The sequence below is a fragment of the Paenibacillus motobuensis genome (assembly GCF_039521865.1).
Lineage (GTDB): Bacteria > Bacillota > Bacilli > Paenibacillales > Paenibacillaceae > Fontibacillus > Fontibacillus motobuensis.
Genome location: NZ_BAAACX010000004.1, coordinates 1 through 57,671, shown reverse-complemented (window position 1 = coordinate 57,671; position 57,671 = coordinate 1). Strand labels below are relative to the sequence as shown.

The window sequence follows — 57,671 nt, the reverse complement described above, 5'->3', positions numbered from 1 at the left end:
TCAATGAGCCGGCAACAGGCAATCATCTGCATGGATATTTACATACCAGCGCTTGGGAAGTTGTGGACCTGGGTCAGACCTCCGAGGAGAGCTATGTTGTTGTTAAGGTGACGATCGATGAACATCATATGATGTATCAATATTTGCCGTTTAAATTTACGGTGAAACTGAGATATTCTTTGAGCGGGGAAGGGCTGTCGCAGCAGTTGTTCGTGAAGAATGATGGGGAGATGGAGATGCCTTGTCTGTTCGCTTTCCATACTGCCGTAAACGCGCCATTTGCGCCGGACAGCACCGAGGAAGATTGCCATTTGAAGCTGACGATTGGAGAGCGCTGGGAACTGAATGAACGTCAATTGCCAACCGGCAAATATCAGGCACTCTCAGAAGGCGAGCTGAAGATGAAGAGCAGCGGCGTATCGCCTTATTTTATGCCCATGGATAACCATTACACGGCTGTGCCGCAAAACGGAAGGAACCGGATGGAACTTACCGATACGAAGCTGGGTGCTACGCTGGTATATGATGTAGGCGCCTCCTATAAGCAATGGATGATCTGGAATAATGGAGCCTCAGGCAAGTTCTTCTGTCCTGAGCCACAGATTAATCTGGTAAACGCTCCGAATATGGATCTTCCTGCTGATGAAGTCGGCTTGTTCAGTCTCGCCCCAGGCGAGATTTGGGAAGAGACAGCAAGAATCTATTTGAAGGCTACTGCCCAATAAGTACTTTATCATTGGAAATATTAGCGGCAAAATAACAAACAGCCGGAGCGTCATTGCGACGCCTTCCGGCTGTTTGTTATTTTGCGCTTTGCTTCTCGGTGCCTTAGAACAAGAGTCACTATCCAACCCGATGGATCGGGTCGATTTGGGCGTCTCTGTTGTGAGGAAGCAAGCGCCGGATTTGTTCCAAATTTCTACGTGGAACAGTGATGGTCTTAATTCCATGGATTTCATCCCGGAATAAGAGCATGTTGTCCCGAATTTCAGAAATTTTGAACAGGTTCACATAGCAGTTCGTACTAATCCGATAAAACGAAGTATCCGAGATCATTGTTGAGGTTTGCTCGGCAGAGAGTCTCTTTTTTATACTGTAATTTCTGCCATGAAAACAAACTAGGCCATGACCTCCAATTTTGAAGAAATACGTGTCATGTGGATCAAGATCCTCATAAACATCCCGTTCCTCTAGTCCGACAGTCATCATTCTAAAACCCCCTTCAGAAGATGTTGTGGAAGCGCTTACAGTATATCATATTTTATGAATTTTGAACAGGGGATTTTTTGCTTTTATAGGATTTTAGCTTTATTTTTTGGGGTTTCATCCTAATGAAGTTGCATCGATATGAGCATTGAAAGTGGACTTTTTGAGCGATCTTGGAGCAAACCGGGGATAGGGCTGGACTTTTTGATAAAAGTGAGAAAAAATAAGAAGACGTATGTAATGACGTTATTGTTTGAAGAAGGAGTGTATCTTATGTCAGAGAAATTGATGTTATTCGTCGGTTCTTATGCCGAGTCAACCGATCCTGGAATATATATGTATGAGCTGGATTTGGCCACTGGGGAGATGAAATGTCTGGACAGTGCGTCTGGGTTGAAGAATCCAACCTTTGTAACTGTGGACAAGCAAGGGAAGAAGCTCTATGCGATTGCGGAGACGAAGAATGAGAATGAAGAGAGAATTGGGGAAGTGGTCTCTTACTCCATTGATCCAATGTTGGGCAAGCTGACAGAACTTAATCGTGGGTTTACGATCCAGCCTTCCAGTTCTCATATTCAGATCGATCATAGCAGCAGCTATTTGGCTGTATCAGGCTATCATGGTGGTAATGTAGGCTTGGTCAAAATAGCGGCGGATGGCACAGTAGGCAGATTGTCCGATGTACAGCAGCATACAGGTCATGGAGCAGATCCAGAACGGCAGGATCGCCCACATCCGCATTCCGTTCAATTCAGCCCGAATAACCGCTTTGCCCTGGTTGCTGACCTGGGACTTGATCGAATTAAAGTATATGAGCTAGATCAAGCGCAAGACAAGCTGGTGTACCGAAGTGAAGCCGTGATGCAGCCGGCTAGTGGTCCGCGTCATATGGCGTTCCATCCGAATGGGAAGTGGCTTTATTCTATTAATGAGGTAGGGTCCTCTCTCACGGCGTTTAACTTTGATGCGGAGAGCGGAAGCTTAACTGAACTGGAGACATTATCGACATTGCCAGCCGATTTCGAAGGAGAGAACACGACGGCTGAAGTAGCAATTTCACAGGATGGCCGCTTCTTGTATGGTTCTAACCGCGGTCATGACAGCATCGTTCAATTTGCTATTGATGCGGAGACCGGGAAATTAACGCTGGTTGAATTCGTCTCTTCAGAGGGAGGACATCCACGTCACTTTGCTATTACGCCGGACGGTGAGCATTTGCTTGCCGCTAATCGTGATTCTAACAATTTGGTTCTGTTCAGAATCGATCGTAGCAGCGGCAAGCTCTCGTTCACCGGGCATACGGCTGAAGTATCCAAGCCAGTCTGCGTAAAACCGTCCGCTTTTGATCACTAGTTTCATCCAACTAAAGCGTTTTGAAAAAACGCACATCGGAAGCATAAGCTTCGGTGCTGAAAATCGGACTTTTTGTACACGTATCTCGGACGCTTATTTTGTGTATAAGCCAGATTGCTGGATTCCTTCCCATAACTGCTGGAATTGTGGAATGTCAAGCTGCTGAGCGGCATCGGACAGAGCGGTCTGCGGATCGGGGTGTACCTCGACCATGATACCGTCTGCACCGGCCGCCAGTGCTGCTTTGGCGCATGGAAGCAGAATATCCTTGCGTCCTGTGGAGTGAGTCACATCGACGAGCACCGGTAGGTGAGTCTCTTGCTTAAGCAGCGGAACAGCGGAAATGTCCAGGGTGTTGCGAGTCCATTTCTCGTAAGTACGGATACCGCGTTCAATCAGCATAACCTGGGTGTTGCCCTTAACAGCAATATATTCGGCTGCATGTACGAATTCTTCCAGCGTGGCCGCGAGACCTCTCTTGAGCAGAACCGGGATTTTAGCTTCGCCAGCTGCCTTCAGCAGTTCGAAGTTTTGCATATTGCGAGCACCGATCTGAATCACGTCGATGTATTGTTCAGCGAGCTCGATGTGTCCAGGATGAACAATTTCGCTGATTGTCGCCAGACCGAACTCATCGGCAACCTCTTTCAGCATCTTCAGGCCTTCAACGCCTAAGCCTTGGAAGTCGTAAGGGGAAGTTCTTGGTTTAAACGCGCCGCCCCGCATCACTTTGATGCCAGTTTCTTTTAATGCTGCAGCAACAGTACGCAATTGCTCGTAAGATTCTACGGAGCAAGGACCGGCGATCATCACCTGTGCTGAGCCGCCGATCAGATTGCCTTTAACATCGATAATGGTGTTCTCGGGCTTTTTCTTACGGCTGACAAGCAATTGCCGCTTGTGGTCTTCCTCTTGTAAATTCAGAGAAGCTTTGAATATTTCCTTGAAAATATGCTTGATCGAAGCATCTCTAAAAGGTCCAGGGTTAAGAGCAGTTAGTTCGTCCAGCATTTTTCTTTCGCGTACCGGATCGAATTTAGGCACGCCTTGCTTCTCCTTGATCTCCCCAATGGCTTGAACGACTTCGGCACGTTCGTTAAGCAATCTCAGCAGTTCCTTGTTGACAGTATCTAGTTTGGTACGCAATTCCTCTAAATTAGCGTTCATTTTCAACACTCCTCATTTTCTTATTTTTAAAATTTGGTTCTTTACTTGGAGTACTCTGATGAATTATTGAAACACTTCTCTAAACAAAAAAAGGTAGTCCATCAAGGGACGGATTTCTCCGCGGTACCACCCTTGTTAGACAACCTTCTTGTTTCTCAGCTCTAGACACAGATAACGGTGTGCGACCGGAATTCCCTACCTGCCATTGCGGCGCTCAGGAACCAACTCCGGAGTGAACTTCAGCAGCGCGGCTCCCGCGGGGTGCTCTCAATCTTCGGCACCGCCGTCCCTGTCAGGACGCATCCACTTACTTATCTCCATCATTGTCATGGTTAACAGTATTTTCAAAAGTTATTTACGAAATTATATGCTTGAGATTATAAAATGGCAAGTATCCACGGAGACGCGTTATAACGTTAGCGCACTAATGTAAAGTATTAACAATATGTAAAATTACAGCTTGGTTCTTGCTTTGTAGCAGGCGCTGGCTTAAGATAAATCTATATTTTGCTTTAGTCCATTGATGAAGGAGCAGGTCGCTTATAATGACATTCTTTAAAGAGTTGTTTCAAATGCCTGGATTCCGCAGGGTACTGGCACTGCTGGTCGCCATCTTCGTGCTCTACGTATCCCGCAGTATGCTTAACATGATTCTAATTACATTTATTCTCACCTATTTGATTAATCGCCTGCATCGGTTCATAACGAGACATGTGGACAAATTGTTTAAGATTAATCGGAAAATTACCGTATTATTAATATACGTGCTCATGGTAGGCGGGCTGGCAACTTCGATCTATTATTACTTGCCTGTCTTTGTTGAGGAGCTTACCGATCTTGTCAATCAGGTGCTCTCTTTTTACAGTAACCCTCCAACTAATCTACCGGACAATATTATTCTTAATTTCCTGGTGGAATCGATCCAGGACATCGACATTACGAAGTATCTCGGTCAGGGCTTTGATTTCCTGCTCAAGACCGCTACGGATATCGGCCAATGGAGCTTGAATTTGTTCATCGCGATCATCTTAAGCTTGTTCTTCCTGCTTGAAAAAGAAAAGGTGACGAATTTTACGTCCAAATTCAAAGAGAGTCGCTTGTCTGGACTTTTCGTGGAATTGGAGTATTTCGGGAAGAAGTTTGTTCATTCCTTCGGTAAAGTTATTGAAGTGCAATTTCTGATTGCGTTAGTTAACTCACTGATTTCTACAATATTTCTATGGATTTTCGGTTTCCCGAATTTGTTCGCCCTCGGCATTATGATCTTCTTGCTCGGTCTTATTCCGGTTTTGGGGGTTATTATTTCTTTGATTCCGCTATGTGCGATTGCTTTCAAAATTGGCGGACTGGTCAAGATCATATATGTACTGATCATGATTGCTATCGTACATGCGGCGGAGACTTATGTATTGAATCCGAAGTTTATGTCCAATAAGACACATTTACCGATTTTCTACACATTTTTAATTCTGCTTGTATCCGAACACTTCTTTGGAGTCTGGGGACTCATCGTTGGTGTACCGGTCTTCATGTTCTTGCTGGATGTGTTAGAGGTTCCTGTAGAGGATATTTCGCCGAAGAGGCTCAGAAGCAAAGTTGCCAAGACAGAATAAATTAGAAATGAAATGCAGCATTATAAAAGGAGTGCCGATGAGAAGATCGACACTCCTTTTTTTTGCTTAAGCCTGTGGCGGGATCCAGTTAATTTTGTTATTCTGAAAATCTGTAGTTGGCTGGCTGCGAGGCTTATCTTTCCAAGTACGGTTTACGGCCTTCTTCAATCGTTCTGGAAGACCGGCTTTCAGTTTATCCGCTTTAGCCTGATCTATCTTGCCCTGTGCAAGGGCCTGATCAATATGAAGCGTCGCGGACTCCGTCAGTCTCTTGATGAATTCCTGTTCATTCCAGCCTTTATTCGCCTGGGCAATTTGGAGTAGTGTCTTGCCCTGCTTTAATTGTTGGACAAGGCTTTTGGGCTCTATACCAAGCAGTTTGGCGGAGTCGCCAAGAATATGTCCGCCATGGCAGCCGTGGCGATGGCCATGCTTGCCGTGATCCTGCGAGTTCTGCGTCGTACTCGGTTCGGCAGTGCCTTCCGCGGATGCGGCGGATGCCGGAGGTACAGAAGCGCTGAATAACAGCAGCATGCTTGTCAGTCCGCTTAACACTAAGGTAAGCAGTTGTTTCATAGACTTTTCTCATCCCTTCGTATAGAATATTTTGGGCCTTACTATTGTTCAGTCTTGACAAAAAATCTGATTGATATCTGAAGGAAAGCTTAATATCAACTAAAAAATTGCCGCAAACTAAATAACAACGATGAAATTTGTCGAATTAAACGTTTATGATGAAAGCGGATATTGCAATCGTTGGGAGGAATGTAAATGACATTTGGCGCAAGAATGCTAAAAACAGGACTCGCAGTCACGCTCGCGCTTTACGCCGTAATGTGGCTGAATTTATCCCCGCCTTTGATGGCTGGGATCGCGGCTATTTTTGCGATGCAGCCGTCGATTTATCGCTCCTGGCGCTATCTAATCGATCAACTGCAGACGAACGTGCTCGGCGCAGTATTAGCGATGCTGGGTGGGATGCTGTTCTCCAATGAACCGATTGCGGTTGGGCTCGTATGCATTATCGTGATCATGATCTGTCTCAAGCTGAAAATGGGTGAGACCATCGGTGTCACCTTGGTAACAGTAATATCCGTGATGGAGGCCTCGGGACAATGGGTGTTTGCACTTAATCGTCTGTCGCTCAGCTTGATCGGTATCTTATCGGCTTTTATTATCAATATCATTATTATTCCGCCGAAGCCTCAGGTCCAATATGAAGGGCTGATTAGGAAGGCATTCGAGCAGCTCTCTCTACTGCTTCGAACAGCGGTCTCGGATGAGATCAAGGAGACAGTGATTCATCAGGAGAAGCGCTCCCTGGAGGATGCGATCAACTCGCTGAGCGAGAAATATAAGCTGATGGAAGAAGACCAGAAGAGGCTGCGAAAGCCCAAGTTCAGTGAGAGTCGACAAATGGTAATCTACAAGCAAATGCTGAGGACACTCCATAAAGGTTATGAAGTGCTGGACGCGATTGAGCAGCATTACTTCCAGGCTGTTCGCTCTGCCGAGTTGAACAAGGCGTTCGATGCACACCTGGAACAGATGATTAAATTCCATGAGCATATCATGCTGAAATTTGACAACAAATTAAAGCCTAATACGTGGGAAGCGAAGGAATTCGCTGAGAATAATGATCGATTCCTATCAGAAATGCTAGAGAGATACGCGGAGCGAATTGACGGGGCATTGCGGTTATCGATTGTATCAGCCGAAATTTACGAATATGGTTACCAGTTGGAGAGGCTGAACCGTCTTGCCGATCATTCGGGTTCCCCTGAGGTTCAGGGAGAAGAGTAGCCAACTTATTTCAGTTTTACCCTCTAGTTATTCGCATAATTGCGAACTAGGGGGTATTTTTTTAGTCAAATATGTTTTTCTTCAGTCAAAATAAGCAATTACATTAGAGGATCACCAAATCTATAATATCCAATCAATATGGTCAACGAATTTAATATCATAGGCTTTCTTATGTTTACACTTGAGCTAGTTGGATATTTAATCTTGCACAAAGAAGTTGAATGTTGGAAAGGTGGGGTGATATGGGTTTTATAAGACGAAAACCAACCGGGATTATTTGGTTTACCGCTGTATTTCTAATAGTTCTTGCAATCTTGATAGTGATTTTAACGAACAAAAAAGATGTATTGCCTGAAAATTGGTTGTTTACGGTGGATGGATACGCCGTGACAGATGAAGAATTCCAATTTTATATCAACGAGCAGAGGGCTGTAACCGTAGATTATTTCTACAGAACCTATGGTGCCGAAGTAGACGAAGGCTTCTGGGGACGTCAATACGGCGAAAATAACGAAACGCCATATGAGCACGCCAAAAAAGCTGCAATGACCGCGTTGATAAGGACCAAAGAGGAGCAAATTATAGCTGACGAACGGAATATTGCCCAGTACAAGAGTTTCGATGAGCTGAAGTCTGACATGGAAGACGAAAACATGAAGCGGGCCGGCATGGAAGACACAGGGGAGACATACTATGGTTTGCCCGAATTCGATCTATACCAATACATGCAATATTTAAGCAGCGCCCGCTGGCCGGATTTGGTCGATACCCAGGTCAAAAAGACAAAAATGAGCGATGCTGAGTTGCAAGATGAATATGCTTCAAAGAGCGGAGAATATGTTCGTACAGCGGATGAATTAACGGTCATGTTTGCAATAAATGGACAGGCCATGGAGCAGAAAACATTAAATCGGTTGGATATATCCAAAGAGGATATTGAATCTCTTCGTTTCTGGGAGTCATTGGCGGCGGTTTCTGTAGGTGAGACGGTAATCGGTAAATATATGGGCGAGGATGCCATTGCTACTTTGCTCACAAAGCCGGAAATAACCAAGCTTGCACCAGAAGAAGTGAAAGACTCCATAATTTACGGACGGGCAGAATCTGACTTGCGAACGCTAATTGCAACAAGAGCTGATAAGGCGAAGATCGTGTATAACGGCAATCATTTCAGAGAATTAGTTATGAAATAGAATCCTTATGTCCTTTCTTTATATAATTCTGTGTCTATTATTTTGTAATCATAGATGCGGATTGATTATATAAATATTAAATTTAAGAAAGGGAGATTGCCAAATGAGACGATCAAAATGGAGGCAAAAGGCACTATCAATAGTTACTGCAGTAACTTTGACATTCTCTGGTCTGCTCGGCTTGGTGCCTACCTCTGGAGTTTCAGCTGCAGAAGGATCAGTAGAATCATTTGACTCTGTTGTACTAGAACTGACACAAGGGACAGATCATGCAGGTAGAGTAAACCTTACTTATAAAGGTGCACCATTAAGCAATCTTGTCAAAGGACCGGTAATTGATGAGTTTAGTTATGACTCAAGCAATTCGACCTTGCTAACTGTTGATGATAACGGAAACGTGACATTAGCTAGCGGTTATACATTCGCGGCGCCGGGTGATCCGGGCATTCCTGTAACGATAACAGCCACAACGAGTTATTACCATGACTCAGATGTGTTGTTCATGGAGGACTTCGAGAACAACAATGGTCCGCTGTCGTCAACGAGCAAGCTAGGATCGTCATTTGCATTATCCGATACTCAGTCTCGTTCCGGTTTGAAAGCGATTACACCTGCGAGTACAACCAATACTGAAAATGTAAACCAAGACGTGGCTTTGCCTGCCGGAAGCAATTATAAAATGACGGCATGGTATTACGACCCTTATCCGGATGAGGAAAAAACAGCGACTGCCAGAACCCAATTTGGAATTCTGGATGGCAAAAATGCCGCCTATGCCGGGACATTCTATCAAAGTTCACAGGCTGACGTTATTCATAACCCGACGAAATATACTTGGGCCTATGCACCATCAACAGCCGGATCAGCAGCGAAACGTTGGAAAGACAGCGGAGTCGAACGCTCCACAGGCTGGCATAAATTTGAGTGGCTTATTACACCGAATGGTGCGACCTTGGAAATTGACGGTAATATAATATCCGAATCAGCACAGTATGATATTTACAAAGCGATGAAGAGCGGTACAACCATTCAACCTAAAATAGCTGGAGGGTGGAATAACCAATCAGGTAACAATTCTTATATTAATAACAAGCATCTTATTGACGATTTTTACGTTGTCAAAGACGTTGCTACAGTTACAGGTACAAGGACGCTCACATTGAATTTAATACCACCAGGTGGATTGTCAGATTTGGAAATTATCTCTCAGCCAACAGCGGCAAAAGTGAATCAAGGCGAGACGGCAACCTTTAGCGTTACCGTAACAGCTGCTGCAGCATCATACCAATGGTATGTGTCTAATGACGAGACAGGTTTGAATGGGACGGAAGTTGTGGGAGGCGATAATGCGGTATTAACGCTGCCAAATGTTAACTCAACTGTACAGCAAGGTAAGTTTTATTATTGCCAAGTATCTTCGTCTGAGGGAGTTGTGGTGAAGTCCCACGCTGCACCGTTGTTGATTAACACAAATACACAGGTGAATGCACCAATTAACCCGGCGCTAGACCCGGACACAGGTATTTATACAGGCGGATCCAATTACGGTGATACCCTTGTAACACTGTTCAAAGACGGTGGACCCGTTGGATATTATTTATCTAAAAATGGGGGGCCCGATCAGCTTAACAATCATGAAAGGCATCATGTTCTACCCTATGCAAGGGCAATGGGGGCGGGCAACTACACCGTTACAGCCATTGTTATAAATGCGGAAGGAAATATCAGTGAAGAAGTTGAAGCATCCGGAACATTGACGATCGAGAACTTATCTGTACCGGTAAATGTTAAGTGGAACGGTACCTATGCTATCTGGGATAGCGTCGCTAACGCGTCTGCGTATTCGGTTCAGCTCGTCAGCAACGGAGTGCCTAATGGAAGCCCTATTGCCGCGACAGGAAATGATGTGGCTCTATCTCCGAGCTTAAATGATACGTTTAAAGTTAAGGCGATTGGCAGCGCAACTACACGCTTCCTGGATTCTGTTGAATCAGAGGAGAGTGCAGCCTATTCAGCCAATATTGCGCTAGTACGTCAGAATGAAACTTTGCGGGCAGGAGAGAGTGCGCGGCTAATCGTTGATACGGCCGATGTCTTCGTTGCTGATAACATCAGCTTCAGTCCGGCAGATCAAGACAAAGATAAAATTGAAGTGGATGATGCCGGATTCGTTACGGTTAAGAAAGGCTATGTTCCGAAAGAGAACGAAGAGGTCACCGTTAATGTCAGCGTTGATTATTTCCATAAGGCTGACATGATGTTTTACGATGGATTTGAAGGGGATAAGAAATTTACAACTGGTGCGAATGGGTACGTTCAAAGCGGCTTGATGTCCCGCACCGGAGCAAAGGCAGCGACAACGAGTGGTACTGGCGACGTGGCTACTGTCCCAGGTACCTATAATTATGCCCCTTCTGAAGGGAAGACAACGGTCGTTACTGCCTGGTACTACGATGATGGAGGAGTGGCCTCCGGTGATCACGCAGTATTTGGCTTCACTCCGTCGGCCAATGAGCATATCGTAATTAATTATGGCAATGCGGATGGCAATTGGACGGAGAACATGACCTATTATTCCGTCAGGTTCGGATCAGGCGGAAGATTCTATCCCGTAGACGCCAAGCGTAGTAAAGGCTGGCATAAATTCCAGTGGTTCATCACATGGGCGGGAACAACCTATAAAATTGATGGAAAAGTAATTCAAAGACAAACAGTAGAAGGTGGCCCATTCGATACAGGTGTAGCGAGCAGTATAAAAAATATAAATGCTTTGCAGCTTGCTACGAATTGGGGCAATAAAGCCGGAACGATCAAGGATATGCAGAACAAGCATTTTATTGATGACGTATATGTTATGGATAGTGATGTGACAGCCCGGACGACAACCGCATCGGTTACATTAAAGCTCTTGCCTAAAGTATACACTCACTCAGAGAACAGCACCTATGTTATTGGTCTGGATGACTATAAAGTTGCTGTAAACCCTGATCTAGCAGATCTAGCGGGTGTAAAAATTGGAGATGTGACCCTTGAGCGAGCAGTGGATTATACGGTCAATGGCAATGTGTTGACGATTAAAAAGGATGCGTTTGCAAGAAACAACATTGTGCCAGGAAAATATATCATTAGACTTGACTTGAACCCTGCTGAAATCACATTCGAGTTGAGCATTACACCTCGTGAAGTTCGTGATTTTTATTTCTCCAATAACGGTGATGATCATGCCGATGGACGAACACCGGAGACAGCATGGAGATCAATCTCGAAAATAAATGAATATGTGTTTTTACCGGGTTCTACTATTTATTTGGATGCAAACAGTATATGGAATGAACAAATCAGGCTGCGCGGCAACGGTGAAGAAGGGAATCCGATTACGCTTACTAAATATAATACGACCGATCCTAACCAACGGCCGATTATTAATGGTGGAGGAACAGCATCAAGCCCATCAGGAATTTCCGTTAACGGAGCCATTGAGTTGTATGACGTTAATTATTGGGTGGTCAGCGGTATTGAAGTAACGAACATCGGGAATACAGCAGGTGACGGCCGTTCCGGTATCGCTGTAATGTCGCGCATTTCCAAGTTGGGACAAGGCCAGTTTAATATTCAGGATTATGCGGATGCCCGTATGAAAGGAATCGTCATTCGCGATAACTATGTTCATGATGTGAATGGGCTGCACCAGGCAAACGGAGCAAGCAAGGTATCCGGCGGCATTATTATTAATGGTTATGTGGATGTATTGGTTGAAGGCAACAAGACCCTTCGCTGCGATAACGAAGGGATTCGCAACAATGCCTACGGGCCAAGCAGTCCAGGGAATAATAACACAGGCATCACCTGGAGCAACTCAAGCTATCCTTGGGCATCTAACGCTGTGTTTAGAAATAACTGGGTTTCTAGTTCGGTTGGAGATGGTATTGTCATGTCCGGCGGGAACAACTCCCTGGTGGAACGGAATGTGGTCACAGACTGCGGATATAGCTATTTGAGCGATAAGAGCGGTAATCTGGTATCGAACTGGGGACCCAATAATACGTCACCAACATATCTGGGTTCGCAGAACTATGCCGCAGCGTGGATTATGGCAAGTAAAGGCACGATCTTCCGCTATAACGAATCTGTAGATAATCCTTATCATGCAAGTAATGATGGTATGGCTTGGGATATTGATAATTACTGCCAAGATAATGTCTATGAATACAACTATAGCCGAAATAACTACGGCGGCTGGTATTTGCAGATGAATGCTGCCAAGGGCAACGTTATTCGTTATAATGTCAGCGTGAACGACGGACGCAGCCCGGATTTTAACAAAAGCTACAACAGTCTTCTATTACTTGCGGGGGGTTCTTCTACTAGCGAAGAGTCAAGCGGATTATTCTATAACAATGTCATCGTGTCCCCCTTGAAAAATAGCAGCTCGCTAGTATTTGATCCAACCGCCACGAATTTGCATATTTATTTCCAAAATAATATTTTTGCCTATACGGGGGCTAACAGCAATATCGGCCTGAAAGGCGGAGGAACCTCTGCTCCATTTATTGCCGGACGGTTTACGAACAACATAGTTTATCCAGCAAATCTGTTTGGCAGCCTGAATGCAGGTGGGGGCGGGTATCTTGGCGCAGGTGTAACAGCAGCGGACAATCGCTATGTCACGGAGGAGGAACTGAATTCAATATTAAATGATTATAAGTCAGCGCCGCAGCATTGGGTTGCCAACAGCGGAACCGCTGCCGCAACGCTTGATTACAGCGCAATGAGCGGCTTCCGTCTTGCTGATGGTAATAACCTGGCCTATGGTGCGGGTGTCGAAGTGGTAAGCCCCTTTGTTGATCGTGTGAATGCTCTGCCTCATATGACTGAGAGAACAGACTTCTTCGGCAATCCACTAGTTGGCAGGAGCCTATCGATCGGTGTACACAACCCTTATGCCGTAGCTTTTGATTCGGGCGGAGGCAGTGAAGTGGCGATGATGTTCGCTGACAGGGGCGGTACCATTACCGAGCCGATAGCCCCGACAAAAGGTGACGCCGTGTTCGGCGGCTGGTACCGGGATGCAGAGTTAAACAACGCGTGGGATTTCGCTACTGATCTTGTAACAAGCGATACCGTATTATATGCAAAATGGATTGAAGATGAACAAGGTACCGCGCCAACGATTTTGACGGATTTACTTGAGAATGGCCATGTTGGACAAACCTATTCAGCAGCTCTGATCGCAGCAGGTGATACGCCAATCAAATGGGCGGTTACAGATGGTGAATTGCCAACGGGCTTGAGCTTGGACGAGGAGACAGGTATTATTTCTGGCACACCAGAACAGAGGGGACAATTTACATTCAAAGTTCAAGCAAACAATGATGCAGGCAGCGACTCAAAGACATTAAGCATAGTAATCACTCAAGATGTACCCGAGAGCACTGCCCCAGAGATTATTACCAAGAATCTGCCAAGTGGTAAAGTTGGCCAAGTATATACGGTCACACTGGCGGTGTATGGTAGTGATCCGATTACTTGGGAGGTCCGTGAAGGAGACTTGCCAGTAGGTTTGAATCTAGATGAAGCAACGGGCATGATCGCGGGTACGCCTCAAGAGGCGGGAAATTACGAATTCACTGTTGCAGCTACGAATGATTATGATAGCGATGAGCAATTACTAGGTATAGAGATTACAGAGGATGCCCCAGTCGGTATAGCGCCAACGATTACAACCATAACTTTGAAAACCGGCAAAGTAAATCAGAGCTATCAAGCGGCGCTTACAGCAAATGGAGATGCTCCAGTTACTTGGACGGTGGACGATGGTTATTTACCATTTGGGCTGAAATTAGCAGAAACAACGGGTGTTATTTGGGGTACTCCAACTCAAGCGGGAACTTACAAATTCACTGTAATGGCCTCCAATAAGATCGGTATAGATATGAGAGAGTTGACTATCGTTATTGCGGGCAATGGCAACGGTGGAAATAATGGCAATGAAAACAATAACGGCAATAACAACAATAACAGTAATCAAGGAAATGGTGGAAATTCAGGGGACAGCCGCAACACGACACCGGCCGTGGATCGTATTGATAACGCCATCAAAGAGCAGTTGAAGCAAGGGAATTCCCTTCTACTCACAATGTCACCTGAAACGGATGAGCTTGAACTTCACAGCGGTACGATTGATTCCATTATAAAAGCTGATAAACCGTTAATCGTTTTGAATGGCACCGTTTCAATTGAATTGTCTTCTGATTTATTGAAGCAACTGAATACAGGCAAGAGGATGAGGATTGCCATTAAGGCAGTAGACGAGGGAAATGGTAGCCTGGGACGGGGATACGATATAAAAATCTTTGTCGATGACCAGGTAATAACGGATTATACAGGGATTATTCCAGTAACCTTCGATCTGTCCCAGGAGCAACTGCAATCTAGCGATATTAGCAAGCTTTGCGGCATCATGCTTCTCGCAGACGGTCACAAGGAACGTTTAGGTGGCAACTATGATCGTAAGTCTGGTAAATTCACCTTCACAGCAAAAGGGTTAGGTTATGCCTTCGTCACAACCAAGTCTGAACCTGTTGAATTGAAACTTACCCTTGGTAAGACAGACTATACATTGAACGGAATCCAATCGAGTATGAACGTTGCACCGATGGTAGTTAAAGGCAGAACTATGGTGCCGCTGCGTCTTATTGCTGAGAGCTTAGGCGCTGATGTAAGCTGGGATAACATCACAAAAACCGTAACGATTACCTTAGATGATCAGATCCTGTCCATGAAGATCGGAGAACTTGAGCTGGAAATGGACGCAGCAGCCGTGCTTGTTAAGGGACGCACCATGCTCCCACTACGTTTCATTGCCGAGTATTTTGGCGCAGATGTAATCTTCGATAATACTACAAAAACGATTAGTATCATAAAGTAGTATTCGTATAACTTACATCACTAACTAGGAATGAAGCCCCCTAATATACCCTGTAGTCAAGTGGTATGTCAGGGGGCTTCTTGTTTTGAAATGGTAAGAAGAGTCGAACAAACTAAAAAAAGTCCTGCTATTTGCTTGAACCGGTAACGGTAATGCAAATGGACAGGGCTCCTATCTAAAAAAGAACATAAGATTGAATTTGCGACATATCAGTGTTACAATTAAGAACGGTCCTAATTTGGAATAAGAGAACAAATATTGATCAACTTGATTTTACCACATTGAATTGTGTTTGTCAATAGATTTTTTTAGGTGTGTCTTGAGTAAGTTATAGCTTTGTATTAATTCACAAAGGGGCGACTATTTTGAGTAATCATGACAAGGAGCGACAGGCGGAGCAGCGACGGGTAGAATATGTTGAGGATCAGATCGAAACGCGTATCTCTCGCCTGGAATCAGAAGTTGGTACCATTCGTGGTGATGTCGTATCTATGCGGAAGGACTTTTGGGATGAGGTTACGGTCAACTTCAGCGAGGCGGATGATGTAGGGGAGACTTCAACCAGTTTAAGACAACAATCCGAAGTGTTGTCCGAACGTGAGAAGCGCCACCAGCTTGCCTATAATTCGCTCGTGAAGCTTAGACGTCTGCAGCAATCACCTTATTTTGGACGCATCGACTTCGCCGAACAAGGAGAAAATGGCGAAGCAATTTATCTAGGGATAGCTTCGTTGCTTGAAGAAGATGATGAGACATTTCTGATTTATGACTGGCGTGCACCGATTTCGAATTTATATTACGATAGCGTCCCTGGCCCGGCCTCATACGAGACGCCTTCCGGCAAGATCGAAGGAGAGATGACGCTCAAACGGCAGTTCGTCATCCGCGGGCGCGACTTGAAGGTGATGTTCGATACTGGTGTGACGATTGGCGATGAATTGCTGCAGCAAGTGCTCGGGAGAAGCTCAGATGCGCAGATGAAGAGTATTGTGGCAACGATCCAGAAGGAGCAGAACCGCATCATCCGCAATGATACTTCACGTATGCTGATTGTCCAAGGTGCGGCAGGCAGCGGTAAGACTTCAGCTGCACTGCAGCGTGTGGCCTATTTGCTATACAAACATCGTGACACGCTTCGTGCCGACCAGATGATCCTGTTCTCTCCAAATCCGATGTTCAATAGCTATGTATCCACGGTATTGCCGGAACTCGGGGAAGAGAATATGCTGCAGACGACATTCCAGGAGTATCTGGAGCGACGTCTTGGCAGGGAATTCCAGCTGGAGGACCCGTTCGTCCAGATTGAATATGTATTATCCGGCGAAGAGGATGAATCTTATCAGGCCCGTATGAACGGAATTCGCTACAAGTCCTCACTTCTGTTCTTCGAGGCGGTTGGCAGATACAAAGCGCTGCTTGAGAAGAAGGGCATGAAATTCAAACCGCTGCGCTTTATGGGACGGGAAGTCGTTGGGGCCGAGGCTATCTCGGAACGCTTCTATGCATATGACCCGGCGATAACCCTGGCCAATCGTTGTGAACTGCTTAAGGAATGGCTGCTTAAGGAGATTGCCGCCTTCGGTAAGGAGGAGGTTAACCAGCCTTGGGTTGATGAGCAAATCCAGCTTCTTGATACCGAGGATTATCAGCGCGCTTACCAGCGGATGCGCCGTCAACAACAGAAGAGCAATAGTCAATTCAGCGAATATGAAGAAGAGAGAACCATCCTGGGAAAAATGGTTGTCAGCGAACGTCTGAAGCCGCTGCGTAAATGGATCAAATCGCTGCGCTTTGTCGACGTAACCAAGCTGTATTGTCAATTATTCGAGCAGTCGGAGATCGCAGGGGAGGTTCATATGGATGCTTTGCCAGAGGACTGGTCTCTCATTTGCGGGCGCACCATTTCTAAGATCAAGGCCGGAGAGTTATTCTATGAGGACATTACGCCATTCCTCTATCTGAAAGAGATGATCCTGGGCTTCCACTCCAACCACGCGATCCGTCATGTCATTATTGACGAGGCTCAGGATTATTCACCATTTCAATTATTCTTCCTGAAGAGATTGTTCCCACGTGCACGGATGACAGCTCTCGGTGATCTCAATCAGGCAATTTATGCTCATTCCTCAGTACTACAGCAGTCGTCTGTGCTGACCGATTTATATGGATCGGATAACAGCGAGCAGATCGTATTGCAGCAGAGCTACCGCTCGACCAGGGAGATCGTTGAGTTTACGCGCGGTATGCTGCCGGGAGGAGAGGCGATCATTCCGTTCAATCGTGCTGGCGAGAAACCTGAAGTGATTGTTGTACAAGGTCAGGATGATCTATACGCACAGATCAAGCAGGATGTTGCAGTACTGCGGAATGAGGGCTATGAATCGATTGCTGTCATTTGCAAGACGGCGGAGGAGAGCAAAGAAGTTCACGAACATCTTGCCAAGGATCTGGAGGCCAGACTAATTAAGAAAACGACGCTTTCTTTCGAGAAGGGGGTACACATTATCCCGGCTTATCTAGCTAAGGGAGTGGAATTCGACGCCGTGCTTATTTTCGATGGCTCGAACGATAAGTATACCCGCGAATCGGAGCGCAAGCTGTTCTACACTGCTTGTACAAGGGCTATGCATTTACTGCATGTATACTCGGCAGGTGATCCAAGTCGATTTATTACGGAGACGGATACACAATCCTTTGTAAGAAAATAAGGTAACAAATGCATTCGGAATATTTTGTGGAATATTCTCCACACTAACCATGATTGTTGTTTACATGAATGGAAAGGGTGTCCGAATGATGGGTAACAAGAAGGGGGATCTGGCGGCGTTGGCGTCCATTCCGCTAATCATGACTTTGGGCAACTCCATGCTGATCCCGATATTGCCACAGATTTCGCGAGAATTGCATATTTCTTCATTTCAAGTCAGTATGTTAATCACGGTTTATGCCGTTGTGGCCATCTTACTGATTCCGATTGCAGGTTACTTGTCGGATAAGGTCGGGCGCAAGGCAGTGATTATTCCGAGTCTCATCATAGCAGGGATTGGCGGAGGGGTCTGCGGCGCAGCCCCCTGGTTTGCTAATGGAATGATGCTGTACTGGATTATTATTGCCGGCAGGTTTCTGCAGGGGATCGGGGCAGCGGGGGCATTTCCAACCGTTCTGCCGCTTGTTGGGGACATGTTTGACGATGATAAGGAGGTCAGCAAAAGCCTAGGTATTATCGAGACTTCCAACACATTTGGCAAGGTGCTTAGTCCGATTCTTGGTGCACTGCTGGGCGCATGGATTTGGTATATGCCTTTTCTGGCCATTCCTGTACTATGCTTATGTTCCTTACTTCTCGTGATCTTCCTGGTCAAGGAGCCTGAGCGCAAGAGCAAACCGAAGCCATTTAAGCAGTTTTGGAAGTCGGTTAAGGGCGTCTTCGCTACGCAGGGACGGTGGTTGTATGCCATATTTATCATTGGCGGGATTTCGATGTTTCTGCTATTTGCCGTACTTTTTTATTTGTCGGAGCAATTAGAGAAGAGGCATGGCCTGGATGGTGTCCTCAAGGGCTTTGTACTGGCGATCCCGCTTGCATCCTTATGCCTCGCTTCTTACTTCACAGGCAAGAAGATTGGCAAGAACAAAGTGCTGATGAAATGGTGCGGTGTAATCGGACTCCTTCTGTCTACAGGGGCGCTATTCGGGGTCGGTTTTTTCAACAATATCTATTTTGTTCTCGCCTGTCTCATCGTTTGCGGCGCGGGGATCGGCATGGTCCTGCCTAGCTCGGATGCGCTCATTACCGAAGGGATTGAGAAGGAACTGCGTGGCACGATTACTTCCATCTACAGCAGTATGCGATTTATCGGAGTGTCGCTGGGGCCTCCGGTAGTGTCCTTGCTCGTCAAGTCAGGTCATATGACCTTGTTCTTCGTGATTGCTGGCATTTCTCTGGTGGCTATGATTCTGATCTTAGTGATGGTCAAACCAGAATCGAAGGAAGGCAAGGGAGGCTTGTCTGAAGCCTTGCGTCCACAGCATTAGAATACGTTTTCAAAATAATGGTAATATACGCTGATGAAATGTGACATTTCTCCTAGTTATTTACCTCCAAAACTCATACAATCAGCACAAAATATTACTATTTTGTGTCCTAGGAGGAAGAATATGAGAAGTAAGAAATGGGGATTGTGGGCATTAATCGGTGTAGCAGTGCTGCTAGTTGCTGTACTCGTGTTCATTCGCATCAACGAGAAGAACTCGCAAAAAGCCGAATTCCCGGATCTGGAGCAGGTGGAGGCGGGACAAGTCCCCGATAGCTTTGACGAGGCTAATCAGCCCTATGTGGGGAATCCTGAAGCAGCTGTGAAGATCGTGGAATTCGCGGATTACAAATGCCCGGCTTGCAAGCAATGGACACAAGAGATCTTCCCTAAGCTTAAGAGCGAATATTTAGACACAGGCAAAGCCGTATATTATTATGTCGATTTCCCATTCCTGGCTCCTGACTCTAACCTGGCTGCACTCGCTGGCGAGACTTTATTTCAACAGGATCAGCAATATTTCTGGACCTATTATGATCTCATGATGGAGAATCAGGGGAGTAAGGAGACAGCCTGGGCCAACAAGAGGTTTATTGTGAATTTAATTAAAAAGAATATTTCTGGGGTTGACCTGGAGCAGTTTGAACGGGATTTGGATGACCGAACATATATCGCCAACATCAAGCGCGACCTTCTCATCGGAGAGAAGCAAGGCGTAGACGGAACGCCATTCGTGTTTGTGAACGGACAAGCTGTCGATGATATTTCCTGGGAAGGAATACAGGCGGCAATCGGGCAATAGCAACATATGGAGAACGGTTGGCCTATAGCTTGCGGAACAGCAAAGCGAAGGCTAGCCGTTCTTTGCTTTTTGCAGTTTTTTTACGGATGCTGAAGTGTTTTTCTTGTCGTTTTTTGATATGATATAAGCTGATTCGCCTGACAGGACAAGGCTACATATGATATTTGCCGCTCGGTTCGTTCAATGCCCATTCCAGCATCATAATCATGTTAGCATGGATAAGGAAGCAGGAAGAAACCGAGCTTGAGAATGTAAGTGAAATATTTAGAGCTTCATACCATTTAGGAGGGATACGCAATGAACGCGAAGCAAGCAGCAGGGTACCGAGCAGCAGAATGGGTAGAAGATGGAATGATCGTCGGACTGGGAACCGGATCGACGGCGTATTATGCGATAGAGAAGATCGGACAGCGCGTAGCACAAGGTTTGAAAATAAAAGCAATTGCCACTTCAAACGCTTCAGAGGAACTAGCGAAGAAATATAATATTCCGCTGATTCGCGCTGCGGAAGTAGAGCGCCTTGATCTGGCTATCGATGGGGCAGATGAGGTGGACACTAACATGGCACTGACTAAGGGCGGTGGCGGCGCTTTGCTGCGTGAGAAGCTGGTCGCCATCAACAGTGAGCGCTTCATCGTTATTGCCGATCATAGTAAAATGGTACCGCATCTTGGCAGCTTCAAGCTGCCGATTGAAATTGTCCCGTTCTGCTATGAGTGGACCTTCGGGCAATTGCAACGAATCTACAATGTGCCTATTGAGATGCGAACTCGTGACGGAGAACTCTATGTAACCGATAATGGCAATTACATTGCCGATGCTTCATTTGGCGTCATCTCCGATCCAGGTAAACTTAGCCATGAGCTGAAGGCCATGACCGGGGTTGTCGAGCATGGTTTGTTTGTTGATATTGCCCATACGGTTGTGGTCGGATATGAAGACGGACGCACCGAGGTTATCGAGAAGAGGTAGTTGAGGAGGACCGAAGGATGCTTATAAATTTGACAGACAGCCATTGGGATCATGAAGTTCGCGAGCTACTGGAAGATACGTTCTATTATAATCCGTCCGAGGTGGACAAGGTGATGGATCAGTATCGAGCTTCGGGCTCACAAGAGTTGTACGTATTTGAAGACCAGGAGGAATTCATCGGGATCATCGGCTTTACGATGGATGAGCAGAATCAGCTTGTGATTGCAGAGCTAGTCATTCATCCCCAGGAACGCCTGAAAGGATATGGACGCGGAATTATTTTAGAGACGATTGTGTTGAAAAATCCTAGCCGTATCATCACGATTACAGATGAGGACGGTGCAGATTTCTTCCGCAATATCGGCTTCCAGATTACGGGCCTGCCCGCAAACGAAGAGGGTATGGAACAATTCCGCTGTACTTATGAAGTGGAAATTGATGCTGAAGAGGAATAAAAGAAATCCTTGCGAGAATAAGCATAGACGACAGAATGATCTGTCGGCTGTGCTTTTTTTGTATAACAGAAGGGATACAAGCCGATACGGGAATAACGAATGATTGGGAGTTGATTTTTCAGATGCCATGATATATAGTTCTTATATCGAATAGTTCTATTGTAGAACTATTCGATATAAGAACTATTCTTGTGTAGAACAGTTTAGGGCATGACCTAAAATAACGGAGGATGATATGAACGAGATGAACGAGAAGAACTATGAATTACGGCAATTAGTTGAACGCTACATGGCAGCATATTTCGTACTATTCAAAAAGCTGAATGTACAAATCGGAGAGATGATTCAGGATGAGGCTACGCTTGATCAGTATCAAATCATCGATTACATCGCCACGCATGAGAACGGAACATCTACGGAGCTCGCTGATGCTTTTTCTGTAGGTAAAAGCTCAATAACGGCCATTATTACCAGGTTGGTAGACAGGGGGATTATAGAGAGGACGAGAGACGTTCAGGATCGGCGCGTTGTGTATTTATCGTTAACTGAACGGGGGAGAATGCTCTATTCCAAGATGCAAGGATCAATTATAGATATGCTGTCTACGTACATGGGTCATTTTACTAAAGAGGAAATTGACAGTTTTATTAAACCATTCGAGAAATTAGCGAAGCTGGTTGAGGAGGGGAATCCTGGAATATGAAGTATATCTTAAAGGCAAAGTGGGGGCTTTTGGTACTATGGCTCGCTGCAGCGGTGCTACTGGTCTTGACGGCGCCATCTATGACGGATCTGGTACGGGAGAAAGGTGAAATAGTCGTTCCCCAAGGGTATTCATCTGAATTTGCCACCCGCATATTGAATACTGCAGCAGAAGAGGAAGGGGACGGTAAATTAAGCGATATGGCTGTTGTCTTCCATCGGGACAGCGGAATTACCGCAGAGGATAAGAAAGATATTGAACATGCCCTGTCCAGCTTGCGCTCTTCGATGGACCAGATCGGGATCAGTTCCATGGTCGACCCGTTTGATATGCCGGAGGCAGAAGATAAATTGATCTCCGTAGATGGCAAGACGCTGCTCGCTCAACTAAGCGTCCAAATGGATAAGCGGCCATTGACGGAAATTGAGCAGGATATTCGGACCGAACTCTCGACGCTTAAGGTAGACCATTACTTGACAGGCGAGCAGCAGATTAATAATGACGTGATTCTGAGCTCGGAACAAGGGCTTAAGAAATCGGAGTATTTTACAATTATCTTTATTCTAGTTATTTTGTTCATCGTTTTCCGTTCGGCAGCAGCTCCATTTATACCGCTGCTGACGGTAGGGATCAGCTATCTGATCTCTCAATCTATTCTGGCGTTCCTTATCGATCGCTTTAACTTCCCAGTCTCCACATATTCACAAATCTTTATGGTTGCGATTATGTTCGGGATCGGCACGGACTACTGTATTCTGCTGATCAGTCGCTTCAAGGAAGAACTGCAGCTTGCAGATAACATCAATGAGGCTATTATCCAGACCTACCGCAAAGCAGGGAAGACCGTATTCTTCTCCGGGCTGGCTGTACTGGTTGGGTTCACAGCGATCGGCTTCTCTAAATTCGTGCTTTATCGTTCGGCGGTAGCTGTAGCCATTGGCATAGCGGTCATGCTACTTGCACTTGTTACTATTGTACCGTTCTTTATGTCCATACTGGGTAAAAGACTGTTCTGGCCAATGAAGGGATCTATTGAGCATAAGGACAACAGGTTCTGGGGAGCCATTGGCGGTTTCTCTGTGAAGAAGCCGTGGGCCGCAGCGCTATTTGTTGCTGTCATTACGATTCCTCTTGTCATCGCCCACAGCGGTAACGTATCCTACGACAGTATGGAGGAGATCGGCGAGCAGTATGATTCGGTGAAGGCATACAATCTTATTGCGGACAGCTTCGAACCTGGTGAATCCTTACCGACGACGATTGTCATCAAGGGCGATACGACGATGGACAATCCGGAGGATATGGTGCTGGCTGAGAAGATCAGCCGCGCTGTAATGGAGGTCGATGGAGTTGCCAGCGTACGCGGCTTAAGTCGTCCAACAGGTGAGATTCAGAAGGATTTTGAAATTACAAATCAAGTCAAAACGGTTGGTGACGGGCTTGGAGAAGGAACTGAAGGCTTGTCGAAGATTCAGAATGGGCTCGCTGAAGCGAGTAATGAGCTGAATAAGAATGAGCCAAAGCTAGCGGAAGCTGCGGCGAGCACCGGTAAGTTAGTTGCGGGAACCGCCGAAATGAAAAACGGGATCTCCGCACTGTCGAACGGCTTATCGGAGATTCAGAAGGGGGTCATGGACAGCTCCAAGGGGGCCGGCGGTCTGAAAGAGGGGTTGAAGCAGCTCAAGAAGAGCGCGGAGGAACTGGCTGGGGCTAATGACAAGTTGTTGCAATCCTATCAATCAATTGCTGGAGGACTCGGTTCACTTGGCGATGGATATCATCAAATTCAGCAGCAATTGGGTGAGATTACGAAGGGCTTCTCGCAGTTGGACGCCTCATTCACTAGTCTGGAACAGAAATATCCTGAGCTGGCTGGAGATAAGGATTATTTGACGATACGCGGTACAGTTACGGCATCCAGTCAAGGCCTAGAGCAGCTTGCAGCCGGTCTTGGAAATGCTACAGGTCAGCTTGAGCAAGTGAAGGCAGGATTGGATCAGGCGAATTCAGGTTTTAGTGAGGCTGCCACAGGAAGTAAGCAATTGGCTGACGGATTGGATCAGTTTATTTCCGGATTGTCACAGCTTGAACAGGGCCTGGATAAGGCAGGAAATGGTCAAGGTCAAATCGTGAAAAAGCTGCCTGAGATCGTGAGCGGTCTGACGCTAATCCAGAATGGCCAGGAGCAGATACAAACTGGCTTCTCGCAATTCTCTGGTCAGATTACACAGCTTACAGACGGATTGGATCAGAGTGTAAAAGGATTGGGTAAAGTGACCGGGGGCCTGGATACAGCTAAGGAGTATTTAAGTGAGATTGGCGGTAGTGATAATGGCCTGAGCGGTTATTATGTACCGCAGGAAGCATTGGATCATGAGGAGATAAATCAACTCTTTGATACTTATCTGTCGGCAGACCGCAAAGTGATGACATTGGACGTCGTCTTCTCCAGCAATCCATATGGAAGCGACGCAATCAATCAGATCGATCAGGTGAAGACCGCTGTAGACAAAGTGGTTGTGGGAACGAAGCTTGAGCATTCGGAGATTGCGATCGGCGGTGTAACCAGCACATTTAATGACCTCAAGACAATTTCTGGAGAGGATTATACGCGTACTGTTATTTTCATGCTTGCAGGTATCTTTATTGTGCTGCTTCTGCTACTTCGTTCTGTAGTGATGCCAATCTATATTATTGCTTCATTAGTATTAACGTTCTTCGCATCGGTCGGTTTAACCGAGATTATCTTCGTTAATATCCTCGGATATTCTGGTGTGAGCTGGGCGACGCCATTCTTCGGATTTGTTATTCTGGTAGCTCTTGGCGTGGACTACAGTATCTTTCTCATGGACCGCTTCAATGAACATAATGATTTGAATGTCTCAGAGGCGATCGTGTATTCGATGAAGAAGATGGGGACCGTGATCTTGTCGGCCGCCGTTATTCTAGGCGGTACGATGGCATCGATGTATCCGTCAGGGGTACTGTCGATGCTGCAGATATCAACACTCGTTCTGACAGGATTATTCCTGTATGCTGTGGTGGTGCTTCCGTTCCTGATTCCGGTATTTGTTAGAATATTCGGCAAAGCGAATTGGTGGCCGTTCTTGCGAGGGCGTGGTAAGTCTACGGATCACGGTGTTGATGCATAGCAATAATCAGTCTCGTTAGAGATGTATTCAATAAAAAAAGGACGGCCAACTCCGTAATTTTAGCGGGAGTGGTCGTCCTTTTACTGTAGGCTTAAGTTAACTTAGAGAAAATTCCGCTTAATTGCGCTTCGCAGCGCCCATCCACGTTCATGCCGTTTCTTATATTTCGGGAGCGAACGGTAAATGGAGATGGATTCCCCAAGTGCTTGCCTTGCTTCGTCCTTGCGACCCAGCGATTGGTACAGGGAACCAAGCAAATAATAAGCTTCACTGGAGGAAGATTGGATTTCGCCGAACTTCGAGGCATAGTCCAGCGCTTTTTGCGGGTCCTTATCCTTGAAGGCGGTAGCCAGCTGTAAATAGGGCTGTCCGTATTTAACGCGTTCATTCAGACGGAGTGCTTGCAGTATTTGCTGCTCTCCGTCCTGGAGTTGCTGTAATCCGATGGATGCAGCCCCAAGATCACTCCAGTACTCTGCGGAATCCTCGGAGGCTTCCTTGGCCTCTTCAAGCAATTTATAAGCCTCGGCATATTTCTTCGACTCGATCAGGAGTCTGGCTAGCTCACGTTTGGAAGAGACATCGAACGGACTGGATGCGAGCTGGGTTCGCAGCTTTCTAATTTTGCCGGAGCGCCGGAATGGCTTGGCAATGCTGGGCATGACGCCGACATAACGTCGATCCAGAAAGTAGACAACAGCGAGGATGATAATAATGGCAATTAGAGGGTTTCCGGTAACCCAAGATAATAAAAAGAACAGTAATATGGACAATTTACTCATTTTGTAGGCCCACCATCCGTTAATAATGATTACCAATTATATCATATTCATGATATTAATGTAGATAGGCAGAAATTTAGAGCGAAGAGGGGGAGATCCTATGAATCAAGGTGATAGGCTTCAGAGGCAAATCAAATTTATTAAAGAAATAGATAAGTTGAAGCATATACTGCGGCAGACGGTACTGATGGATGGATCGAGACAAGAGAATGATGCCGAGCATACCTGGCATTTGGCTATGATGGCCATGGTTCTGCTGGAGCATACGCCAGAGCCGCGTCCGAATTTGTCAAAAGTACTTAACATGCTGCTCGTTCACGATATCGTGGAAATTGATGCAGGCGACACATTTGCGTATGATACTGCCGGGTATGAGGATAAACAGGAGCGGGAGATGAAGGCAGCTGAGCGGATATTCGGCTTACTGCCGGAAGATCAGAAGCAGGAGCTAACATCTTTATGGCTTGAGTTTGAGGAGCGTCAGAGCCTGGAGGCGAAGTATGCAGCGGCAATTGATCGTATTCAACCGTTGTTGCATAATTATTATACAGGCGGTTTATCCTGGAAGAAGCATAACGTTAGAAGCTCCCAGGTGTTGGATCGTATATCCGGTGTAGCAGATATTGCACCTTCTCTACATGAGCTGGTAACCGGGCTGATCCGGGATGCGGTCCAGAAAGGTTATTTACAGGAATAGATGGTAGAAACGGACGGATCGGCAGTATAGCTGAAAGATTATGATTGGAAGGAGTGTTAACGATGTATCAATTAGTATTGGTCAGACACGGAGAGAGTGAGTGGAACAAGTTCAACCTGTTTACTGGATGGACAGATGTGGGGCTGTCTGAGAAGGGCGTGCAAGAAGCGGAAGAAGCTGGGAAATTGCTTAAAGCAGCAAATTTCAAATTCGATATTGCCTATACTTCTTACTTAAAACGGGCGATTAAGACGCTTTATCATATTTTGGATGAGATGGAGCTGTTGTGGATTCCGGTTCATAAGACGTGGCAGTTGAATGAACGTCATTATGGAGCGCTACAAGGCCTCAGCAAGTCGGATACTGCGGAGAAATACGGGGATGAACAGGTGCTGCTCTGGAGAAGAAGCTATGATGTTCTGCCGCCTGCACTAACTAAGGAAGATGATCGTTATCCTCGCCATGACGCTAAATATAATGAGCTCACCGATGCCGAGCTTCCGTTGACAGAGAGCCTCAAGGAGACAGTCGTTCGCGTTGAAGACTATTGGGAGCGGGAGATCAAGCCGCAGATCATCCAAGGCAAGCAGGTCATCATTGCAGCGCACGGCAACAGTCTGCGTGCCTTGATCAAATATTTGGAGCGGCTTAGTAAAGACCAGATTGTGGATGTGAACATCCCGACGGGTACACCGCTCGTGTACACGCTGGACGAGCAATTCAAGCCGATAGAGAAATATTATCTGGGACGTCAAGGGAAGATTGAGCAAAAAATCGAGACCGTTGCTAATCCGGATACGATTATGGAGTAATTATCTGCGTTCGCTTGAAAGGTCAAAATTTTACTCGTGGAAGGTCATAATTCGTCCTTGGTTCTCTGTGGCTTGCTAAGTATGATGAAAGCAACCATCAGTTATTTTGGAAGGAGCATGTCTCATATGCACAAGCAGAATCAGAGCAAACAAAATCGAGGGCGTCTCACAATCCCTACCGACCTTGATGTCGTAGGAGAAACACTGAAAACGATGGAACTATGGGGCGCTGATGCTGTACGCGATGCAGACGGCACAACATTCCCGCAAGAGTTAGTAGATTGTGGAGCGAAAATATACGCTACTTATTATACGACCCGTAAAGACAATAATTGGGCAAAAGCAAACCCTGACGAAGTGCAGCAATGCTATATTTCTACGAAATTTGTGGCTGCTACAGATGCGACTCTCTCTATTCGGTTATTGGAAGGGATTAGCGAAGATTTATTGCTTGTAAACAACCGTGATGATATCTACCGTTGGTGGGAAGTGATTGATCGTACCACTGGCGAGGTCGTACCGACAAATTACTGGAGTTATGATGAAGCTAGTGGCTGTGTAATTATTAATAACACGACACCTTATCATGAGTATAGCGTCAGCTTCTTAACCTATCTGATTTGGGATCCTGTTCATATGTACAATGCGGTCGTTAATGATTGGAAAGATTTCGAACGACAAATTACGTTTGACGTACGTCAGCCTAAGACACGGGAATACTCTAAAGGCAGACTGCGTGAATTTTTGCGCGAAAAGTCTTATGTCAATGTAGTACGATTCACGACGTTCTTCCACCAGTTCACGCTCATATTCGATGAACTACGTCGGGAGAAATACGTGGACTGGTACGGCTATTCCGCAAGCGTCAGCCCGTATATTCTCGACCAGTTCGAACGTGAAGTTGGTTATAAGTTCCGTCCGGAATATATTATTGACGAGGGTTACTACAACAATCAGTATCGGATTCCATCCAAACAATACTTGGACTTTATGGCCTTCCAACGCCGCGAGGTGGCGGGGCTAGCGAAAGAGCTCGTTGATATTACCCATGAAGAAGGTCGCGAAGCGATGATGTTTTTAGGTGACCACTTTATTGGTACGGAACCTTATATGGATGAGTTCAAATCCATCGGGCTAGATGCAGTCGTCGGTAGCGTGGGCAATGGTTCGACACTGCGGCTAATTAGCGATATTCCTGGGGTGAAATATACGGAAGGGCGCTTCTTACCATACTTCTTCCCTGATACGTTCCATCCTGGCGGCAATCCAACGGCAGAAGCTCAAGAGAACTGGTTAACGGCAAGACGAGCTATTTTGCGTAAGCCTGTAGATCGTATTGGTTATGGCGGTTACTTGAAGCTGGCGCTGGACTTCCCGGACTTTGTGGATTATGTAACGAAAGTTGCGGATGAATTCCGCGATTTATATGAAAAGGCTCGCACGAAGCCGCTATGCCTTGCTAAAGTCGCTGTTCTGAACTGCTGGGGTAAAATGCGCTCTTGGGGCTGCCATATGGTGCATCATGCACTGTACCAGAAACAAAACTATAGCTATGCGGGCATTATTGAAATTTTAAGTGGTGCTCCATTCGATGTATCCTTCATTAGCTTTGATGACATTCGTGAGCAGCCGCAACTGTTAAATGATATCGACGTCATCATTAACATCGGTGACGCTGACACCGCGCATACCGGCGGCGATAACTGGAAGGACCCGTATATTGTTGAGCAGATCCGTGCATTTATTGCTCGCGGAGGCGGCTTTATCGGGGTAGGCGAACCTTCTGCTGTTCAACATCAAGGTCGCTTCTTCCAACTAGGCGATGCTCTTGGCGTAGAACTGGAGCGCGGCTTTACCCTCGGCTACGATAAATACAATTGGGACGTGAAGTCGTCTCATTTTATTACCGCCGATATGGATGGTGAAATCAATTTTGGTGAAGGCAAGAAAAATGTATATGCAACAAGCGCTGATATTTTAGCTTGCAATGATAAAGAAGTGCAGTTTGCAGTTAATAATTACTTTGATGGTCGATCTGTCTATATTGGTGGATTACCGTATAGTGCGGAGAACGCTCGCTTGCTGCATCGTGCAATATTATGGTCATGCAGTAAAGATAACGAATTGCACAATTGGTTTAGTTCAGATGCGCATACGGAGATCCATGTCTATCCTGAGACAGGCACGTATTGCGTTGTCAATAATACCGCCGAGCCGCGCAACACGACAGTTTACGCTAATGGCAAGAGCTTCGATTTGGAGCTCAAGGGCGGCGAATTGCGTTGGTTTAACATGTAAGCTAGTGTCGGAGCCTACAACGAAGTATTAATTAGAATCCCCCTGAAGTGGCAGTAATGAGTCACATTTCAGGGGGATTTTAGTGTGCAAGTATGGACAATGGACTGGATAATTACCCTTGATAGGAACATTGCATAATACGAGAAAAGATTCTAGCTGCCAATGATATGCAGGAGATCGTGGAGGTGATAATTTAACATAAAAAAAGTCAGGGCCCCCTTACGAGGGCCCCAATCATGGGAGAGGAGAAACCGGACGAAGAGCTTATGGGGAAACGTAAGTCTTCTCCGCGGTTGTCTACGACATTTGGTGATGTCGATAGTTCAAGTTTGCCCGGGCCTCGGCGATTTATACATGTATATCCTTAAAAAGTAATTCGAAATTACATTTTTCATTCTATGCAGGATTATGGTACGATATCGACAGGCATTTTTTGAAGCCTGAAAATTTATATAATTGCTCTATATAGATTGTGTTCAAACAGTCCGGTTTTCAGTGGACTTATTGAATACCTTTTAATAGAGCGGCATTGTGCAAGGGTGTGTGAACTAGCATGAGAGTCATATCGGGCAGTGCCCGGGGCAGGACACTGAAGGCAGTTCCTGGGATGGGAACAAGACCGACAACAGACAAAGTGAAGGAAGCCGTGTTTAGCATGATCGGGCCGTATTTTGACGGCGGTGCCGTGCTTGATCTATTCGCGGGGACGGGCGGACTAGGAATTGAAGCGCTCAGTCGCGGTATGGACAAGGCGGTATTCGTGGATCTCGATTACAAGAGCGTTGAAGTTGTACGTGCCAATTTGAAGACCGCCGGCTTGGCGGAACGTGCAGAGGTTTATAAGAATGATGCGGAAAGAGCACTGAAGGTGCTGGCTAAGCGCGAAGCAGCATTTGAGCTGGTGTTCCTTGATCCGCCGTATCGGCTTAAGTTTGGGGAAAAGCTGATGCAAGCGATGGACGAGCTTAAGCTGCTTGAAGATCGCGCGACGGTTGTGTTGGAGTATGATTCTTCCTATGTCTATCCGAGCTGCTTCGGCAATTTTACAGAGCTGCGCAAAGCGGAATACGGAGAAACTGCCGTATCCATATACAGGTATGAGCCGTAGAAGTTCAGACTAGGACACCCCCGTCATATAAGGAGGAAAACAGTACTTATGGAACAGCAAAAAGCACCGCGGATCGCCGTATATCCTGGCAGCTTTGATCCTATTACCAATGGACATATGGACATTATTCAGCGGGCTTCCCGTCAGTTTGACAAGCTCATCGTGGCTGTGTTGAACAATCTGAGCAAGAAACCGCTCTTTACGGTTGAGGAGCGTAAAGAGCTAATCTCTTCAGTAACGGGCCATTTGCCTAATGTTGAGGTAGACAGCTTCCGTGATCTGCTCGTTAATTATGTGGATTATCGCAAAGCGGATGTCATCGTTAGAGGGATCCGCTCGGTTACGGATTTTGAATATGAGTTACAACTCGCTTCATTGAATCACCAACTTAATCATAATGTCGAGACGATCTTTATGATGACGAACCCCAAATATTCTTATCTTAGCTCAAGCGTAGTCAAGGAAATTGCCTACTTCAAAGGTGAGCTTGGGGATCTGGTTCCGGTTGAGATTGAGCAAGCATTAAGAAAGAAATACGAAGATATGCCAAAGCCACAATGACCGAGTAGAATCTTACTGTTGGCTGCTTCTTCTCCATGTGAGCGAGATAGCAACAAAGAAGATGATGAGTAAGACCAATAACCACATAGAAATACGTAGCGAGCCAGCCGCAAGCTGCCAGTTCGGAAGCGCTGCTTCCATCCGGCCTGTTAGCGGGTGGTTCATTTCCTTATAGGCGGGAAGAGCGCCAGGCAGTAAGATGATTAGTGGTCGCCATAGTATTAAAGTCAACACATAGGCATAGGCCCCGTGAAGAATACGCTGCAGAATAAATCTGCGACCGCCGATTCCGACAGGCTTCAGTACGGCCTGTACTTGAAGGAAGGAGCAAATTCCACTCCATCCTAACGCAGCGCCAAGCAGGGCGGCCAGCATGGGCTGTGATAGAGTAAGCTTCGTGATCGCGTGCGTCCCCAGATGAATTTCCGATGCTCCAGCAACGAGAGACGATAGGGCAGATGTCGGGAGAAAAGAATTGACGACGTGAATAATGACGGCAAAGATCAACATGTAGCCGCCAATTGTCATCATGGTCTGTACTCCGTTAGTGACGGAATCGCCCAGCAGCTTGCCGAAGCTCCGGCCATCCTCTTGCCTCGCTTGCTCCATTTTCCGTAGTGCCATTCTTAGTCCAGGCTGTGAGCTGGATTGGGCTGCCTTGCTCAAAGGGTTCTCCTGCCCTATCTGGCGTTTCTCGTTGTTGCTGGGTGCTGTATTACGTGTATTACGCCAGAAATGGTTTAACGTAAATGCAGCTGCGAAGCCGGAGAGCCAATGGATGCAGAGCAGCAGCAAGCCAAGGTCCGGATTATTCAAGTAACCAGCTCCGATGACGACCATGATTAGCATCGGGCTGGCGAAATGAGCGGTGGCTGTCATTCTTTCGGCTTCGTCCGCTGTGATTCTCCTCTGCTTATATAGGGTTGCTGCTGCGGCGGCAGACGCTGGAAATCCGGCGGTCATCCCAAGTGGAAGAATCCAGCCGAAGGAGCCAGGAAGCTTGAGGATTCTGCGCGTGAAGGGCTCCAGAATAACGCCGAGCCCCTGCGGAAATCCGCCGGCGATGAGCATTTCAGATAGAACGAGAAAAGGCAAAATAGCCGGGAATACAACTCTCCACCAGAGAGACAGACCTTGCCCAGAGGCTTGAAAGGCCGGACCAGGGGCAGCGACAATACAGATTACAAGTAGTATAGCAATAGCAGCAAACAGTATGGTTGAAGACATCCTGCCTGTGGTTCCCTGTTCGCGTTGCATAAGCGTTCACCTTCTTCATATGTATATGGAAATGGACGGCTAGTACTATGCATATGCTGGACAAGGGAGCGGAAGACCAATGATATATCAACCGTACCCGGAGGGGGGATTACAAATGCGATCCAATAAATCGGTAGTCATCAAAGTAACTCTATACTTGATAACCCTGGTCGTTCTCGTATATGTAATGGTATATATGCCGACGCCCTATATGATTAACCAGCCTGGACTTGCGGAGGAGATCAAGCCGATGGTAAGTATTCCTGCCGCTGATCCGGAAGAAAAGGGCACATTCATGCTTACGACCGTGTCTGTCAGTTATGCGAATCTGGCGATGTTGGCGACCGCGCAATTTAATCGCAATGCCGAGGTTGTGCGCAAGGAGCCGGATCGTAATGAAGAGGAATACGAGACGCAGCAGAAGTACTATATGAGCAGTTCGCAATCAAGTGCTATTATGGCGGCTTATCATTTAGCAAATATCGATTATGATATCGTTCCAGAATATGTGTTCATTGTCGGCCTGTACAAGGCTGTTGCCCCTAAGGGTGATTTCCACCCCGGGGATATAATCCGCAAGGTTGACGGCCAGTCGATTGGCAAATTCGAGGATTTGTCAGCTTTAATGGCCGGGAAGAAACCGGGGGATCAGGTGAGCATCCAGTTAGAGCGTAAGAATAAGACTTTGGACGAACAGGTAGAGCTTATTGATATATCCGAGAACAAGGATGGGAGCAAAGCGGGTCTTGGCGTATCCATCGGCGAGGTGCGCAAGGTTGACCCTGCTGTTGAGGATCAGGAGGTCAAATTCATCGATACCCGCATTGGCGGCCCTTCTGCAGGCTTAATGTTCACCCTGGAGATATATAACCAGCTTACGCCTGGAGACTTATCCAAGGGCTATCGGATTGCCGGTACGGGAACGATTGCCGAGGACGGCACCGTTGGGGAGATCGGGGGAGTTCAGTTCAAGATCGTTGCCGCCGAGAAGCAGCATGCCGACATCTTCTTCGTGCCGGTGAACAATTATGAAGTTGCCAAAGCGAAGGCCGATCAGATCGGCAGTAAAATGAAGCTGGTCAAAGTACAGACAGCTCAAGAAGCACTGGAGTATTTGCAGCAGCTTGATCCTAAGGCTTGATTCTAAATGCCTAATAATAACTGACTTTTTTGAACCACCTAAGTTAGATGAGGGTTCAAAAAAGCCAGTTTTTTGCTTCAAGAAGGCTGGATAAATATAGGCGTGAGGAGCGGAGCGTACGAAGTTTGTACGTGAGCACCGGAAGACCCGGTTGAATTCAAGATTCGACGCCGAATTCGCTTCATCGATTAACCTTCGTGTTAGATATAGAATTTATACGTTATCAGCGGAGCTGATGAAATTCTATATCGCAAGAAAACCTACCTCTGAAGCGCGGTCGCTCATCCATGAATTGCTTCGATAGGTTTTCTTATCAAAAGTGGCTTTTTGAACTACCTAAGTTAGATGAAGGTTCAAAAAGCCAGTTTTCAGCACCGAGAAGGTTGAATGAAACTAGGGTCAGAGGAGCGGAGCGTACGAAGTTTGTACGTGAGCACCGGAAGACCCGGTTGAATTCAAGATTCGACGCCGAATTCGCTTCATCGATTAACCTTCGTGATCAAAAGTGGCTTTTTGAACTACGTCTTAAAGTCTGATTGGGGGTTGGCGGTAGTCGCGGAACAGGTCAACCCCCATCCGCTCCGGCATAGCATTAGCATAGACGGCTGAAGCTCTAATATCGGCATCGAGCTGTGGATGTGACAGATCGGCAGCACGAGTGATGATCGGGAGCTTGGCCGTCTTTTTCATCTGCTTCAGCAGCCGCTGGCCACGCTCGTTGAAGCCGAGAACTCGTAAGTAATGCGGTCCGGCGGATAAGACCTCGCGCGAGCCCATTAGCCGTGAATGTCCAAGGAGTGTGTGCATGAGTGTGCGCTGAAGCTTGGTATGGGTGTAACGTTTGGTCTTTAATAGCTCTATCAGTTCGGTTGCAGATGCTTGCTCCAGCTTGGGCAAGATTTTGTGGATGCGGTACTCCAGCCCTTCGTTCATCTCCAGATGACCGGCCAGCTCCTCTGGCGTGGCCGAGAGGAGGCGGCTGAATAAGGGCTGGGAGAAGCGGTCCCAATCCATCGGACCGCGGCCTGCCGCGAATTCACGCTGCAGAATCTCCAGCGTGAAGGGCGGCAGGTAGGCGGCGGCAGCGGCGAGTGAGCCGCCGCCAGCGATGAGCCGGCGCACGGCAGTCGCGCTGGCAATGCTGGCATCGCGCGGACTCTCGTCGCGATAGCCGGCCCCCTGGCGCTGCAAGGTGAGCGGCGTGATGCCGCTCTGAAGCCGCCGCAGCGCGATCAGGTAATGCAGCCCAAGCGAGTTGTTGGGCTGCTCCAGCAGCAGGCGGGCGGCGTCCACGTCGCCACCCAGGCCGCCTGCGGCGGCGAAGGCGCGCGCGGCAGCAGCCGCGTAGGCGCGCGGGTAGCTCGCCCCGGTGGCGAGCTCCTCCGCGACCGCGGCCTTGAGCGCGCCGCTCTCACTGGCGAGCAGCGCCGCCAGCTCGGCCAGCACCGGCAGCTCGCCCGACTCGCTGCCGAAGCACAGATGCGACACGACCCCTGTCGCATCCAGCAGCGCCGCCGCTCCGTGCGCGAACCACTCCGCGGGCTGCACAGCATACGACACTGGCAGCTCAAGCACCAGGTCGATGCCAAGGTGCAGCGCCATTTCGGTCCGCGCCCATTTGTTCACGATCGCGGGCTCGCCGCGCTGCAGGAAATCGCCGCTCATTACCGCGACCGTCGTATCGGCGTGTGCCAACCGCTTGGCTTCACGAAAATGATAGGCATGTCCGTTATGCAGTGGATTATATTCAACAATTAGTCCTACAGTATTCAAAGCAATCACCTTTTAGGTTAGAATAAGTGTTATCTTCTTAACTTTAAGTTTATTGGTTTAAATGTTATTCAATTAATAAAGAATATAACATATAGCCCCCCGCAGTGTGCTTCTTAAGGATAAGCAATGGTGAGGATCCTGCATTTTTGCCAGTCAGAAGCTTGAATCCATGAGGGCAAGCCATATGAATTGAAGTTAAGGGAATACGGGATTACAGTTGACAAAACTTAGCCTGGATCGGTATAATTATTTTTGTTTGTTTGGAGTGATACTCATGATTATTAATTTTCGTCAGATCTCTTCATCCGAAGCTCCGGTGGAGTTCCACCAGACATTGGATGTCGGTCATGTAGTTCAGGGACGGAAGGACATTGCGGGGATTTCCCCAATGCAAGCTGATCTGCAGGCTGAGCCGGCAGGAGGCGGTGTTGTTCGCGTTACCGGAAGCTTATCGACGGAATTGGACATGTCCTGTTCCAGATGTTTGAAGCCACTCAAGTATCGCGTGGATGTTCAATTTGAAGAAGCCTTCAAACAAAGCGACGAGGATAGCGTAGAGCTGGATGAAGGAGAAGAGGATTTGGTGCTTGTATCTGGAGAACGTCTGGATCTAACGCCTTATCTGGAGGAAGCGTTGTTGCTTGATCTTCCTTTTTCCGCCGTTTGTAAGGATGCCTGTAAGGGACTATGTCCATCCTGCGGGACTGATTTGAATGAACGGCAATGCGATTGCAACACGGAGCGGATTGATCCGCGACTGGCTGCACTAGGCGATTTTTTCAAGAAGTAAGCAGGTAGAAAGTACGTCGTTAGACGTTTTTCTTATAATTTCCAGGAGAGATGATAGCCATCTCACAGGTTACCGTTTCTACTTGAAAGTGACATTATGAAAACACCGATGCAGGGTTTATTTGATAAGGAGGTGGAGAACCATGGCAGTACCTCAACGGAGAACGTCCAAGACGCGTCGCGACAAACGCCGTACGCATTTCAAATTGGCTGTGCCGGGCATGGTAAAATGTGAACAATGCGGAGAATTGAAGCTTGCTCACCACGTATGCAAAGTATGCGGAACATACAAATCGAGAGAAATTATTAACCAATAAAACTTGATTTCGTTAACGCAAAGTAGTACTTCATTTTGATGAAGTGCTACTTTTTTTGTTATTATAAAATCAACTCATGATCTGCAGATCCGTCCTTGAATTCTAACGAAACCTGGGATCGTTATTTGCTCGAAAAATGCATCTCAAAAATTCTAACGAAACAGGGTATCGCTATTCGTTTCAAAGAGTGCGTTTGGAGAAGGATTTTGCTTGAATAACGATGGGTCGTTTCGTAAGAATCTAAAAGCCTGTATTTTTGGCATGATAACGCTTCTGAGTTTCGTTAGAAGGTAAGTTAAAAGAGGCAGAGCATTGAATAACCTTACATAATAGCAAAGCTAGTAAGTCCCGCTCTGAAAACAACGGCTAAGCCGGGCGGAATTACCTCTGCTTGGAATTCTACTTTCTTTTTGCGGTAAGTTGATTTATACTATTTTAGTACCAGGTTCTAAAAAAGAGCGGATCTATTAGTGCGTGTTCAAAAAGGCCAGTTTTCAAGTGCCTATTTACGTACTTTAATATAATATTGTAGCCATTTTGTAGGGGGGATATCCAATCGAACGTTTGCCGAAAAAAGCGAGACAGCAGCAGCTCATTAAAATAATTGAAGAGAATCCTTTCGTTACGGATCAGGAACTGACTCGGAAGTTGAAGGTCAGCATTCAGACGATTCGCTTGGATCGGATGGAGCTAGGTATTCCCGAACTTAGGGAACGGATGAAGCAGATGGCTGAACGTTCTTACGACCAGGTTCGTTCATTGCCACTGCATGAGGTGATCGGGGAAATCGTTGATCTGCAGCTGGACAAGAGTGGGATTTCCATCTTCGAGATCCGTGATGAACATGTATTCTCAAGAACCGGCATCGCGCGCGGCCACCATGTGTTTGCTCAAGCGAATTCTCTGGCTGTCGCGGTCATCAATGATGAGATCGCCTTGACCTTTTCGGCGGACATAAGGTTTATCAGATCGGTTCATTTGGGAGAGAAGTGCATCGCCAAGGCTTACGTCCGTCCTTCTTCCGGGAATAAGGCAAAAGCCAAGGTTGAAGTGTTTACTTATGTCGGTGAGGAAATGGTATTCCAAGGCAACTTCGTCATTTACCGCTCGACTGGGGATGACAATCATGAAGGGGGAAACATACATGCGGATCGCCATTGATGCAATGGGCGGCGACTTTGCACCGGATAGTACTGTGAAGGGGGCAATGGACGCGGCCCGCGAATGGAGCGATACCCAGATTATACTTGTTGGGCATCAGGATCGTCTCAGACCGTTAATGACGGATGCTCCAGCTAATCTTATTCTTCATCATGCGGAAGATGTTATTGAAGCGGAGGACGAGCCGGTAAGAGCGGTTCGCCGGAAGAAGGATTCGTCCATGGTCGTAGCGGGACGTCTTGTTCATGATAAAGAAGCTGATGCGATGATCTCCGCGGGAAATACTGGCGCGTTAATGACGACGGGATTGCTCGTTGTCGGCAGAATGGAAGGAATCGAGCGTCCGGCGCTCGCTCCGATTATACCGACGATGGACGGCCGCGGTGTTCTAGCACTGGATCTGGGCGCGAATATGGACGCCAAACCAGAGCATCTGGCCCAGTATGCCTTGATGGGTAGTATTTATCGTGAGAAGGTGGCTGGAATCGCCAAGCCGCGTGTAGGCCTGCTTAATGTCGGAACCGAAGCGAAGAAGGGCAACGAGTTAACCAAAGCGGCTTATCCGCTTCTAGAAGAGTTGCCGATCAACTTTATCGGTAATGTAGAGGCTCGGGATGTGCTGACTGGCGCCTGCGATGTGCTTGTCTGCGATGGGTTTGCTGGAAATATCCTGCTGAAATCCCTTGAAGGAACAGCTGGAGCGATGTTCTCTGTCTTGAAGCAAGAATTCACGAAGTCCCTGAAGAACAAGCTGGCAGCTGCTGTGCTCATGCCTTCCTTGCGTGGAATAAAACAAATGATGGATTATAAGCAGCATGGAGGCGCGCCGTTGCTAGGGTTAAGCGGGCTTGTTGTAAAGAGCCACGGCTCCTCGGATAGCGAAGCCATCAAGAATGGAGTTCGGCAAGCGCGGCTAGCGATTGAGAGCCGGTTAACGGAGAGCATATCAGAAGAAATTAGCGGGAAGAGAGTGGAGAGTATATGAAAATGCGTTCCGTAGGCATTATTGGAACCGGCAAATATGTTCCAGAGCGAGTGTTAACGAATGCCGATTTGGAGAAAATGGTGGATACCAACGACGAATGGATCGTATCCCGTACCGGGATTCGCGAACGCCACATTGCGGCACCGGAGCAAGCGACATCTGATTTGGCTTATGAAGCAGCGGTACGTGCGCTGGAGTCGGCGGGAATGACCGCTGACCAGCTTGAATTGATCATCGTTGCCACGATTACACCGGATACATCTTTTCCGTCGACAGCTTGCATTTTGCAGGATAAACTGGGTGCCAAGAATGCAGCTGCTTTTGACTTATCCGCGGCTTGCTCTGGATTCGTATACAGTATGGCGACCGCTAATGGCTTTATTCAAACAGGAATGTATAACAATGCACTCGTGATTGGGGCGGACACCTTGTCCCGAATTACGGATTATACGGACCGCAACACCTGCGTCTTGTTCGGAGACGGAGCGGGTGCGGTCATCGTTGGAGAGGTGCCTGAAGGGCGTGGCTTCTTGTCGTTTGACCTTGGTGCCGAAGGAACTGGGGGCGACCTGTTGAAGCTTGCTGCAGGTGGTTCTCGCTTGCCTGCTTCCGAAGCCACCGTACAGGGTAAGCAGCACTATATTTATATGAACGGGCGTGAAGTATTCAAATTTGCCGTTCGGGTAATGGGATCTGCAACCGAAGAAGTACTGCGCAAAGCAGGCAAGACGAAGGAAGATATCGATTTATTCGTTCCGCATCAGGCGAATATCCGGATCATTCAATCCGCGATGCAGCGGCTTGATCTGCCCGAAGAAAAATGCGTAATCAACGTCGACAAGTATGCCAATACATCGGCAGCTTCCATTCCTCTGGCGCTTGTAGAAGCAGCTGAGGAAGGCCGGATCAAGGAAGGCGACACGGTTCTTCTCGTCGGCTTCGGCGGCGGCTTGACCTGGGGAGCGTCTGTCCTCGTCTGGTAATGCAAGCGTAGGTGCAAACTTTAAAAAGACTGGTTTTCAGCACCGAAGCTTATGCTTCCGATGTGCGTTTTTTCAAAACGCTTCAGTTGAATGAAGCTAGGGCGTGAGGAGCGGAAGTACGTAGTTTGTACGTGAGCACCTGAGGTGTTTCCGTAGGTGACTTCGTAAGCATCTGCTTAGGCCCGGGTGAATTCAAGATTCGATGTCGAATTAACTTTCAGTGTTACTTCGTGTTAGATATAGAATTTATTCGTTATCAGCTATGCTGATGAAATTCTATATCGCAAGAAAACCTACCGCTGAATCGCGGTCGCTCATCCTTGAATGACCTCGATCGGTTTTCCTTATCAAAAGCGGGCTTTTTGAACAACCTCTAAGAGCGAATAATAAGGAGTGCAGATTAATAAAATGGGAAAAATAGCGTTTGTTTTTCCGGGACAAGGTTCCCAGAGTGTCGGCATGGGTAAAGATCTGTTCGATCAATCCCCGGATGCAAGACGATTATTCGAGCTGGCGGATGCGAAGCTTGGCTTCTCGCTTAGCGAACTGATCTTTGAAGGTCCTGAGGATGAACTGAAGCAGACAGCCAATACGCAGCCTGCCCTGCTCACCACAAGTGTCGTCATGTATGAGGCCCTTGCCGCTAGAGGGATTAAGCCGGATTTTGTAGCCGGTCATAGCCTGGGGGAATACAGTGCGCTTACAGCTGCTGGTGTATTGTCTTTTGAAGATGCCGTATCTATCGTCCGCGCCCGCGGCCAATTTATGGAACAGGCTGTACCAGGTGGACAAGGTGCAATGGCGGCTGTGCTTGGAGGAGAACGCAAGAGCCTAGAGGAGCTATGTGCTGAAATTAGCAATGGCGGTCACCTGGTTGAGTTGGCCAACGTCAATTGTCCGGGACAGATCGTTGTATCTGGCAGCAAAGAAGGCGTTGGACAAGTTCTAGAACGTGTGAAGGAAATAGGCGCGAAAAGGGCGATACCGCTCGAAGTAAGCGGTCCGTTCCATTCTTCTCTCATGCGAGAGGCGGCAGAGCGTCTTAACGGCAAGCTGGATAGTGTATCCTTCCAGGATGCTCATGTACCGGTTGTCGCTAACGTAACGGCACGTCCGGTGCAACAGTCTGAAGAGATTAAGCAACTGCTCGTGGAGCAAGTGTATTCTCCTGTTCTGTGGTCTGACAGTATAGCCTGGCTGATCGAACAAGGTGTGGACACCTTTGTTGAATTGGGGCCAGGAAGCGTTCTGACCGGTTTGATTAAGAAAATCGACAAGACGGTTGCTTCATACAATGTGAAAGACTTAGAAACGCTGGAGAAGACGATAGAGGCACTGGGCTAATAGATTATTGGCGTTGATAATCAGGAATAATATGCATATATTATAAAAAAATATTTGTTTTACAATATTTTAGTTGATTTCTGGCGGCAAAGATCGTATCATAGTTTCTCGTACTACGAGGAACCGTCCCGGAATGATCTGTTTTATCCTAGGAAAGGAGATGGATGTATGAGCAAATTGCTTGAAGGACAAACTGCACTTGTTACGGGCGCATCACGCGGGATCGGGCGCAGCATCGCTCTTGCTCTTGCTGGCGCCGGCGCCAATATCGCCGTGAATTATGCGGGCAACGAGGAAGCGGCAGCTAAAGTCGTAGCTGAGATTGAAGCGCTTGGGGTTAAGGCGTATGCGGTTAAAGGCCATGTCGGCGATAGCGAGCAATTCGATGCCATGGTGAAAGGCGTTGTCGAAGCCTGGGGTCGAATTGATATTCTGGTGAATAATGCTGGAATTACTAGAGATAATTTGATCATGCGCATGAAGGAAGAAGAGTTCGATGAAGTGATCGCTACGAATCTCAAGGGTGTCTTCAACGGTATTAAATCCGTAACTCGTCCGATGATGAAGCAGCGCTCAGGCCGGATTATTAATATTTCCTCCGTAGTCGGCGTGCTAGGCAATGCTGGTCAGGCGAACTACGTGGCAGCTAAGGCTGGCGTAATCGGATTGACCAAGTCGGCGGCACGCGAGCTGGCTTCGCGCAATATTACCGTGAACTGTATCGCACCAGGGTTCATTGAGACCGATATGACGGATCAATTGCCGGAAGAGGTGCGGCAGGGCATGCTAGGGAATATTCCGCTGGCACGTCTTGGACAGCCAGAGGAGATTGCTAAGGTGGCTTTGTTCCTCGCTTCGGACAGCGCATCCTATATGACAGGACAGACGCTGCACGTAGATGGCGGAATGTATATGTAATTTGCTTCTTCCTTCTATGGCTTTTTAACTTAGATTCTCGTATAATACCAAAGAGGAGGTGAACCGGATGTCCGATGTATTTGATCGCGTAAAACGCATTGTAGTGGATCGCCTCGGCGCTGATGAAGCCGAAGTAACGCTTGAAGCGTCTTTCAAAGATGACCTGGGTGCTGATTCCCTTGATGTGGTTGAACTTGTTATGGAATTAGAAGATGAGTTCGATCTGGAAATTTCAGACGAAGATGCAGAGAAGATTACGACTGTAGGTGAAGTTGTTAACTACATACAATCTCATACCTAATGTCATGACAAAGTCCCGTACCTCCTTTCAAGCAGGCGGGACTTCTCCTCTTCTATTGTTATTTTACGACCGTATTCGAACATGTAAATTGAATTTACACATGAAGTCTATATGAGGTGAGTGTGTTTGAAACATAGAGTAGTCATAACCGGTATGGGCTCTGTTACAGCCCTTGGCAGCGATTTGGATACGCTCTGGAATAACTTGATTCAAGGTAAATCCGGGGTGTCGCAAATTGAGTCTTTTGATGTCAGTGAATATACGACGCGAATTGCCGCTTCGGTTAAGGATTTCAATCCTGAGGATTATATGGATCGCAAGGATGCGCGCAAGATGGACCGTTTCGTCCAATTTGCCGTTGCTGCTGCTAGCCGTGCGCTGGCCGACAGTGGTCTGAACATTGCGGAAGATACGGACCCGGAACGGGTTGGTGTCATGATCGGTTCAGGGATCGGCGGCCTGGGAACTTGGGAAGATCAACATTCCATTTTGCTGGAGAAAGGTCCTAAGCGGGTTAGCCCGTTCTTCATTCCGATGATGATTGCGAATATGGCTTCCGGCCAGGTATCGATCATGTTCGGCGCGAAGGGACCTAACAGCACTGCGGTGACTGCGTGCGCGACCGGAACTCATTCCATCGGCGATTCGTACAAGATGATCAAATACGGCGATGCTGATGTGATGATTTGCGGCGGCGCGGAAGCAACGATCCGTCCAACTGGACTTGCAGGATTCTGTTCAATGCGGGCGATGTCAACCCGTAATGATGATCCTACGAGAGCGAGCCGGCCGTTTGATGCTGAGCGCGATGGTTTTGTTATGGGTGAAGGGTCCGGCGTATTGATCCTAGAATCACTGGAGCATGCTCAGAAGCGCGGAGCCAAAATTTACGGCGAGGTCATCGGCTACGGCCTGAGCGGAGACGCTTACCATATGACCGAACCGAACCCGGAGGGTCCGGAGCGTTGTATGAAGATGGCGATTCGTGATGCTGATATCGATCCGAGCGAAATTGATTATATTAACGCACATGGTACTTCTACCCCTGTCGGCGATAAGTCGGAGACGACCGCTATCAAGCGTGCGCTTGGCGATCATGCTTACAAAGTGGCAATCAGCTCGACCAAATCGATGACAGGCCATCTGCTCGGTGCGGCAGGCGGTGTGGAAGCGGTAATCTGCGGATTAACGCTTCAGCATGGATTGATCGCGCCAACTATTAATTTAGAGCATCCGGATCCGGAATGTGATCTGGACTACGTCCCTAATGAAGCAAGACAGGCGGATGTTAGAATTGCTATGTCTAACTCTTTCGGATTTGGCGGTCATAATGCCACCATTATTCTGAAGAAATTCGAAGCATAAGGGGTCAGTCAGTTGAGTGGAGATTTAAAGCAATTACAGCACAAACTTCAACTGGTATTTCACAATAAGCAGTTACTAAGACAGGCTTTTACCCATGCATCTTATGTGAATGAGCATCGCTTCAATCAGCATGAGGACAACGAACGCCTGGAGTTTCTAGGCGACGCTGTCCTTGAGCTAACGGTGTCGGAGCATTTATATCACTTGTTTCCGGACCGTCCTGAAGGCGAGCTTACGAAGCTTCGGGCAGCCATTGTCTGCGAACCGTCGTTAGTACGGTTTGCAGAGCGCCTGGAGTTCGGGAAATACGTGTTGCTTGGCAAAGGGGAGGAAATGACGGGCGGACGAACCCGTCCTGCTCTGCTGGCAGACGTATTTGAATCTTTTGTAGGAGCTCTGTATTTGGATCAGGGCCTGGAGGCGGTCACCGCTTTTTTGCATCGCTACATTTTCTCGCAAATCGTGTTTGACGGGAAGCTTCAGACCACCGACTATAAAACGGAGCTTCAGGAATTAACCCAGCATCATAATATGGGAGCCTTGGAGTACCGGATTGTTGAAGAGAGAGGCCCGGCGCATGAACGCGAATTCGTCTCTGAAGTCTGGATGGACGGACGCAGTTTAGGGCGCGGGACCGGTAGGTCGAAGAAGGAGGCCGAACAGCAGGCAGCGCAAGTCGCGCTAGAGCAGCTTCGGCAGGCTTAACTCGAATATAAAAAAATAAGAATAAGAGTTCGAAGGGGCTTCCTATTACCATCTTTATGGCAATGGAAAGCCCTATTCTTTTGAATCTGATATATATTTTGTCCAGCGACTTTACCTGACTCGGTTAACCCGCGATTAATTGGCGAATATCTCTCATCATCGTTAGTGTATCCACACCGCCATGATTACCGAGCAGAATAATTGTGATTCCCCCGCCCACTTCGCGAGATATACCGGTTGAATATCCGGTGCCGCTGCCGTTGTGGAATACAATCTTATGGTCAGCTGTCAGATCGATCATCCAGCCGTATCCATAATTCTTATAAGAATAGGGTGTGAACAGCTTATCAAGCGAATCCTGATTCAGTAGATCGGTCGTATTTAAGGCGGCGTCCCATTTCAATAGATCATCAACAGTGGAGTATAACCCTCCAGAGCCGGGCTGTGTATAGTATGAGCCGGCAAGCGTCCACTGATCGGATTTGGATACATAGCCTTTGATCACCTTCGTGTGTTGATCCGCGATCCCGCTCTCTGTCATGTGAAGAGGAACTATGAAGTGACTCTGGATGAAATCGGCGTAGCTCATGCCGGATACGATTTCGACGATACGACCAAGCAGCATATAACCACTGTTGCTGTACTTAAAATCCGCACCCGGGGTAAAGGCGAGTGGCTTGCTTTTGATTGCCTCAATGGTCTGTTCTAATGTTAAGCCCGCGGTACGAGGGAAATTGGAGGCCAGGCCAGACGTATGCGATAGCAGCATATGTAGCGTGATCTCGTCTCCTTGCGGAAACCCAGGGATATACGATTCCAGTGTATCATCCAGCTGCAGCTTGCCGTCCTCAGCCAGCTTCATAACCGCTGCGGCCGTGAAGGCTTTGGTTAAAGAAGCGATTCTTGTCTGGTCATCCGGCGTGATCAGCTTGTCAGGGCCGTTGAGGCCGTAGCCTTTACGAAGCAGAACTTGACCATGATCAGCAACGAGTGCTATACCTGAAAATTGCTGGCGTATTAAGTATTCATCGGCGCTATTCGCAGCATCCATGATGATCGTACTATGATCCGCAAGCAGATTTATCTGGCGAATCGGATTGGAAGAGGTAGTAACATTTGCCCCAAGCGCCGCTGCAAGTGTTCGCAACGGGACCATAGTAGCGCCATTATGTAATAGTGAAGCGGCTGGCGCCTGTAACTGAGTATAGCCATTAATAGTGAAATAACGAGTCTCCGGACGATGATCAATGATATTCCCGTGAATCAGCATTTCGGTGGCTCGTTTGTTCTTGTTCCACTTGACCTCAGCGCCCAATTGCTCGGCTGCCTCCCGAAGCGGAACATAGGTAGTTCCTTTGTAGACGAATGGACCAGAGCTCGTCCAAGCTAATGGGCTGCCATTCAGCAGGATGTCTGGGGCTGCCGTCGTTTTCGTTACCACGCTGTTCTGGGCGTAGGCAGGAGAAGAGAATCCGGCCAGCGAACCGATAAGGAGCGAAGAGATTACAAATGGAAGCAGAATAGCAGGTCTTAAAGACTTATTCATTGGGTGTCTCCTTTGTACAAATCTAGGTTGTCTATCAGACTAGCAAACCTGCTGGAAGATTTCAAGATGAACTGGAATCTCATATTCTTTTAGATAGACATAAAATGTATAGTTGATCTTGCTGCGCTGAGCCTGTCCCCATGCCTTTTATCCTTCTGTCCCAGGGACTGTGTGTGTGTTACAATAGTCGTTAGAGGTGATCGTGAACGTATGTTTTTGAAACGGATTGAATTAGCAGGTTTTAAATCATTTGCCGACAAGACGGAGATGGAATTCGTCCGCGGCATTACCGCTGTAGTAGGACCGAATGGCAGCGGGAAGAGTAATATCTCCGACGGGATTCGCTGGGTGCTGGGAGAGCAAAGCGCCAAATCCCTGCGTGGCGGTAAGATGGAGGATATCATCTTTGCCGGGAGTGATGCGCGCAAAGCAGTGAATTATGGCGAGGTTTCCCTGACGCTGGACAATGGCGACCATGCCTTGCCGCTGGATTTCAGTGAGGTTACCGTAACGCGGAGGGTCCACCGCAGTGGAGAAAGTGAATATTTGATCAATAAGCAATCCTGCCGGTTGAAAGATATTACCGAGTTGTTCATGGATACCGGGATCGGGAAGGAAGCCTATTCGATTATCGGGCAAGGACGGATCGAGGAGATTCTGAGTACGCGCTCTGAGGATCGCCGCGGTATCTTCGAGGAGGCCTCCGGAATTGTTAAGTATAAGAACCGCAAGCGTGATGCGAAGCGGAAATTGGATGATACCGAGCAGAACCTGCTAAGAATTCACGATCTGGTCAGTGAACTGGAGGATCAAATCGGACCGCTGAAGGAGCAATCCGAGAAGGCATTAAAATATAAACAATTACGCGATTCGCTTAAAAATATAGAAATTTCCTTATATGTACATCAAATCGAGCAAATTCATGAATCGTGGAGCGTTACAAATGATAGATTGGGTGAGTTAAAAGAGGAAGAGCTTGCCCTATCTACAGTCGTATCGGCCCATGATGCGAAGCTTGAGAGCGATCGACTGGCGCTGCGCCAGGTTGAGGACAAGATTGAGATTTTGCAGAATCAGTTGCTTGAAAATAGTGAAAAATACGAGAAGAGTGAAGGCTTTGGCGAAGTTCTGAAAGAACGAGCCAAGAACTTGACACAGAATCGGGAGCAGCTTGAGCAATCCCTGGCTGCAAGCGAGGAGCGTTATGCACAGCGCGAATCTGAAATGAAGCAGTTGGCTGAGAAATTTGCCGCGGCAGAGCAGCAGTTGACAGAGCTTCGTGATGAGCTGCAGTCTGAGGAAGTGAAGCTGATCGGGGTCACCGGCGGGATAAGCCAAGAGCAGGAGGAAGGCCTGAAAGGCCAATTGCTCGAGATCATGAACCAGATGGCCGGGATGCGTAATGAGATTCGCTATAACGATCAGCAGAAGGAAGCTGTGCAGCGTAGAATGCAGCGCTCGGAAGAAGAAGGAACCAAGTGGAGCGAGCAACTGGAGCAGCTCAAGGGCAAGAAGACTCTATTGGAGAATACGCTTCAGCAATTAGGGGTAGAAATCGCTGATTTACGCGGCAAGTACATTACAGAAAGTGAACGATGCCAGTCTCTGCACCGGCTGGTTGAGGAGAGCCAGAACGGAATCCGCAAATGGGAGCAGAAGCGTGAAGGACTCGTCTCGCGCCGCGATACGATGAAGGAGATGGAGGAGGACTTTGACGGCTTCGCCCTCGGGGTTAAGGAAGTACTCAAGGCCTCGCGCAAATCGGTGCTTCATGGGGTACATGGCGCGGTAGCCGAATTAATCCGCGTGCCAGAGAAGCTGGAGATTGCCGTGGAGACGGCGCTTGGAGCAGCGATGCAGCATATCGTCATGGAAAATGAAGCTGTATCACGTCAGGCCATTGCATTCTTGAAGCAGCGCCAACTGGGTAGAGCGACATTCCTGCCGCTCGATGTTATCCGCCCAAGGCAGATCTCAGCGGCGGACAAGCGGTTAATGGAGGACGCTGAGGGATTTGTAGGCATCGGAGCTGAATTGGTAGGCTACGATTCAGAGTATAACAATATTGTTGGCAGCTTGCTCGGCAATGTAGTGTTCGCCAGTGATCTGGAGCGGGCCAATAAGATGGCGGCTCGCTGCCAATATCGCTTCCGGATCGTTACGCTGGAAGGCGACGTCGTAAATGCAGGCGGTTCGATGACCGGGGGCAGCCAGCACCGTAAGAACAGCAACCTGCTGGGACGCAAGCGTCAACTCGATCAGCTTGCTACCGACATTCGTGAAGCGGATGAAATGCTGGATAAGCTGCGCAAAGGGCTGGCTGATGTGCGTGAACAGGTGGTTGCGTCGGAGCAATCGCTCGAGAAGCTGCGTGAGGCTGGAGATCATAAGCGGACTGAGGAGCAATCCGTTGCCAGCGATATGAAGCAAATTGAGCATGAATGGAGACATGTGTCCGAGCAATTCGAGCTGTATGGCCAGGAGAAAGGCCATTATCTGAAAGAGATCGAAGAGCTGGAGCAGGCCAAAGTTCAGGCGGAAGCGAAGCTGGTTGAGCTGGAGAAGGAAGAGCAGCGTGTGCAGCAATCGATCCAGGCGGCTGAGTATGCCCGCAAAGCAAATGAATCAGCGAAGGAAGAACTGCAGGACCGCTTGACGGGATTGAAGGTTCGTGAAGGCAAGCTGGATCAGGAATGCTTCTCTATAAGAGAGCAATTGCGCCGTTCTGAGGAAGATTGCAGCATTCTCAAGCGTGAGTTGGAGCAGAACCGCAGTATTTTGCAGTCGATTGTGGCAGACTTAGAGAAGAATATACATCAGAGCTCTACGCAGCGTGAAGAGCTGAATGAGTATAAATTAAAGAAGGAACGCGCCGGAGAACAGCTTGAGTTGGAGAGAGCGTCACGGGTTGTGCTCGTCAAGAAGCTGTCCGATGGGGAGAATGAGACAAAAGAACAGCGCCTGGCATTGAAGGCCGTTGAAGAGAAGCTGCGTCAAACGGAAATTCAGGCCAACCGGCTCGATGTTGAGCTGGAGAATATTCTGAGCAAGCTGAGTGATGATTATGAACTGAGCTACGAGATGGCGAAGCAACGTTATCCGATTCCGGAGGATGTTCCAGCGGCGCAGGCCGAGGCGAAGGAATTAAAGCGGCAGATCACCTTGCTTGGAGAGGTTAGCCTCGGGGCGATTGAAGAATATAATCGCGTCAATGAGCGTTATCAGTTCCTCACCGAGCAGAAGAATGACCTGGTTGAAGCGAAGGCGACCTTGTATCAAGTCATCCAGGAGATGGATGAAGAGATGTCGAAGCGCTTCAAGATGACCTTTGATGCAATCAGACGCGAATTCGGCACCGTGTTCACGAAGCTGTTCGGCGGTGGCCGTGCGGATTTGCAGCTGCTGGACCCGAGCAATCTGCTCGAGACGGGCATCGATATTGTAGCTCAGCCTCCAGGCAAGAAGCTGCAGAATTTGCAACTCCTATCCGGGGGGGAGAGGGCGCTTACGGCGATGGCGCTGTTGTTTGCTATTTTACAGGTTAAGCCGGTTCCATTCTGCGTGCTCGATGAGGTTGAGGCTGCGCTGGATGAAGCTAACGTCATTCGTTTCGCTCAATATTTGCGTGAATTTTCCGAGCAGACCCAGTTTATCGTCGTGACGCACCGCAAGGGGACGATGGAAGAAGCAGACGTGCTCTACGGCGTGACGATGGAGGAAGGCGGCGTATCCAAACTCGTCTCCGTGAAGCTGGATGATGAGGATACCGTAGAAATCGCCTGATATACTCTCAAGGATTTTCGTAAATCGTAATCTAGGTTAATATACAAATGAACTTTTTTTGAAGAAGAATGAGGAGGCAGCATATGAGTTTCTTTAAAAAACTAAAAGAGAGCATCTCTTCAAAAACCGAATCCGTAACGAAGCAGTTCAAGGACGGTCTGGAAAAGACGCGGAAAGGCTTCGTGGAGAAGGTTGCCGAACTGGTGACCCGCCGCAAGAAGATCGATGAAGAATTCTTCGAGGAATTGGAAGAAATATTGATCGGCGCCGATGTAGGCGTGAATACAGTACTGGAATTGATCGATGATCTGCGTGACGAAGTGAAGAAGCGCAAGATCGAAGATGCAGCAGATCTGCAGCCGATTATGTCGGAGAAGCTGATTGGGTTGCTGCGTGGGGATGAGGATAATGAGATAAAGCTCAATCCAGACGGAATTACTGTTATCCTATTCGTCGGTGTCAACGGAGTTGGTAAGACAACCACGATTGGTAAGCTGGCGCACTACTATAAGCAGCAAGGTAAAAGAGTGCTGATGGCCGCAGGCGATACGTTCCGCGCAGGAGCGATCGAGCAGCTGGAAGTATGGGGAGAACGCGCCGGCGTTGAAGTCATCAAGCAGAGTGCCGGCTCAGACCCGGCAGCCGTCATGTTCGATGCGGTTCAAGCCGCCAAGCAGCGCGGTGTAGATATTCTGCTCTGCGATACGGCGGGTCGTCTGCAGAACAAATCGAATCTGATGGAGGAATTGAACAAAATATTCCGCGTCATCAAGCGTGAAATTCCCGGAGCTCCGCATGAGGTGCTGATGGTGCTTGATGCAACGACGGGTCAAAATGCGCTTGCTCAAGCTAAGCTGTTCGGTGAGAAGAGCGGGGTTACCGGCCTTGTGCTGACCAAGCTCGATGGCACTGCCAAAGGCGGCATCGTCATCGCCATTCGTCAGGAATTGAGTCTGCCGGTGAAGTTGGTCGGACTGGGTGAGAAGATGGAAGATTTGCAGAAATTTGACTCCGAGCAGTTCGTACACGGTTTGTTCGCCGGATTGATTCAAGAGGAAGAAGAGACGGCGAATATTGAGCAGTAAGAATGATAGGTCAACAGGGTCAAGGAACCTTTATGGGCTAGCGCCCATATTCTAACGATAGAAATAAAGATCTAGAGTTAAACATGATTAGATAAGGAGGCGGCAAGATGGCGAATACTCATACCTACCCACGCCGTGAAGAAGTTGCCAATGCAATTACCCATGGCATTGGTGCGATGCTCAGCCTGGCCGGGCTTGTGCTGCTCATCGTCTTCTCCAGCTTAAAAGGTACAGCCTGGCATATCGTCAGTTTTACCATTTATGGAGTCAGCATGCTGCTGCTCTATGTTTGTTCCACTTTGGTGCATAGCTTCAAGGAGGGCAAGGTCAAGGATCTGTTCGAATTCTTTGATCATTCCTCGATCTACCTGTTCATTGCCGGTACCTATACTCCATTATTATTGGTAGCCATTCGCGGTCCGCTCGGCTGGAGCTTGTTCGGAATCGTATGGGGGATCGCCTTGCTGGGCGTTCTATTCAAGGCATTCTTCGTGAAGCGATTCCTGTTTATGTCGACGATCTTCTATTTGATTATGGGCTGGCTGATTATTATCGCCTGGGGGCCGCTAACAGCGGCAATTCCGCAGCCGGGAATCGTACTGATTGTAACCGGCGGTATTCTGTATTCACTGGGAACGATCTTTTACGTATGGCGTATATTTCCGTATCATCATGCGATTTGGCATCTATTCGTACTGGCAGGTAGCGTAACGCATTTCTTTGCGATTTTACTCTATCTTTTGCCGCACCATTAATTTTCTGAGCTTGTAAATCTTCATCTAAAAAATCTTTTGGCCGCTATCAGCAAGCTGACAGGCGGCCATTTGTATTACAAGAGAAGGTTCAATTTTGCTCATACCAGATCGATGTTACACATGTTAAGGAATTTCGCTTGACAACCTTTTGCTGATTCGTTATTATAGTGAATGTTGATGCGCTGTAAAGTGTTTTTCCTTGACGGAGGGGGTGCCCAGATGAGTCAAGAGAATAAGCTTGAGAAGACGAACCGGATCAACCTGTTATTCGATTTCTACGAAACGCTGCTCACCGAAAAGCAGCAGACGTTTCTTAAATATTATTTTTTGGATGACTTCTCCCTTGGGGAGATCGCAAGCGAATTCGGTATTAGCCGGCAAGCGGTGTATGAGCATATCAAGCGTGCCGAAGAAGTACTCGAAGCTTACGAAGAGAAGCTTGGGCTGTTGCGCAAGGATGAAGAGCGCGTCAGGATGGTAGCCGAATTGAAGCGATTGATGGAACAGAGCGAGATGTCTCCGTTACATAAAGAGACGATCTTGGATTTGCTTAAGCAAGTGGAGCGATTGTAAAATTGAAGTTAAGCTAATGAGATAGATGCTTCGTGATCAAAGATTGAACTTTGTACCAAAGAATGAATGGAGGTGACGGGACAATGGCATTTGAAGGATTGACAAGCCGATTGCAGAGTGTATTCAGTAAGCTTCGCGGCAAAGGCAAGGTTTCGGAAGATGATGTAAATGAAGCGATGCGTGAAGTTCGACTCGCTTTGCTGGAAGCGGACGTTAACTTTAAAGTCGTTAAGGAATTCATCGCCAAGGTGAAGGAAAAGGCCGTTGGTAGTGAGGTGATGGAGAGCTTCACTCCGGGGATGGTCATCATCGATATCGTTAACAAGGAATTGACGGAATTGATGGGGGGGACCCAATCGAAGCTGGCCAAGAGCAATCGCCCGCCAACCGTTATCATGATGGCAGGTTTGCAAGGGGCAGGTAAGACGACAACCTCGGCCAAGCTGGCCAAGCTGTTGCTTAAGGGGAATCACCGTCCACTGCTTGTTGCTGGGGATATTTACCGCCCGGCTGCGATCAAGCAGCTGCAAGTACTTGGCGAACAGATCAAGGTGCCGGTATTTACGCTGCCAGCTGGCAACAGCCCGGTAGAGATTGCTCGTCAGGCGTTGCAGCATGCTAAGGATAACGGCAACGATTATCTGTTGATCGATACTGCAGGTCGGCTGCATATTGACGAGGAACTGATGGAGGAGCTCCGTCAGATCCATGAGGTGACGAAGCCGGATGAAGTGCTGCTCGTTGTTGATGCAATGACTGGGCAGGACGCGGTCAACGTAGCCGAGAGCTTCAATAAGCAATTAGAGCTGACAGGTGTCGTACTGACGAAGCTGGATGGCGACACACGTGGCGGTGCAGCGTTGTCGGTCAAGGCGGTTACCGGCTGTCCGATCAAATTTGCGGCGCTGGGGGAGAAGATCGATGCGCTTGAGCCGTTCCATCCGGAACGGATGGCGTCTAGAATTCTCGGAATGGGTGACATGCTCTCCCTGATCGAGAAGGCCCAATCCAATATCGATACTGAGAAAGCGAAGGAAATGGAACGGAAAATGCGCAATGCGGAATTTACGTTCGATGACTTCCTTGAACAGATGGATCAAGTGAAGAAGCTCGGTCCAATCGATCAGATCCTGGACATGATTCCGGGGATGGGCAAGATGAAGCAAATGAAGGACATCAAGGTTGACGAGAAGCAGATGGGCCGGGTAGAGGCAATCGTGCACTCGATGACCACAGAAGAGAAGCAGAATCCTGATCTCATCAATCACAGCAGACGTAAGCGGATCGCTACGGGTAGCGGTACGAGCCTGGCTGATGTGAATCGCTTAATCAAGCAGTTCGATGAGATGCGCAGAGTGATGAAGCAGTTCTCGGATATGATGGGCCCTAAAGGCAAAGGCAATAAAATGATGAAACAGCTCAGCAAAGCGGGCAAAGGAATGAAATTTCCGTTCCGGTAATTTCTAACGAAACTACAGAGCGTTATTTTCGCAAAAACAGCAGTACAAAAATTTTAACGAAACACTATATCGTTATTCAGAGGAAATCCGGTCTTGGACACCCAATTTGCTCTAATAGCGATACCCAGTTTCGTTAGAATTAAGAGCAGCCCTTTTTGCTGCAAATAGCGTTACCATGTTTCGTTAGAATCGATCCGGTTATCTATAGCAGCAGGTAATCTTTAAAGGAGGTGAAATTGGTGGCAGTTCGTATTCGTTTGAAACGCATGGGTGCTCATAAAGCTCCTTTCTACCGTATCGTGGTATCGGATTCCCGTTCCCCACGTGATGGTCGCTTTATCGAAGAAATCGGTTATTACAACCCGGTTGCACAACCGGCAGTAGTAAACATCGACGAAGAAAAAGCGTTGCAATGGTTGCAAAATGGTGCTCAAGCATCTGATACAGTTCGCAATTTGCTTAGCAATGCAGGCGTAATGAAGAAATTCCATGAGTCTAAGTTGCAAAAATAGTTGCTGATTCTGGAGGGTCCATATGGAACAATTAGTCGGCGTTATTGCGAAGGCTCTTGTTGATCATCCGGACGATGTCCGTGTGGAGGTCGTTGAGAAGGAACACCTGATTGTATATGAATTATCCGTACATCCTGATGATGTGGGGAAAGTGATTGGCAAACAGGGGAGAATCGCCAAGGCGCTCCGCACGGTTGTGGCATCGGCAGCCGTTAAGATGGATAAACGGGTTACCGTAGATATCATGTCTTAAACATATACGAAAGCGGGTTAGGAGATCCATCCTAGCCCGCTTTCGTACATGCAGCAAGCATGTATGAAACGGGCAGCTCTTGATGAATATAATCTTGATCCATTCAGATCAGGCATATTGGGATATAGTATTTTTGCATTTGGGAGGATGTTATGTCGGATACTTTGTTGATGGTAGGGAAGATTGTTAACACTCACGGAATTCGCGGGGAGTTGAAAATACTGCCGCACACCGATTTCCCTGAGGTCAGATTTGCTCCGAAGAGTAAGCTGAAGATTGTAAACCCGGATAGTGGCGTGATAACTGATGTGACGGTAGCATCTGCGCGTCCGGTTAAGCAGATGTATGTCGTTAGGTTCGAAGGTTACGACAATATTAACCTGGTTGAGAAATACAAAGGCTGTGAGCTGAAGGTTACCAAGGAAGAGTCGGTCGAATTGCCGGATAATGAATATTATTTCTACGAAATTATCGGCTGCCGGGTCGTCAGTGATGAAGGCGAAGAGCTTGGGGTTATTGAAGAAATCCTCCGTCCAGGGGCCAATGATGTATGGGTTGTTAAAATGCCCTCCCGCAAGCAGCTGTTACTTCCAGTGATCGATGATGTTGTGCTTGATGTCGACGTGAAATCGAAGCTGGTGAAAGTTCATCTGCTGGAAGGATTGTTGTAAATGATGAGAATGGACGTTCTGACCTTATTCCCGGAAATGTTCGAGGGCGTATTCCAGAGCAGTATTCTCGGCAAGGCCAGGGATAAAGGGCTTGTAGCATTAAATGCGATCAATTTCCGCGAGTACGCCGGCAACAAGCACGGCACGGTAGACGATACTCCATATGGCGGTGGCGGGGGGATGGTGCTGAAGCCCGATCCCATCTTTCACGCTGTGGAGGATTTGCTGGGTAGAAAAGGGATAGAGGCAACCGGAAAAGCGCCACGTATCATTCTGATGTGTCCGCAAGGGGAGACATTCACCCAGCGCAAAGCGGAAGAGCTTGCTCAGGAGGAACATTTGATCTTTATTTGCGGTCATTACGAAGGCTATGACGAACGCATCCGCGAGCATCTAGTGACTGACGAATTATCGATCGGTGACTACGTGCTGACCGGGGGAGAAATTCCGGCGATGACGGTAATCGATAGTGTTACGCGGTTATTGCCTGGAGTTCTTGGCAATGAGACGAGCGCAGTAACGGATTCCTTTAGCACCGGGCTGCTTGAGTACCCTCATTATACACGGCCTGTGGAATTCAGGGGCTGGAAGGTGCCTGATATTCTGCTCAGTGGTCATCATGCTAATATTGAACTGTGGCGCCGCAGAGAAGCGTTGCGCCGTACCTGGTTGCGAAGGCCGGATCTGCTTGAGTATCTGGAGCTATCCAAGGAAGATATAGCCTGGCTCAAGAAGTTGGAGAATGAAGCTGAACAATAAGAAGAACCCTCAAGTTCCACGTCCAGTGGGCCTGAGGGTTCTTGTGGTTGGAACTTGTTAATAGGAAGAGTTCAAGTTTAGCGCATCCTGAGGTGTGACCTTATGCTGCAGCAGCTCTGGCAAGTTGGTCTTCGAGGTAACGGTCAACCGGTTCAATTTGATCAGAGGGTCGCCTGGCTTTACGAATCCTTGGCGAACTGTGAATGCCATACGATAACCATTCTTCTTCAAATCATAGATCATTTGCCGCGATTTCTCACCGAAGGGATATGCGAAATAAGGAGTGTCGATCCCGGCAGCTTTGATTGTTTGAATATCCTTTTGCAGAAGAGTAGTATCAAGTGCTAGTGATTTGGTATCACCACATTTAGGGAATCCTTTACGGTGCAGATCATATGTATGGCTATGATATTCGAATACATCCTTGGAAGCTTCTATTTCTGCGCGGGACAGGAAACTCTTTTTGTTAGGATCAAACGCCACAGTCTGCTCTTCAATCTTGCTGCCAATCATAAAGATGGTGGCATGGAAATCATACTTCTTCAGAATCGGATAAGCGTAAATATAGTTGTTCTGATAACCGTCATCGAAGGTTAATACGATCGATTTCTCTGGCAACGATATTTCGCCGAGGACGTACTGTTCAAGCTCTTCCAAAGTTGCGGTATAGTACCCTTCATCATGGAGGTATTCCATATTTTCTTCAAAGGCTTCAAGATTGATGACCGATTTGTTTCCCGGTTCTCGATTGTTAGCCTTCGGGGTAATATAATGATACATCAGAACGGGGACTTCTTTGGCTGTACCGGGTTTTACTGTGAAGCCAACGGGAAGTTCATTCGACTTGGATCCCTTGAATCCGTAGTGGGTGATCATGAATGACTTGTCCTTAACCATTTCCCAAGAGGTACAGGCCTTGTGGGATAATGCATTGGTTGGGTGAGTAACTGCGAAAAAATAAACGATGATGAATACAGCTAAAATGAATGAACCTACTTTTACGAATCGTACCATTTTTCTCTCCTACGTCTATATTTATCTATTTTTACTTCATAATTATAATCGACACGCCCTATAATAAAGTTACAAAATTGGAATGAGAATTTATGAATGGATAACGAATCGAATAAAACACAAAAAAACGGCGCAAGCTCACGGAATGAATCCGTTCAGCTTACGCCATTTTTTTGGTTTGAATGATAATTAGTTTACCGTCTGATGTACGCCTGACTCCTGTCTTATACTTCGGGTGTGGAGAACATCTGCTAACCAGATGCTGGCGCCAAATACCACGATTGGGATCGCAAGGATAAAGGAGGCGGTTATAATCATGCTAAGCACCCTTCCGTTTTTTACATATCATATCATACGTTGCACAATCGCGACAATCCTTTAACGCGTTGAGGGGGTGTTAATTATTTCTTAGGCACACCCTTGCAGGGGCACGAGGCATTGGCTTATAATCGACTTATCACAGATGACGAGCACAGACTTTCGTAGAGAAAACCTTATATGACGGTTTCATGCATACCATATCGGGGTATGGCGCAGTCAGGTAGCGCGCGCCCTTGGGGTGTCCTCGACATTTATCGCGTA

At 47.5% G+C, this 57,671-nt stretch carries 46 protein-coding genes (1 of these 46 running past the window's edge); 38 read left to right on the top strand and 8 right to left on the bottom strand.

The genetic code is table 11. The features are described 5' to 3' along the window. Positions 1–725 carry the 3' portion of an aldose 1-epimerase gene (locus ABD014_RS01580; RefSeq protein WP_343857321.1) on the top strand. It extends 277 nt beyond the left edge of the window, so 725 of the gene's 1,002 nt are visible here — the last part of the coding sequence; the start codon falls outside the window, past its left edge; it ends in the stop codon at positions 723–725. 118 nt (positions 726–843) lie between these two features. Here ABD014_RS01580 and ABD014_RS01575 read toward each other — a convergent pair whose 3' ends face one another. Continuing rightward, positions 844–1,209 (bottom strand): LytTR family transcriptional regulator DNA-binding domain-containing protein, encoded by a 366-nt coding sequence (locus ABD014_RS01575; RefSeq protein WP_343856645.1) that lies wholly within the window; start codon positions 1,207–1,209, stop codon positions 844–846. 270 nt (positions 1,210–1,479) lie between these two features. Here ABD014_RS01575 and ABD014_RS01570 point away from each other — a divergent pair, with 270 nt between their 5' ends. After that, entirely contained in the window at positions 1,480–2,559 is a 1,080-nt protein-coding gene (locus tag ABD014_RS01570) for a lactonase family protein (RefSeq protein WP_343856643.1), read from the top strand. A gap of 93 nt (positions 2,560–2,652) precedes the next feature. Here ABD014_RS01570 and ABD014_RS01565 read toward each other — a convergent pair whose 3' ends face one another. After that, a complete protein-coding gene (locus tag ABD014_RS01565) occupies positions 2,653–3,726 on the bottom strand; it encodes a bifunctional 3-deoxy-7-phosphoheptulonate synthase/chorismate mutase (RefSeq protein ID WP_343856641.1) in 1,074 nt (357 codons plus the stop codon). A gap of 545 nt (positions 3,727–4,271) precedes the next feature. Here ABD014_RS01565 and ABD014_RS01560 point away from each other — a divergent pair. Next, on the top strand, positions 4,272–5,339 hold the full coding sequence (locus ABD014_RS01560) for an AI-2E family transporter (protein WP_343856638.1): 1,068 nt from the start codon (positions 4,272–4,274) through the stop codon (positions 5,337–5,339). Between the two features lie 66 nt (positions 5,340–5,405). On the opposite strand, the gene ABD014_RS01555 is transcribed toward ABD014_RS01560, so the two are convergent. Further along, the gene (locus tag ABD014_RS01555) at positions 5,406–5,915 is read right to left on the bottom strand and encodes a hypothetical protein (protein ID WP_343856636.1); all 510 of its coding nucleotides are present in this window, start codon (positions 5,913–5,915) and stop codon (positions 5,406–5,408) included. A 195-nt stretch (positions 5,916–6,110) separates the two neighbouring features. On the opposite strand from ABD014_RS01555, the gene ABD014_RS01550 reads away from it, so the two are divergent. The 10 genes from ABD014_RS01550 (at position 6,111) to ABD014_RS01505 (ending at position 25,381) form a co-directional block, all read left to right on the top strand. Next, on the top strand, positions 6,111–7,142 hold the full coding sequence (locus ABD014_RS01550; RefSeq protein WP_343856634.1) for an FUSC family protein: 1,032 nt from the start codon (positions 6,111–6,113) through the stop codon (positions 7,140–7,142). A gap of 242 nt (positions 7,143–7,384) precedes the next feature. Continuing rightward, a complete protein-coding gene (locus tag ABD014_RS01545) occupies positions 7,385–8,335 on the top strand; it encodes a hypothetical protein (protein WP_343856632.1) in 951 nt (316 codons plus the stop codon). 103 nt (positions 8,336–8,438) lie between these two features. Next, the gene (locus ABD014_RS01540; protein ID WP_343856630.1) at positions 8,439–15,263 is read left to right on the top strand and encodes a stalk domain-containing protein; all 6,825 of its coding nucleotides are present in this window, start codon (positions 8,439–8,441) and stop codon (positions 15,261–15,263) included. A 365-nt stretch (positions 15,264–15,628) separates the two neighbouring features. Beyond that, positions 15,629–17,971: an RNA polymerase recycling motor HelD gene (helD, locus tag ABD014_RS01535; protein ID WP_343856628.1), complete on the top strand. Its 2,343-nt coding sequence runs from the start codon at positions 15,629–15,631 to the stop codon at positions 17,969–17,971. 88 nt (positions 17,972–18,059) lie between these two features. Next, complete coding sequence (gene bcbE / locus ABD014_RS01530) at positions 18,060–19,298, top strand: bacillibactin exporter BcbE (RefSeq protein WP_343857319.1); 1,239 nt, start codon at positions 18,060–18,062, stop codon at positions 19,296–19,298. Between the two features lie 123 nt (positions 19,299–19,421). Next, positions 19,422–20,099 carry a DsbA family protein gene (locus ABD014_RS01525; protein WP_343856626.1) on the top strand — a complete coding sequence of 226 codons (678 nt, stop codon included), beginning with the start codon at positions 19,422–19,424 and terminating at the stop codon, positions 20,097–20,099. 297 nt (positions 20,100–20,396) lie between these two features. Next, on the top strand, positions 20,397–21,071 hold the full coding sequence (gene rpiA / locus ABD014_RS01520; protein WP_343856623.1) for a ribose-5-phosphate isomerase RpiA: 675 nt from the start codon (positions 20,397–20,399) through the stop codon (positions 21,069–21,071). A gap of 17 nt (positions 21,072–21,088) precedes the next feature. Then, entirely contained in the window at positions 21,089–21,526 is a 438-nt protein-coding gene (locus ABD014_RS01515) for a GNAT family N-acetyltransferase (RefSeq protein WP_343856620.1), read from the top strand. 235 nt (positions 21,527–21,761) lie between these two features. Continuing rightward, positions 21,762–22,229 carry a MarR family winged helix-turn-helix transcriptional regulator gene (locus tag ABD014_RS01510; RefSeq protein WP_343856618.1) on the top strand — a complete coding sequence of 156 codons (468 nt, stop codon included), beginning with the start codon at positions 21,762–21,764 and terminating at the stop codon, positions 22,227–22,229. After that, positions 22,226–25,381, top strand: a complete 3,156-nt coding sequence (locus tag ABD014_RS01505; protein ID WP_343856617.1) for an MMPL family transporter — start codon at positions 22,226–22,228, stop codon at positions 25,379–25,381. The genes ABD014_RS01510 and ABD014_RS01505 overlap by 4 nt, the downstream gene beginning before the upstream one ends. 101 nt (positions 25,382–25,482) lie before the next feature. Here the strand turns inward: ABD014_RS01505 and ABD014_RS01500 are convergent, their stop codons facing one another. Continuing rightward, the gene (locus ABD014_RS01500) at positions 25,483–26,163 is read right to left on the bottom strand and encodes a tetratricopeptide repeat protein (RefSeq protein WP_343856615.1); all 681 of its coding nucleotides are present in this window, start codon (positions 26,161–26,163) and stop codon (positions 25,483–25,485) included. Positions 26,164–26,263: 100 nt separating this feature from the next. On the opposite strand from ABD014_RS01500, the gene ABD014_RS01495 reads away from it, so the two are divergent. From ABD014_RS01495 to coaD, 5 genes are all read left to right on the top strand, one after another. Next, a complete protein-coding gene (locus tag ABD014_RS01495) occupies positions 26,264–26,860 on the top strand; it encodes an HD domain-containing protein (RefSeq protein ID WP_343856613.1) in 597 nt (198 codons plus the stop codon). Between the two features lie 62 nt (positions 26,861–26,922). Then, positions 26,923–27,672 (top strand): 2,3-diphosphoglycerate-dependent phosphoglycerate mutase, encoded by a 750-nt coding sequence (gene gpmA, locus ABD014_RS01490; RefSeq protein ID WP_343856610.1) that lies wholly within the window; start codon positions 26,923–26,925, stop codon positions 27,670–27,672. 126 nt (positions 27,673–27,798) lie between these two features. Further along, positions 27,799–29,970 (top strand): 1,3-beta-galactosyl-N-acetylhexosamine phosphorylase, encoded by a 2,172-nt coding sequence (gene gnpA, locus ABD014_RS01485; RefSeq protein WP_343856606.1) that lies wholly within the window; start codon positions 27,799–27,801, stop codon positions 29,968–29,970. Positions 29,971–30,523: 553 nt separating this feature from the next. Continuing rightward, the gene (gene rsmD / locus ABD014_RS01480; protein ID WP_343856604.1) at positions 30,524–31,078 is read left to right on the top strand and encodes a 16S rRNA (guanine(966)-N(2))-methyltransferase RsmD; all 555 of its coding nucleotides are present in this window, start codon (positions 30,524–30,526) and stop codon (positions 31,076–31,078) included. Between the two features lie 48 nt (positions 31,079–31,126). After that, complete coding sequence (gene coaD, locus ABD014_RS01475) at positions 31,127–31,639, top strand: pantetheine-phosphate adenylyltransferase (RefSeq protein WP_343856601.1); 513 nt, start codon at positions 31,127–31,129, stop codon at positions 31,637–31,639. A gap of 12 nt (positions 31,640–31,651) precedes the next feature. Here the strand turns inward: coaD and ABD014_RS01470 are convergent, their stop codons facing one another. After that, positions 31,652–32,896, bottom strand: coding sequence for a nucleoside recognition domain-containing protein (locus tag ABD014_RS01470; RefSeq protein WP_343856598.1), 1,245 nt, complete (start codon positions 32,894–32,896; stop codon positions 31,652–31,654). Positions 32,897–33,011: 115 nt separating this feature from the next. On the opposite strand from ABD014_RS01470, the gene ABD014_RS01465 reads away from it, so the two are divergent. Then, positions 33,012–34,037: a SepM family pheromone-processing serine protease gene (locus tag ABD014_RS01465; protein WP_343856594.1), complete on the top strand. Its 1,026-nt coding sequence runs from the start codon at positions 33,012–33,014 to the stop codon at positions 34,035–34,037. Positions 34,038–34,562: 525 nt separating this feature from the next. On the opposite strand, the gene ABD014_RS01460 is transcribed toward ABD014_RS01465, so the two are convergent. After that, positions 34,563–35,810 (bottom strand): nucleotidyltransferase, encoded by a 1,248-nt coding sequence (locus ABD014_RS01460; RefSeq protein WP_379339057.1) that lies wholly within the window; start codon positions 35,808–35,810, stop codon positions 34,563–34,565. A gap of 274 nt (positions 35,811–36,084) precedes the next feature. Between ABD014_RS01460 and ABD014_RS01455 the strand changes: the two genes are divergently transcribed. The 10 genes from ABD014_RS01455 (at position 36,085) to rnc (ending at position 44,678) form a co-directional block, all read left to right on the top strand. Continuing rightward, entirely contained in the window at positions 36,085–36,600 is a 516-nt protein-coding gene (locus tag ABD014_RS01455; RefSeq protein ID WP_343856589.1) for a YceD family protein, read from the top strand. A gap of 142 nt (positions 36,601–36,742) precedes the next feature. Further along, the gene (rpmF, locus tag ABD014_RS01450; protein WP_018750828.1) at positions 36,743–36,916 is read left to right on the top strand and encodes a 50S ribosomal protein L32; all 174 of its coding nucleotides are present in this window, start codon (positions 36,743–36,745) and stop codon (positions 36,914–36,916) included. Between the two features lie 564 nt (positions 36,917–37,480). Beyond that, complete coding sequence (gene fapR, locus ABD014_RS01445; RefSeq protein ID WP_343856583.1) at positions 37,481–38,077, top strand: transcription factor FapR; 597 nt, start codon at positions 37,481–37,483, stop codon at positions 38,075–38,077. Continuing rightward, positions 38,061–39,062: a phosphate acyltransferase PlsX gene (gene plsX, locus ABD014_RS01440; protein ID WP_343856580.1), complete on the top strand. Its 1,002-nt coding sequence runs from the start codon at positions 38,061–38,063 to the stop codon at positions 39,060–39,062. The genes fapR and plsX overlap by 17 nt, the downstream gene beginning before the upstream one ends. Beyond that, complete coding sequence (locus ABD014_RS01435; RefSeq protein ID WP_343856578.1) at positions 39,059–40,045, top strand: beta-ketoacyl-ACP synthase III; 987 nt, start codon at positions 39,059–39,061, stop codon at positions 40,043–40,045. Before plsX ends, ABD014_RS01435 begins: the two co-directional genes overlap by 4 nt. A 408-nt stretch (positions 40,046–40,453) precedes the next feature. Beyond that, positions 40,454–41,389, top strand: a complete 936-nt coding sequence (gene fabD, locus ABD014_RS01430; RefSeq protein WP_343856575.1) for an ACP S-malonyltransferase — start codon at positions 40,454–40,456, stop codon at positions 41,387–41,389. A gap of 168 nt (positions 41,390–41,557) precedes the next feature. After that, positions 41,558–42,307 carry a 3-oxoacyl-[acyl-carrier-protein] reductase gene (fabG, locus tag ABD014_RS01425; protein ID WP_343856573.1) on the top strand — a complete coding sequence of 250 codons (750 nt, stop codon included), beginning with the start codon at positions 41,558–41,560 and terminating at the stop codon, positions 42,305–42,307. A gap of 67 nt (positions 42,308–42,374) precedes the next feature. Then, the gene (gene acpP / locus ABD014_RS01420; RefSeq protein WP_068780664.1) at positions 42,375–42,608 is read left to right on the top strand and encodes an acyl carrier protein; all 234 of its coding nucleotides are present in this window, start codon (positions 42,375–42,377) and stop codon (positions 42,606–42,608) included. A gap of 126 nt (positions 42,609–42,734) precedes the next feature. Beyond that, a complete protein-coding gene (fabF, locus tag ABD014_RS01415) occupies positions 42,735–43,973 on the top strand; it encodes a beta-ketoacyl-ACP synthase II (protein ID WP_343856570.1) in 1,239 nt (412 codons plus the stop codon). Between the two features lie 12 nt (positions 43,974–43,985). Further along, positions 43,986–44,678 (top strand): ribonuclease III, encoded by a 693-nt coding sequence (rnc, locus tag ABD014_RS01410; protein ID WP_343856568.1) that lies wholly within the window; start codon positions 43,986–43,988, stop codon positions 44,676–44,678. A 124-nt stretch (positions 44,679–44,802) separates the two neighbouring features. On the opposite strand, the gene ABD014_RS01405 is transcribed toward rnc, so the two are convergent. Continuing rightward, positions 44,803–46,224 (bottom strand): serine hydrolase domain-containing protein, encoded by a 1,422-nt coding sequence (locus ABD014_RS01405; RefSeq protein WP_343856567.1) that lies wholly within the window; start codon positions 46,222–46,224, stop codon positions 44,803–44,805. 210 nt (positions 46,225–46,434) lie between these two features. On the opposite strand from ABD014_RS01405, the gene smc reads away from it, so the two are divergent. From smc to trmD, 9 genes are all read left to right on the top strand, one after another. Continuing rightward, the gene (smc, locus tag ABD014_RS01400) at positions 46,435–50,007 is read left to right on the top strand and encodes a chromosome segregation protein SMC (protein ID WP_343856564.1); all 3,573 of its coding nucleotides are present in this window, start codon (positions 46,435–46,437) and stop codon (positions 50,005–50,007) included. Positions 50,008–50,090: 83 nt separating this feature from the next. Beyond that, positions 50,091–51,092, top strand: coding sequence for a signal recognition particle-docking protein FtsY (gene ftsY / locus ABD014_RS01395; protein WP_343856562.1), 1,002 nt, complete (start codon positions 50,091–50,093; stop codon positions 51,090–51,092). Positions 51,093–51,199: 107 nt separating this feature from the next. Then, positions 51,200–51,847 (top strand): PAQR family membrane homeostasis protein TrhA, encoded by a 648-nt coding sequence (trhA, locus tag ABD014_RS01390; RefSeq protein WP_343856559.1) that lies wholly within the window; start codon positions 51,200–51,202, stop codon positions 51,845–51,847. Positions 51,848–52,066: 219 nt separating this feature from the next. Beyond that, positions 52,067–52,420, top strand: coding sequence for a putative DNA-binding protein (locus ABD014_RS01385; RefSeq protein WP_343856556.1), 354 nt, complete (start codon positions 52,067–52,069; stop codon positions 52,418–52,420). Positions 52,421–52,503: 83 nt separating this feature from the next. Next, complete coding sequence (gene ffh, locus ABD014_RS01380; RefSeq protein WP_251407193.1) at positions 52,504–53,880, top strand: signal recognition particle protein; 1,377 nt, start codon at positions 52,504–52,506, stop codon at positions 53,878–53,880. 239 nt (positions 53,881–54,119) lie between these two features. Further along, positions 54,120–54,392, top strand: coding sequence for a 30S ribosomal protein S16 (gene rpsP, locus ABD014_RS01375; RefSeq protein WP_068780673.1), 273 nt, complete (start codon positions 54,120–54,122; stop codon positions 54,390–54,392). 22 nt (positions 54,393–54,414) lie between these two features. Further along, positions 54,415–54,645 (top strand): KH domain-containing protein, encoded by a 231-nt coding sequence (locus ABD014_RS01370; protein ID WP_068780674.1) that lies wholly within the window; start codon positions 54,415–54,417, stop codon positions 54,643–54,645. Positions 54,646–54,797: 152 nt separating this feature from the next. Beyond that, positions 54,798–55,316, top strand: coding sequence for a ribosome maturation factor RimM (gene rimM / locus ABD014_RS01365; RefSeq protein ID WP_343856544.1), 519 nt, complete (start codon positions 54,798–54,800; stop codon positions 55,314–55,316). A gap of 3 nt (positions 55,317–55,319) precedes the next feature. After that, complete coding sequence (gene trmD, locus ABD014_RS01360; RefSeq protein WP_343857316.1) at positions 55,320–56,075, top strand: tRNA (guanosine(37)-N1)-methyltransferase TrmD; 756 nt, start codon at positions 55,320–55,322, stop codon at positions 56,073–56,075. Between the two features lie 57 nt (positions 56,076–56,132). On the opposite strand, the gene ABD014_RS01355 is transcribed toward trmD, so the two are convergent. After that, positions 56,133–57,089 (bottom strand): polysaccharide deacetylase family protein, encoded by a 957-nt coding sequence (locus ABD014_RS01355; protein ID WP_343856542.1) that lies wholly within the window; start codon positions 57,087–57,089, stop codon positions 56,133–56,135. Positions 57,090–57,671 lie beyond the last annotated feature (582 nt).

What these genes read in the sequence shown, in the direction of transcription:
- ABD014_RS01575 (WP_343856645.1), bottom strand. Translation starts at nt 1,209, where the DNA reads ATGATGACTGTCGGACTAGAGGAACGGGATGTTTATGAGGATCTTGAT.
- ABD014_RS01570 (WP_343856643.1), top strand. Translation starts at nt 1,480, where the DNA reads ATGTCAGAGAAATTGATGTTATTCGTCGGTTCTTATGCCGAGTCAACC.
- ABD014_RS01565 (WP_343856641.1), bottom strand. Translation starts at nt 3,726, where the DNA reads ATGAACGCTAATTTAGAGGAATTGCGTACCAAACTAGATACTGTCAAC.
- ABD014_RS01560 (WP_343856638.1), top strand. Translation starts at nt 4,272, where the DNA reads ATGACATTCTTTAAAGAGTTGTTTCAAATGCCTGGATTCCGCAGGGTA.
- ABD014_RS01555 (WP_343856636.1), bottom strand. Translation starts at nt 5,915, where the DNA reads ATGAAACAACTGCTTACCTTAGTGTTAAGCGGACTGACAAGCATGCTG.
- ABD014_RS01550 (WP_343856634.1), top strand. Translation starts at nt 6,111, where the DNA reads ATGACATTTGGCGCAAGAATGCTAAAAACAGGACTCGCAGTCACGCTC.
- ABD014_RS01545 (WP_343856632.1), top strand. Translation starts at nt 7,385, where the DNA reads ATGGGTTTTATAAGACGAAAACCAACCGGGATTATTTGGTTTACCGCT.
- ABD014_RS01540 (WP_343856630.1), top strand. Translation starts at nt 8,439, where the DNA reads ATGAGACGATCAAAATGGAGGCAAAAGGCACTATCAATAGTTACTGCA.
- bcbE (WP_343857319.1), top strand. Translation starts at nt 18,060, where the DNA reads ATGGGTAACAAGAAGGGGGATCTGGCGGCGTTGGCGTCCATTCCGCTA.
- ABD014_RS01525 (WP_343856626.1), top strand. Translation starts at nt 19,422, where the DNA reads ATGAGAAGTAAGAAATGGGGATTGTGGGCATTAATCGGTGTAGCAGTG.
- rpiA (WP_343856623.1), top strand. Translation starts at nt 20,397, where the DNA reads ATGAACGCGAAGCAAGCAGCAGGGTACCGAGCAGCAGAATGGGTAGAA.
- ABD014_RS01515 (WP_343856620.1), top strand. Translation starts at nt 21,089, where the DNA reads ATGCTTATAAATTTGACAGACAGCCATTGGGATCATGAAGTTCGCGAG.
- ABD014_RS01510 (WP_343856618.1), top strand. Translation starts at nt 21,762, where the DNA reads ATGAACGAGATGAACGAGAAGAACTATGAATTACGGCAATTAGTTGAA.
- ABD014_RS01505 (WP_343856617.1), top strand. Translation starts at nt 22,226, where the DNA reads ATGAAGTATATCTTAAAGGCAAAGTGGGGGCTTTTGGTACTATGGCTC.
- ABD014_RS01500 (WP_343856615.1), bottom strand. Translation starts at nt 26,163, where the DNA reads ATGAGTAAATTGTCCATATTACTGTTCTTTTTATTATCTTGGGTTACC.
- ABD014_RS01495 (WP_343856613.1), top strand. Translation starts at nt 26,264, where the DNA reads ATGAATCAAGGTGATAGGCTTCAGAGGCAAATCAAATTTATTAAAGAA.
- gpmA (WP_343856610.1), top strand. Translation starts at nt 26,923, where the DNA reads ATGTATCAATTAGTATTGGTCAGACACGGAGAGAGTGAGTGGAACAAG.
- gnpA (WP_343856606.1), top strand. Translation starts at nt 27,799, where the DNA reads ATGCACAAGCAGAATCAGAGCAAACAAAATCGAGGGCGTCTCACAATC.
- rsmD (WP_343856604.1), top strand. Translation starts at nt 30,524, where the DNA reads ATGAGAGTCATATCGGGCAGTGCCCGGGGCAGGACACTGAAGGCAGTT.
- coaD (WP_343856601.1), top strand. Translation starts at nt 31,127, where the DNA reads ATGGAACAGCAAAAAGCACCGCGGATCGCCGTATATCCTGGCAGCTTT.
- ABD014_RS01470 (WP_343856598.1), bottom strand. Translation starts at nt 32,896, where the DNA reads ATGCAACGCGAACAGGGAACCACAGGCAGGATGTCTTCAACCATACTG.
- ABD014_RS01465 (WP_343856594.1), top strand. Translation starts at nt 33,012, where the DNA reads ATGCGATCCAATAAATCGGTAGTCATCAAAGTAACTCTATACTTGATA.
- ABD014_RS01455 (WP_343856589.1), top strand. Translation starts at nt 36,085, where the DNA reads ATGATTATTAATTTTCGTCAGATCTCTTCATCCGAAGCTCCGGTGGAG.
- rpmF (WP_018750828.1), top strand. Translation starts at nt 36,743, where the DNA reads ATGGCAGTACCTCAACGGAGAACGTCCAAGACGCGTCGCGACAAACGC.
- plsX (WP_343856580.1), top strand. Translation starts at nt 38,061, where the DNA reads ATGCGGATCGCCATTGATGCAATGGGCGGCGACTTTGCACCGGATAGT.
- ABD014_RS01435 (WP_343856578.1), top strand. Translation starts at nt 39,059, where the DNA reads ATGAAAATGCGTTCCGTAGGCATTATTGGAACCGGCAAATATGTTCCA.
- fabD (WP_343856575.1), top strand. Translation starts at nt 40,454, where the DNA reads ATGGGAAAAATAGCGTTTGTTTTTCCGGGACAAGGTTCCCAGAGTGTC.
- fabG (WP_343856573.1), top strand. Translation starts at nt 41,558, where the DNA reads ATGAGCAAATTGCTTGAAGGACAAACTGCACTTGTTACGGGCGCATCA.
- acpP (WP_068780664.1), top strand. Translation starts at nt 42,375, where the DNA reads ATGTCCGATGTATTTGATCGCGTAAAACGCATTGTAGTGGATCGCCTC.
- ABD014_RS01405 (WP_343856567.1), bottom strand. Translation starts at nt 46,224, where the DNA reads ATGAATAAGTCTTTAAGACCTGCTATTCTGCTTCCATTTGTAATCTCT.
- smc (WP_343856564.1), top strand. Translation starts at nt 46,435, where the DNA reads ATGTTTTTGAAACGGATTGAATTAGCAGGTTTTAAATCATTTGCCGAC.
- ftsY (WP_343856562.1), top strand. Translation starts at nt 50,091, where the DNA reads ATGAGTTTCTTTAAAAAACTAAAAGAGAGCATCTCTTCAAAAACCGAA.
- trhA (WP_343856559.1), top strand. Translation starts at nt 51,200, where the DNA reads ATGGCGAATACTCATACCTACCCACGCCGTGAAGAAGTTGCCAATGCA.
- ABD014_RS01385 (WP_343856556.1), top strand. Translation starts at nt 52,067, where the DNA reads ATGAGTCAAGAGAATAAGCTTGAGAAGACGAACCGGATCAACCTGTTA.
- ffh (WP_251407193.1), top strand. Translation starts at nt 52,504, where the DNA reads ATGGCATTTGAAGGATTGACAAGCCGATTGCAGAGTGTATTCAGTAAG.
- ABD014_RS01370 (WP_068780674.1), top strand. Translation starts at nt 54,415, where the DNA reads ATGGAACAATTAGTCGGCGTTATTGCGAAGGCTCTTGTTGATCATCCG.
- rimM (WP_343856544.1), top strand. Translation starts at nt 54,798, where the DNA reads ATGTCGGATACTTTGTTGATGGTAGGGAAGATTGTTAACACTCACGGA.
- trmD (WP_343857316.1), top strand. Translation starts at nt 55,320, where the DNA reads ATGAGAATGGACGTTCTGACCTTATTCCCGGAAATGTTCGAGGGCGTA.
- ABD014_RS01355 (WP_343856542.1), bottom strand. Translation starts at nt 57,089, where the DNA reads ATGGTACGATTCGTAAAAGTAGGTTCATTCATTTTAGCTGTATTCATC.